The following is a 54001-nucleotide window of genomic DNA, read 5'->3' as shown; positions in this document are numbered from 1 at the left end:
CACTTCGGACATGTCATTCACGATGACCGCAACCTTGCGCCCGTCACGATTGTTCAGAACCGCATTCATCAAAGTCGTCTTTCCCGCCCCCAGAAACCCGGACAAGACAGTTACGGGAAGACGGTCATCTACGGTTCTGCGCATGGGGGGTCTCCGGTTCGGCAAGGTTATATTGTTATGTTATACCATTACAACAATCAGGCGCAAGACCTCTTCCCAACACCGCCCCCGCGCTACATCGGCACCACGCCCTCAAGCTCCTTCTCGGGCAGCGCCGCCAACATCTCGGCCACGGTTTGACCCAGCACAGGATGCCGCCACTCCGGCACCACATCGGCCAGCGGCACAAGGACAAAGCCCCGGTCCTGCACCCGCGGATGCGGCAGGATCAGACAACCGGGCGCGCGTGTGCCCTGCTCATCGGGCGCCATATCGCGCCATGCGCGGTGGGTGTCGTGGTCCGGCAGCACCGCATCGCCCATGGCGATCAGATCGATGTCCAGTGTGCGCTGCCCCCAACGCGTCAGCCTTTCGCGTCCGAACTCCGCCTCGACCTCATGCAAGAGCGCCAGCACCTCCTCGGGGCCGCCCACGCAGTCCAGCACAGCCGCCGCATTCACGAAATCCGGCCCCGCTCCGGGGGGAAAGCAAGGCGTCACATAGAACCGGCTAACCGCGCGAATCCGGCAACCGCGCGCGTCAAGCCGGTCCAGCGCGGCGCGAAGCGTCTCGGCCGGCTGGCCCTGCTCAGACGGCGCATTTCCGCCCAACGCAATCAGAGCGTTTTCACTTCCGTCCATGCCATACTATCCTTTCGCACAGCCTAAACAGTATTGCGTTTCGTGCCGTTTATCATAGTTATATGCGTCAACTTCGGTCGAGACCCACCACTCACACCACCATTTTTGTTCCTTCGACCGTGGTTTATACAATTCGGAAGGACTGTTGTATGTTTTACAAGGACGAACGGCTCGCGCTGTTCATCGATGGATCAAATCTTTATGCAGCTGCACGCGCTTTGGGTTTCGACATCGATTATAAGCTCCTGCGTGCCGAGTTCATGCGTCGTGGCAAACTGCTGCGTGCATTTTACTACACCGCCATGCTCGAGAATGATGAGTATTCTCCTATCCGACCTCTGGTTGACTGGCTGAATTACAACGGATTCTCCATGGTGACCAAGCCAGCCAAGGAATACACGGACAGTCAGGGACGCCGTAAGGTCAAGGGAAACATGGATATCGAGCTGACCGTGGACGCGATGGAACTCGCGCCGCGTGTGGATCATATCGTGCTGTTTTCCGGCGATGGCGATTTCCGGCCTCTGGTGGAAAGCCTCCAGCGTCAGGGCGTGCGCGTCTCCGTCGTGTCCACGATCCGCAGCCAGCCACCGATGATCTCTGACGAGTTGCGCCGTCAGGCGGACAACTTCATCGAACTGGATGATCTCAAGGACGTGATCGGTCGCCCACCCCGCGATCCGCATCCCAGCCGCGAAGACAGCTACCAGGAAGAGAGCTGAAGCGCCCTCGCCTTTGCTGGATCATCGCAGCTGTCCCACCCGGATCAGCGGTGTGTAACGTCAGTCAGGCGCAGCTCGTGGCTGTCTGCGCCTGACCCCGCTTGACGGGCGACAGCCCGTCCCAAATGGCATGTCCGGCGCGCATTGCCGCGCAAGCGGCACTGGACGGCGCGCGATCTTGGCCTTAGGTCTGGACCCGACAGGAGGTCCAAGATGACGAAACCCCCTCTTACGCTTTACCTTGCCGCGCCGCGCGGCTTTTGCGCCGGCGTCGACCGCGCCATCAAGATCGTGGAGCTTGCCCTGCAGAAATGGGGCGCGCCGGTCTATGTGCGGCATGAAATCGTACACAACAAATTCGTCGTCGATGACCTGCGCGCCAAGGGCGCGGTCTTCGTCGAAGAGCTCGACGACTGCCCCGATGATCGCCCAGTGATCTTTTCGGCTCATGGCGTGCCCAAGGCCGTCCCCGCCGAAGCCGCCCGCCGCGAGATGCTCTTTGTCGATGCCACCTGCCCGCTTGTCTCCAAGGTGCATATCGAGGCCGAGCGCCACCACGAAAACGGCCTGCAAATCGTCATGATCGGCCATGCAGGACACCCCGAGACGATCGGCACCATGGGTCAGTTGCCCGAAGGCGAGGTGCTGCTGGTCGAAACCGTCGCTGATGTGGCCACGCTCGACGTGCGCGACCCTGCATCCCTCGCTTTCGTCACGCAAACCACCCTGTCGGTCGATGACACCGCCGATATCGTCGCCGCCCTTCAGGCGCGCTTTCCGGCGATCAAAGGCCCGCACAAGGAAGACATCTGCTACGCCACCACCAACCGTCAGGAAGCGGTCAAGGCGATGGCGCCCCGCGCCGATGCGATGCTGGTCGTGGGCGCGCCCAACTCCTCCAACTCCAAACGGCTGGTCGAGGTCGGCGCCCGCGCCGGCTGCGCCTATTCCCAGCTTGTGCAGCGCGCCACCGATATCGACTGGCGCGCTCTCGACGGGATCCGCTCCATCGGCATCACCGCCGGAGCCTCGGCCCCCGAGATCCTCGTGGACGAGGTGATTGACGCGCTCAAGGCGCGCTACGATGTCACCATCGAAAGCATCGAGACCGCAAAGGAAAACGTCGAATTCAAGGTGCCCCGCGTGATGCGCGAACCCGCAGGCACCTGACCCTCCAGGGTCCGCGCGCCGCTCTGTATCTTTCCACCCCGCGCCATGCCATCATGCCCGCGCACCCTGTGGCGGCAAAAGGATCGGGCCAATGGATCGACGCATGGACGAGGTATTCGGCACCGAGCCACAACAAGCCCTTTTGCGCCGTGGTCGCGCCTTTCACGATCTGACACGGCACGACACCCGGTATACCTATTACGGGCGCACTGTCGGGCTGGCCTCTGCGCAGGACGGCGATCTCGACGAACTGCACGATCTCACGGTGCTGCAGGGCAACAGCCATTACGCCACAGTCAACGATGACGCCCTGCCCGCGCTGCGCGACAACGCTCTCGCCCGGGGCCTGTCGGTCGCGCAGTATGCCCGCTGGACCGGCGGCGCCGACGCACTCAATGCCGCCCGCGCCATACTGGATCGGCACCGCTTGCCCAAAGGTCTGACACCCGTCACCATCACCCCGGACAGCCCGCCCGAGACGGTGCTCAAACTGGCACAGGTGGCGCTGGCCTGCGGCGTGCTGCCCCCCTCCGGCGCGGTGCTGCGCGGGCTGATCAAACCGGCTGTGGCGATTGTCGCCCTCGATGAGCGCGGCCAGCCCGCCGCCTGCGCCGCCGCTGCGGGTTTTCTGCATCCCGATCACCCCGAAGGCGCCACCACCTGCTGGTGGGGGATGCTGGCCACCCGCCCCGAACGGCGCGGCCAGCGGCTGGCGCTCATTCTCGGGGCGATGGCCATGCTCGACATGACCGCGCGTCACGGCTTCACGCAGGTGTTCACCGGGGTCGAGCCGGGCAACACCCCCTCCGAGGCGATCTGCACCCGCATGGGCCTTGCCGGGGATGGCACCAGCGTTTTTGGCGTCGCCGACGCACGGCAACTTCCCGGCGGTCGCATGACGCGATGACCGCGCCCCGGTCGCGCGCGAAACCGGCCCGTGGCCTCTTGCCTCGGACGGGCGGTCGCGCCATGGTGCCGCCCATGATGATACCCCGTGTCCCCCTGATCCTCGGCCTTGCCGGCCTTTTGCCCTTCGTCTGGGGCGCGCTCACCGTGCTGTCGCCCGAGCTGGCGGCATGGACCGTGCGCAGCATCGGCGCGCGCTTTGCCGGGCCCTATGTCATGCTGTTCTATGGCGCGGTGATCCTCAGCTTCATGTCCGGCGTGCTCTGGGGATTTGCCACGCAACTCAAGGGCGCTCAGGCCGGCACCGGCTATGCGCTGTCGGTAATCCCGGCGCTGTGGGCGTTCTTCATGACAGGCGGCGGACCGACCGGCGCGGGCATCTCTCTGATGGTGGGGTTCATCGGCATTCTCGGGCTGGACTGGCTGTTCTGGAAACATGGCGCGGCACCCGAATGGTGGATGTCGCTGCGCCTGCTGCTTACCGCCATCGTGGTGACCTGCCTTGCCATCGGGGTCTTCGCCTGACTGACCCCGTCCCCGCCTTGACAGCCCCCTCGCACGCCGCCACAGGACCGCCATGACAGATCTCGCGCTTTATTCCATGCCCTCCTCGGGCAACAGCTACAAGGTGCGGCTTCTGCTGGGCTTGCTTGGCCGCCCCTATCGCCACATCCCCTGCGAGGCCAACGCGCCCGAACTGGCCCAAGCCAAGGCCGATGGCCACCTGCCGCTTGGCAAGCTGCCCGCTCTGCACCTGCCCGACGGCACGATCCTGTCGGAATCCGGCGCGATCCTTTGGTATCTCGGTCAGAGCACGCCCTGGGTGCCCGAGACGCCATTGGCCCAGGCGCAGATGCTCGCCTGGATGTTCTTCGAACAGAACCGCCATGAGCCGGTGATCGCCGTGCGCGCCTCGCTCAACTGCTACCCGCATCTCGCCGATCAGGCCACACCCGAGGTGATGGCCCGCCTCGCCGACGAGGGCCATGCGATCCTCTCCCTCATGGAAGAGGCGCTCGCCCACAGCCCGTGGTTCGCCGGAGATGCGCCCACGCTGGCCGATATCGCGTTTTACGGCTACACCCATACCGCAGGCTCGCGCGGCGGCTTCGACATGGCCCGCTTTCCACGCCTTGCGGCTTGGTGCGCCCGCATCGCCGCCCTGCCCGGATATCGGGGGCTGGACGCGGATGCCTGATCTTTTCGCCTATACCGATGGCGCCTGCTCGGGCAATCCCGGTCCCGGCGGCTGGGGCGTGCTGCTGCAGGCGATCGAGGGGGACACCGTCCTCAAAGAGCGTGAGCTGAGCGGCGGCGAGGCCGAGACCACCAACAACCGGATGGAACTTCTGGCCGCCATCAACGCGCTTGAAACGCTGGCCAAGCCCAGCAAGATCACCATCGTCACCGACAGCGCCTATGTGAAGAACGGCGTGACCGGCTGGATCCATGGCTGGAAGCGCAACGGCTGGAAGACCGCCGCCCGCAAACCCGTCAAGAATGTCGAGCTCTGGCAGCGGCTGGACGAGGCGCAGGCCCGCCATGACGTGACCTGGGAATGGGTCAAGGGCCATGCGGGCCACCCCGAGAACGAACGTGCCGACGCATTGGCCCGCGCCGGCATGGCGCCGTTCAAACCCTCGGCCTGATCCGCGCAGATTGCAGGGCTTTCCCGGATGCGTCGCGCGGCGGGCGGTCACGCCCGACAAGCCGCCGCTCCCCCCTCGGCGCCCCAGACCCCTCAGCGCCGCTTGCGCCAATGCGTCGGCACGATGATCAACGCCCCGATCGACGACAGGATCGCATCCACCCCCGGCGTGCCGATGCGAATCCCGAACATGATCCGCAGGAAGTAAAACAGGAACGCCCCACCCACGCAGATGATGATCGACTGCAGATAGCCGTTTTTCGTGAACCCGGACTTTTCGGACGCATATCCGACAATCCCGGCGATCACCACCGTGCCGATCAACGTGGGAAACATCGTACCTCTCCCTCTTTACAGCATGTCGCCCGGGACCAGCGGCAGCCCGCGCAGAAACGTCTCGGCATCCTGTGCGCCCCGGCCCGCCCGTTGCAAGCGCAAAAGCCGCACCGCGCCCTCGCCACAGGCCACGCGCAGCGCGCCCCCGCCTGCCGCTTCGAGCACCTCTCCGGGGCAGCCCGCCCCCTCGGCCAACTCCGAGGCCAGCAGCTTGATCCGCTCGCCCCGGTGTTCGCACCATGCGCCGGGAAAGGGCGACAGCCCCCGGATCAGCCGATCCACCTGCCTGCAGGGGCGGCTCCAATCCACACGCGCCTCGGCCTTGTCGATCTTGGCCGCATAGGTCACGCCCTCGTCGGGCTGCGGCTCGGGCGTCAGGTCATCCAGCCGCGCCAGCGCCTCGATGATCGCCTCCGCCCCCATCCGCGACAGCCGGTCATGCAAGGCGCCCGTCGTCTCGGTCTGGCCGATCTCCGTCTCGCGCCGCAGCAGCACCGGCCCGGTATCCAGCCCCGCCTCCATCTGCATGATGCACACGCCCGTGCGCGCGTCCCCCGCCATGATCGCCCGGTGAATGGGCGCGGCACCCCGCCAGCGCGGCAAAAGGCTCGCATGGATGTTCAGACAGCCCCGCTTCGGTGCATCCAGAATGGCTTGCGGCAGGATCAGCCCATAGGCCACCACCACCGCCACATCCGCCCCAAGCGCCGCGAAATCCGCCTGTTCGTCCGCGCCCTTCAAGCTGACCGGATGGCGCACCTCAAGCCCCATCTCCTCGGCGCGGGCCTGCACCGGCGTCGGCCTGTCCTTCTTGCCGCGCCCGGCGGGCCTTGGCGGCTGGCAATAGACCGCGGCCACCTCGTGGCCTGCGGCGACAAGCGCCTCCAGCACCGGCACCGAGAAATCGGGCGTTCCCATGAAAATCAGCCGCATCGCCCTAACCCGCCAGCTTTCTGGCCTTGCGCAACAGCATGTCGCGCTTCACCTTGCTCAGCCGGTCCACGAAAAGCCGCCCCTCCAATTGGTCGATCTGATGCTGCACGCTGGTGGCCCAGAGACCCACGAAATCGCGCTCCTCCATCTCGCCTTGCGTATTCAGAAAACGCACCGTCACGGCGCGCGGCCGCTTGATCGCCGCCGACACGCCGGGCAGGTTCGGGCTGGCCTCTTCATGGCTGCGCAGCTCGATGCTGGAATGCAGGATTTCGGGATTGGCCATGCGCACCGCCTGCCCGCGCGTCTCGCTGGCATCGACCACCGCCAGCCGCAGCATCACGCCGATCTGCGGCGCGGCAAGACCCACGCCCGGCATCGCTTCCATCGTGTCGATCATGTCGTCCCAGATCGCGCGGACCTCATCGGTGATCGCCTCGACCGGCGCGGCCGGGCTGCGCAACCGCTTGTCCGGCCATGGCAGGCAGCGCCGCACCGCCATGCCGTCAGGCCCTCGCCTTGGCCTGTTCGCGCTTCAGTTTCTGCATACGGCGCGTGATCATCTGGCGCTTCATCGGCCCCAGATAATCGATGAACAGCTTGCCGTTCAGATGGTCGATCTCATGCTGCACGCAGGTGGCCCAGAGCCCGTCGAATGTCTCGGTCTGCTCGTTGCCGTCCCGGTCGATCCAGCGCACATCCACCGCCTCGGGGCGCTTGACCTCGGCATATTCCTCGGGGATCGACAGACACCCTTCCTCATAGACATTCATCACGTCCGACGAGGCGACGATCTCGGGATTGAACATCACCAGAGGGCGCGGCGTCTCGTTCTCGCCCTTGACGCAATCCATCACGATCAGCCGGTCGAGCACCCCGATCTGCGGCGCCGCCAGTCCGATGCCCGGCGCGTCATACATGGTTTCCAGCATGTCGTCAGCCAGCACGCGCAAGTCGTCCGACAGATCGCCAAGGGGCGCGCAGACTTTCTTGAGACGCGGGTCAGGATGGATCAGGATAGGCCGTTTCATGCGGGAGGATTTAGGTCATGCCCGCCGAGCGCGCAATGGGCCAATGATCCGCCCCGCCATGGCACCGCCCGTTTTCAAAGAAATATATTCCATATAATTTTATCTAAATAGAATATATTTCCATATTTAATCACACTTACAGAACATACTTTCATATTAAAGTTTTATTTGGAATATTATCCGCCAGACAATCACCCCTACACCCCGTCTCCCGAACATTATAGCCTGCCCGCGTCACCAACAAGGAGCCCCCCATGGATTTCGACCGCATCATCGACCGCTTCGGCACCCATTCCCAGAAATGGGACATGATGGAAAAAACCTATGGCGTGCCGGCCAGCGATGGGCTCGCGATGTGGGTCGCCGATATGGATTTCCAGCCGCCGCGCTGCGTGTCCGACGCGCTTCAGGGCATGGTCGATCATGGCATCTACGGCTATTACGGCGATGATCGCAGCTATCTCAACGCCATCCGCTGGTGGATGCAGGAGCGCCATGGCTGGCGTGTCGAACCCGAATGGGTGTTCACCACCCACGGCCTCGTGAACGGCACCGCCATGTGCGTCGATGCCTTCACCGATCCCGGCGATGGCGTGGTGATCTTCACGCCGGTCTATCATGCCTTCGCCCGCGTCATCAAAGCCGCCGGGCGCCGGGTCGTCGAATGTCCGCTCCGCCACGAGGACGGTCTCTACCGGATGGATTTCGACGCCTATGATGCCGCGATGGACGGCTCGGAAAAGATGCTGATCCTGTGCTCGCCGCATAACCCCGGTGGCCGCGTCTGGACCCGCGAGGAATTGCAGGACGTCGCCGATTTCGCCCGCCGCCATGACCTCGTGCTGGTGTCCGACGAAATTCACCACGATCTGGTGATGCCCGGCCATACCCATATCCCGATGGCCAATATCGACGAGCGCATCGCCGACCGGCTGGTGATGATGACCGCCACCACCAAGACCTTCAACATCGCGGGCGCCCATTCCGGCAACGTGATCATCGCCGACGAAACCCTGCGCGCCCGCTTTGCCGCGCGCATGTCGGCGCTTGGTCTGTCGCCCAATTCCTTCGGGCTGGTCATGGCCGAGGCCGCCTATTCCCCCGAGGGTGCAGCCTGGGTCGATGCGCTTGTCGACTATCTCGACGGCAACCGCCGCCTGTTCGACGCGGGCGTGAACGCCATCCCGGGCCTTGCGTCCATGCCGCTCGAAGCCACCTATCTTGCTTGGGTCGATTTCTCCGGCACCGGCATGGACAAGGGCGAATTCACCGCCCGCGTCGAACGCGACGCGCGCATCGCGGTCAATCACGGCCCCAGCTTCGGCCAGGGCGGCGAGACGTTTTTGCGCTTCAACCTCGCCACGCCGCGCATCCGTGTCGAAGAGGCCGTCGCCCGCCTGCAGGACGCCTTCGCCGACCTGCAGTGATCCGCCCCGGCGCGTCGCACCACCCCCGTCACAAAGGCCAGGCGCCCCTCAAGGCGCTTGCCCCCCGCTGCGAACGGGTTAGCTTCTGACCTGCCATCAGCCCCGGAGCGCCCCGATGATCCGTCTTGCCACAGCCCTCGCCGCCCTTGCCCTTCTCACCGCCTGCTCGGGCCGGCCTTCGCTGGACGATCCCGCCCTCAGCGATGCCGATTTCGAGCTGCAGGAATTCTTCGAAGGAAAGACCGTGGCCCACGGTCAGTTTCAGGACCGTTTCGGCACCGTGCGCCGCCGCTTCGAGGTGGCCATCGACGGCACATGGGACGGCGAAACCCTCACCCTGGTCGAGGATTTCGCCTATGCCGACGGCACCACCGAGCAGCGCATCTGGACCCTTCGCCAGACCGGCCCTGAAACATGGGAAGGCACCGCCCCCGGCGTGATCGGCACCGCCACCGGCACCGAGAAAGGCGACGTGTTCAACTGGGCCTATACCATCGACCTGCCCGTGCCCGACGGCACAATGCGCGTCAGCTTCGACGACTGGATGTGGCAACTCTCCGACGACCGGGTGCTCAACATCGCCTATATGCGCAAGGCGGGCATCACCATCGGCAAGGTCATCATCACGTTCGAGAAACTCTAAACCCGACCCGGTACCGCGCCAAAGATCATCCCCGACCGTCAATCCCGCCCGATCAAAGCCACCGGCGCATCCGGGTCACGCTCGAAATCCACCGGCTGCCGGTCGCTGGCCTCGGTCATGCGCTTCAATTCGAACCGGATCTCGCCGCCCTCTTCCTCTGACGCAACGATCAGGCAGCGCGACAGGTGCTTCGGCCCGTCATAAAGATCGACCAGCCCCCGCAAATGTGGCGCCACATCCGAATCAAGCGAAAACCCGCCCTCCCACGCATTCAGCACGGGGTAGGTATCTTCACCGGCCTGCACCCGCAGCCGATGGCTTTTTTTCAAGGCTTTCTTGCGCGCGGCATCAAGACCCGCCTGCACGTCGGGGGATAAATAGGTCGTCATTGCAAATGCCTTTCATGCCTTCCACCTCCCAGACTGTGCCAGCAAATCATGACGGTCACGTTAAAATTCACCGCCCCGCGCACATCACGCGCGCAGTGTGGCCTTCGGGCGCAGCACATGCGGCTGTGCCGGATCGTAGAGCGCGCTGTCCTTGAAATCCGCGATCTCGCCCAGAACCGGCCCCACGAGGATCAGCGCGGTTCGGGTGATCTTCTCGGTCCTCACCTTCTCGCGGATATCGGCCAGCGTGCCGCGAATAAACATCTGGTCAGGCCAGCCCACGCGATACGCCACCACCACCGGACACTCGGCGCCATAATGCGGCGTCAGCACCCGTTCGATCTCGCGCAGGGCGCGCACCCCCAAATGGATCGCCAGCGTCGTGCGCGTGCGCGCGAAATTCTCCAGGGTCTCGCCATCCGGCATCGAGGTGGATTTCATCGACACCCGCGTGAGGATGATCGACTGCGCCACCTCCGGCACGGTCAACTCCTGCCCCAACGCCGCGGCAGCGGCGGCATAGGCCGGCACGCCCGGAATGATCTGGTAATCGATCCCGTCGGCGCGCAGCCGCCGGATCTGCTCGGCAATGGCGCCATAAAGCGACGGATCGCCCGAATGCACCCGCGCCACGTCCTGCCCCTTCGCGTGGGCGTCGCGGATCACCGCGTGCGTGTCATCGAGCGTCATCGGCGCGGTATCCATCACCAGCGCGTCCTTCGGCGCGCAGCCCACCACCTCGGCCGGCACCAGCGACCCGGCATAAAGGCAGACCGGGCATTCCCCGATCACCCGCTCGGCCTTTTTCGTCAGAAGTTCCGGATCGCCCGGTCCCGCCCCGATGAAATAAACGGTCATTCGCTCAATAGCCCTTTCAGCTGATCGTTCTGATAATAGCAGACACAGACCTGCCCGCCGCCGCCATGATCGCCCATGAACACGCCATCCGCATCCGAGATATAGGCGCAGATCGCCATATATTCCCGCGCGCGCTCTTCCTCCGTAGGCCCGCCGCGCGTCAACAGCTCCTCGATCTCCTGCCGTTCGCCGAATTGCTGCACCGCCCAGGCCGCCTGCTGCATCGGCTCGGGCACCTCCGGATGCCCCCAGCCCCACATCCAGCTGCCGTCATCCGACCATGTGCCGATGATCTGCGCCTCGACCGACAGATCCGGTGCATCCTCGAAACTCAGCACAAGGCGGCCCTTCTCGAGGGTCAGCCGAAAGCCCGCGACCGCGTCCAGCCGCTGCGCCAGTGCGCCCCCCGCCATCCGCGTGCCCAGGAAGAACCTGGCGTTGACCGCCATCTGCCGATAGGTCTCGGGCAGTTGGGTCGCGCCCTGATCGGCCATGCGCCCCGCGAATTCCAGAAGGATCGGGTTCATGCCGCGCCACCTGTCCTGCGCGGCTCGGCCAGATCCCCGTCGATCTTGCGCGCATAGCCGCGCGGCGTGAACATGCGCGGCCCCTCTCCCAGATGGGCCAGCCGCGAATTGCTCGACCCCACCAGAACCACCGTCAGCATATCCACCTCATCGACCTGCAGCTCGTCCAGCCGCCGGTAGCGCACATGCTCCTCGGGACGCCCCAGCGACGAGGCCAGCATCACCGGCGTCTCCGCCGGACGATGCCTCAGCAGGATATCCCGCGCCTCCGCCAGAAGGGTCCGCCGGGTCTTGGACACCGGGTTGTAGAAGGCGATCACGAAATCGCCCTCGGCGGCGGCGTGCAACCGGCGCAGGATATCCTCTCGCGGGGTCAACAGATCCGAGAGCGAAATGGTGCAGAAATCATGCCCCAAAGGCGCCCCCGCCCGCGCCGCCGCCCCCTGCAGCGCCGACACGCCCGGCGAACAGACAACCTCCACCCGATGCGCCGCATCGCTCACGCCGTGATCGTCCCTGCCCCGGTCCAGAAGTTCGAAGACCAGCGCGCCCATCGCATAGATCCCCGCATCCCCCGAACAGACCAGCGCCACATTACGGCCCTCCGCCGCGCGCTCCAGCGCGTGACGGCAGCGCGCCTCCTCTCCACCAAGCGGGAAATCATGGCGCGGCTTGCCCGCGGCAAGCGGCCCCAGCAGATCGATGTAAAGCCCGTAGCCCACCAGCTCATCGGCCTCGGCGATCAACCGGCTGACTTCGGGCGTGCGCCATGCCGCCTGCCCCGGCCCTATGCCGACGACACTCAACCGCCCCCTCGCGCGCCCCGGCAGATCGGTGACAGGCTCAGCCGTGCGTCCCACGGCGCAGGTCGCATTGGCCGTCTTGCGCTTCTCCACCGCCAGATCGGCGCCCGCGGCCAGCACCGCGCCTTCCGCCACCCCGTGACAGCCGACTTCCGCAAAGACAACCTCCGACGGATTGGCCAGCCGATCCGCCTGCGCCTCAAGCTCGACCGCGCTGAACAACCTGAGCGGCACATCAAGCCGCCGCGCCACCTCGTTCATCGCCGGCTCATCGGCCTTGAGGTCAATCGACGCGACACAGGCCACGGCCCCCGTTGCGATCCCGGCCTCCTCCAGCATGGCGCAGACCAGCGCCCACATCTCTTCCGGGTCGCAATCGCGTGCGCACCCCAGCCCCAGCACGATCCGCTGCGGATGATAGACAAGCCGCTTTTCTCCCGCCTCAGCGGGGGCCTCGCTGACGACCAGCTCCACCGCGCCGCCCGCCTCGCGCCCAAGGCCGAAAATATCCTCGCCGGTCACGCTCAGACCCTCTCCCGCCAGCATCGCCGCCATCGCCGATTTCGCATCCTGCGGATTGGCCAGCCGGTAGCCCTCGGGCGGCGCATCCAGCGCCACGCCCATCGCCACATCCCCCGCCGTGGTCACCGCCGCCACCGCATCCAGCCCCCGGGCGATCTCCGCCGCCAGCCGGTTGGCCCCGCGATGCCCCCCCAGAAGCGGCACCACCACCGCGCCGTCATCGCTCACCGACACCACCGGCGGCTCGCCGCGCTTGTCCGACAGCAAGGGCGCCACGGCCCGGATCAGGATGCCACTGGCACAGACGCCAACGACCGGCACACCGGCCGCAAAAAGATCGCGTGCATGATCGAGCGCATTGGGAAAAAACGCATCCGCCCGCGCGACGCGCCCTTCGCGCCCATGCACCTTTGCCCCGATCAGGCGGGCCACGCGATGCGCCACCTCCTCGCCCGACCGGCTCAGCGCCAGAACGACAGGTTTCACAGCCATGGATCGGCCCCCTTGGTCAGCAATATCATGGAAAAATAGGGCGCCACCTGCGGCGCTTGGGCCAGCGGGCACACCACCTCCTCGGGCAGGCTCGCGCGTTCCACATAGACCGCGCGCCCCGTCAGACCCAGCTCCTCGATCACACCCCGGATCTTGGCCAGATGCCGGCCCACCTTCATGATGACGACGCTCTCCGCCCCATCGATCCGCGCCCGCAACTCGGCCTCGGGCAAAGGCCCCGGCAACACGGTCAGCCGCTCGTTTCGCGCCGCCAGCGGCATCCCCGCCCTCGCCGCACAGGTGGTCACCGATGTCACCCCCGGCACCACCTCCACCCGGTAACGCGCCGACAGCCGGGCAAAAAGATACATGAACGAGCCATAAAAGAACGGATCCCCCTCACACAGACAAACCACATCCTGCCCCTGCTCCAGCACGGCCGCGATCTCGGCCGCCCCCTTGTCATAGGCCGCCTGCGCCGGCGCCCGCTCCGGCGTCATCGGCACATCCATCACGATTTCCCGGGCACCTTCCGGAATGATCCCGGCCGCGATCGAGCGCGCGAAACTGGCGCCCCCGGCCAGACTGGGATAGGCCAGCACCTCGGCCCCCGCGATCAGCCGATGGGCGCGCAACGTCATCAAATCCGGATCGCCCGGCCCAAGCCCCACGCCGTAAAGAACGCCGCTCATCGCCCGGACCCCGCTTTCATCGATCCCCAAATACTCCCGCCGGAGGCTCCCGTCCCCCGCCACAGACCCCAGCCCCGGCTCATCGCTTCACAAGGCTCCACTGGGTGACCGGCATCAGCGGCCGCCAGCCGGTGAGTCCCCCCACCGGTTCGGCGCGGTTGACCATCAGCTTGACCAGCTGCCCGCCATGCGCCTTGTGCAACTCGAGCAGCAAGGCCTCGCTTTCCAGTGTCACGGCATTGCAGACCAGCCGCCCCAGCGGGCGCAGCGCCTGCCATGCCGCTTCGAAGGTCTGGCGGCTCAAGCCGCCTCCGATGAAAACCGCATCCGGCGCGGGCAGACCCTCCAGCGCCTCCGGCACGCGGCCATCGATCAGCTCCAGCCTCGGCGCGCCCAGCGCCAGCGCATTGGCCGCCGCCATCTCTCGGCGGTCGGCGCGCGGCTCTATGCCGATCGCGCTTGCATAGCGCGCCGCGCGCATCCATTCCACCGCGACCGAGCCGCAGCCCGTGCCGATATCCCACAAGAGCGCGCCGCGCATCGGCATCAGCTTGGCCAGCGTGGCCGCGCGCACCTCCTGCTTGGTCATCGTGCCGTCATGCCGGAAAAGATCATCCGACAGGCCCGGAACCCGGGGCAGAAGGGCGGCATCAGGGGCCGCCACACAATGCACCGCCAGCGTGTTGAAGGCCGGCACTTGGTGGTCCCATGTCTCGGCCCGCCCGTCAAAGCGGGCCTCGTCTTTGCCCCCCATATTGGCCAGCACCGTCATCGCCGACTGGCCGAAACCGCGCTCGGTCAGAAAGGCGGCGATCTGCCCCGGCGTCTCCGCGCCGGTGGTCAGGATCAACAGCCGCGCATCGGGCTGGATGAAGGCGATCATCTGCTGCACGGGACGGCCATGCACGGTCAGCGTCTCGACATCCGCAAGGCTCCAGCCCATGCGCGCCGCCGCCAGCTGAAAGGCCGACAGTTGCGGGTGATAGGTGATCTCGCCCGGATCGATCGCGCGCCCGATCCTCGCCCCCACCGAGAACCACAGCGGATCGCCGGTGGCCAGCACCACCACGCGCCGCCCGCGCAGCGCCTCGAGCGTGTCGATCAGCGCATCGAAGGGCGAGGGCCAGGCGATGCGCTCGGCGCCCACACTGTCCGACAACTGGTGATGACGGTCTCCCCCGATGATGACCTCCGCCGCCTCGACCACGGCGCGCGTCGCAGGCAAAAGCCCCGTCATGCCATCCTCGCCGATGCCCACAATATGCAGCCAGGGATCAGCCATCAGCGCCATACCCGAAAATTCGCAGAATTTTCGCCCCATGATTTTTCTGCGAAAAATCTCATGCCGTCTCCTCCGGAAGGCCAGCCGCCAGCGCATTGACCGCAGCCGAGGCGATGGCGGATCCGCCCCGCCGTCCTCTCAGCGCCACGAACTCGCAGCCGCGCGGGCGCTCGGCCAGCTCCGCCTTGCTTTCGGCGGCGCCCACGAAGCCCACCGGAAACCCCAGGATCACCGCCGGTTTCGGCGCACCCTCATCCAGAAGCTCCATCAGGTGAAACAGCGCCGTGGGCGCATTGCCGATCGCCACCACAGCACCTTCCAGCCGGTCCGCCCACAGCTCGACAGCCGCCGCCGACCGGGTATTGCCGATGCCTGCGGCGATCCCCGGCACGCGCGGATCGTTCAGCGTGACGACCACCTCGTTATTCGCCGGCAGGGCGCGCCGGATGATGCCCGCGCCCACCATCTCGCAATCGCACAGCACCGGCGCACCCGCGCGCAGCGCGGATTGTCCGGCCTCCCAGGCGTGATCGGAAAACGCCAGCCTGTCGGCCACCTCGATCATCCCACAGGCATGGATCACGCGGATCGCCAATGCCTCGAGGCCCGGGCCGAACCGCTCGAGCCTCGCCTCTCGGCGCACTGTGGCGAAGCTTTCGGCATAGATCGCCGAGGGGTTCTTTTCATAGGGGCGCAATGGGCAACCTTCGGTCTTGGGGCAACCGCCGGATGCCTCCGGCGGGAGTATTTCAGGAACGGTGAACCCTGTCAGGCCCGGGTTTTCCGCGCGCTTTCCGGCCCCAGCGGGTGATCGGCATGGGGGTATTGCGGATGGTGATGGTGATGATCGTGGTGATGATCGTGGTGGTGGTCATGATCGTGGCCGTGATCGTGGTGCTGGTGGTGATGCCCTTGCGCCTCGAGACGGCAAAGACCGGTGCAGAACGTGTCGCACAGGGTGCAATCGGCCACGTTCGAGCCGGGGGCGCTGGCGCCCTGGCCTTCCACATGGTGATGGTGGCTTTCCTGCACGGCGCCCACCTCGGCCTCAAAGCCCAGCACGGCGGTGCGGTATTTGCACATCACGCAAGTGGGCGGCGGCACGTCGCTGAAGGCCGCATGTCCCGCACCGCGCGCCTGCGCGAAGGCGGCGCGTTGGTCCGGGGTGATCTCGCGGATCTCTTCGCCCTCGATGGCGAGGATCTGGGTGCGATACTGACAGGTGCCGCAATTGGGCGGCGGATTGGCGCCGGCCTGTTCGGTGACGCGCTCGGCGAAGGTTTCCAGCACTTTCGGGTGATCGCCGAGATAGCCCGCCTTGACGAACTGGATCTCCGGGTGTTCGGCGGCCACCCGGTCGCTGAAGCCGTAGATCCGGTCGATCAGGATGCCCGAGAAAAGGAAATAGGGAAACACGATCACCCGCTTGTAGCCAAGCCGCGTGACATGCTGCAGGCAGGGTTCCACCAGCGGGAAGGTCACGCCGGAATAGCCCACCTCGCACCAGCCGAAGCCGATGCCTTCCTGCAGCAGCCGGGCGATCTTGGCCACGTTGCTGTTGGCGTCCGGGTCCGAGGCGCCACGCCCGATCACCACAAGGCAGGTGTCGTGCAGATCGACCGGCCCCAGCTCGGCATCGGCCTGCGCCAGCGCGTCGCGAATGCGCGCACCGGCGGCGGCGACCATCTTGGGATCGATACCCAGTTCGCGCCCGTAGCGGATGTCGATGCCATGGCGCGCGGCATAGGTGTTGAGCACCGTGGGAATGTCGTTCTTGGAATGCATGGCGGCAAACAGCATCCCCGGCACCGCCAGGATCCGGTCGCAGCCTTTCTCGCGCAGCTTGTCCAGACCGTCGCGGATCACCGGGTTTGCGAATTCCAGATAGCCGTATTCCATCTCCCAGCCCTCGGGCAGATAGGCCGGCAGCTTTTCCGCCAACGTCGCGAACTCATCCACCGCCGACTGGCTGCGCGACCCATGCCCGCAGATCATCACCCCGGTCTTGTTGCCCATGCTCAAGCCTCCTGCGCGTCGTCTTCGGGGGCATCCTCGGCCGCATCCTCTTCGGCTTCGGCCTCCTTGCGGCCCTTGAGGGCGCCCCACAGGCCGATGGCGATGGCAGCGCCGATCGCCGCGGCCCCCAGCCAATGGCCATGTCCGGCCACTTCGGCCAGATGGCCGGGATGGGCCTGCGCGCCAGTGGCGGCGAGCACTGCGAAGGCAAGCGTTGCAAATCTCATGGGCGGTCCCCTTTTTTTGTCGCTGATCCGCGTCGCGCCGGGAAAGGAGTCGCGCCGCGCGGTGTCGCGCGGCAGACGATCGCAGGCTGATGGACCCCCGGTATGGGTCGGCCCCCGCTGCACATCTTTCCGGCCCGGTCACGGGCATCGTCCCGCCCTCTATAGAAGCTGCGCCCCCCTGGCGCAAACAGAGAAACGCCACAAGGCGGGCGGTGCGCGACATGTGCGGACCTGCACGGGACCTGCGCGCGGCACGGGCTACCCGGGCCGGATCCCACGGCCTAGATCGGTGTCGAGCAACAGGAGGCACACCGATGGGACAGCTGATCGACGGCCAATGGCATGACCAATGGTATGACACCACAAGGACGGGCGGCGCATTTGTCCGCGACACCGCGAAATTCCGCAACTGGATCACCCCGGATGGCCAGCCCGGCCCCTCGGGCGAGGGCGGATTTCCTGCCGAAAGCGGGCGCTATCACCTGTATGTGTCGCTGGCCTGCCCCTGGGCGCATCGCACGCTGATCTTCCGCAGTCTCAAAGGGCTGGAGGATCATGTCGGCGTCTCGGTCGTGCATCCCGACATGGGGTCCGAAGGCTGGGAATTCCGCAGCGATTACCCCGGCGCCACCGGCGACCGGCTGCATGGGCTGCGCTACGCGCGCGATCTCTACACAAGGGCCGATCCGGGCATCTCCGGCCGGGTCACGGTGCCGATCCTGTGGGACACGGCCCGCGACACGATCGTGTCCAACGAATCGGCCGAGATCATCCGCATGTTCAACGCCGCCTTCGACGGGCTGACCGGCAATACCGACGATTACTGGCCCGAGGATCTGAGCAGCGCGATCGAGCCGGTGAACGCGCGGATCTACGACACGCTCAACAATGGCGTCTACCGCGCCGGCTTCGCCACCACACAGGCAGCCCATGACGCGGCGATCGGCCCGCTTTTCGACACGCTCGACTGGCTGGAGGAGCGGCTGGCGCAAAACCGGTATTTGATGGGCGCGCGCCTGACCGAGGCGGACTGGCGGCTTTTCACCACGCTGATCCGGTTCGACAAGGTCTATCACACCCATTTCAAGTGCAACCGCGCGCGGATCGTGGATTATCCCAACATCTGGGCCTATCTGCGCGAGCTCACCCAATGGCCCGGCGTGGCCGGAACGGTGGATTTCGACCATATCACGCGGCACTATTATCACAGCCACGACATGATCAACCCGCACCGGATCATCCCGCAAGGGCCCGAGCTGGATCTGGGCGCGCCGCACGGGCGGGGGTGAACCGGCCCAGGGCTGCGCGGTGAACGCGCAGCACGGCCAAGCGTACCAAGGCTCCGCGACTTGTACCTCAGGGCGCCGGGCCGTGTAGGGCCGGGGGCGCCGGGCCGAGTCGGTTCGGCGCAAGCATCCAAGGGTGCCCATGTCTCGCCACACACCACGGGCTTCCCGGTCGCTTCGAGCCGTCTTGCGCTTTTGAAGCCTTGAGGCGCGCCCGTTGGAATCGTCAGCCGCGCCCTTGGCCGCACATTCAGGGACGTTTCCCAAAGTGTCCCGTCGCCTGCGGAAAGGTAGACGGATCAAAGTCCGTCACCGCCCGCGCCAAGCCCAGCGCCCATCGCCTCAGGGCCACCGCAGCAGACCAATCCTGGGTCACCGAAAAACCGACCAAAGGCCAGCGCGACACCGCCCAAACAGACCCGGACGCGCACCGCCAAGCCGCCGCATTCGCCACGCCCAGCGCGTTGCCTTCAGCACCGCTACCACGCCCAGCGCATTGGCCTCAGCGCCGCGCCAGCTTGCCGAACTCGCTGTCCAGCAGCGCCCGCATCTTCTTCGAGCCGCCACGCAATGCCGCCGCCACATCGGCATCGCCATGGCTCACCGTTTGGGGCTGCATCCCTTCGGGCCGCGCTTCGATGGTGCAGCGGATGTCATCCGCGCCGCCCTTGGCGCCATTGGTATCGACAAGATGCACCTCCAGCCGCGTCAACCGCCCGGTCAGATGGCCCAGCGCAGATGTCACGATTTCTTCCGCCACATCTTCAAGACGTTCGTCACCGCGAATGTTCGAATCCGTATTGAGCTGAAATTGCATCGCTCTCGTGCCTCCTGTCCGTGTGTTCAGCGGGGTCCGTATGGCCCGCCCAACCTATCTGCGTATCGCACCTCCTTTGTTCAAGCGCCCTGCGGCGCCATGGCCTTGGATCAAGCGCCCGTCGACGCCGGGGACAAGCCACCGCGACTCACCCCTTGAGATCATTTCACACGATAAGTCTTGCGATCCGGTTAATCCGGGGCGCGGCCATAATCCGCATCGCTCACATGCTCCAGCCAGTCGGCCACATGACCATCGTCATCGGCCTCCTGAATGGCCAGATGGCACATCATCGTCTCGGGCGCAGCCCCGTGCCAGTGCTCCTCTCCCGGGGGGATCCAGACCGTGTCGCCGGGCTGGATCACCTGTGGCGCGCCGTCGCGCAGCGCCACCAGCCCCACGCCCGACACCACATGCAGCGTCTGGCCCAGAGGATGCGTGTGCCATGCCGTGCGCGCGCCCGGCTCGAAGGTCACCCGCAGCGCACGCACCCGCGCAGGCTCCGGCGCCTCGACGATCAGTTCCTGCCAGACGCGCCCGGTGAAGTAATCGGGATTGGCCTGCATGTGGGGCTTGTGCCCGGCCCGTGTGATTTCCATTGTCCTCAATCCTCCCTCTGGGTCGCGGTCACCCTACGCTCCCTTCCGGGCGCGGCAACCCCCGATCACGTGGCCATCCGCAGTCTGCGCAGGGTGATTTGTGTACGGGATGGACACAAATTGCGGTGCGCCGCGTGGTTTCCGTACCAAACGCGCGTAAGATCGGTACGAACCCTACACAAGTCACCGCCTGCGAGATTACGTGCCAGCTGCATGGTTCGAATCCCTTGACGCCCCCCGCGTTTGGCCATAAAGAACCCTCGATGAATTCGGGGCGCTGCCGCTGGCGGTGCCCGTTTGTATTGAGCAGGGGCCGACCGCCCCCTTGACCCAAGACGAGGAAACACCATGTCGCGCCGCTGCGAACTGACCGGAAAAGGCCCCATGTCTGGCTTCAACTCGAGCCACGCAAACAACAAGACCAAGCGTCGCTACCTGCCGAACCTGCAGGATGTGACCCTGCAGTCGGAAATCCTGAACCGTGGCGTCAAGCTCCGGATCAGCGCCGCAGCCCTGCGCAGTGTCGATCACCGCGGTGGCCTCGATGCCTTCCTCGCCAAGGCGAAGGACGAGGAACTGTCGGCCAACGCGCTGAAACTGAAGAAAGAAATCTCCAAGGCGCAGGCTGCTGCCGCCTGAGACGGATGTCTTTTCATGACGATTTTCGCGGCCCCTCTGATACAGTGGGGCCGTTTCTTTTTGTCGCTTTCACACCGGTCCGCAGCACGGCTATAGTGCGCATCGCATGACACAGGTCCGCACATATCTCGCCATCGCCCTGGCCTTTGTTCTGACCCTAACGGCGCAGAGCACGGCCCTCGCGCGAAGCGCGCCCGACCCGGCGGGTCAAATGGTGCTGTGCACCGGCACGGGGCCTGTCACGGTTCTGGTCGATGCGCAGGGCCAGCCCACGGGTGCTGTGCATATCTGTCCCGAATGTGCGCTGTCGCTTTTTCAGGTGACCTCCAGCGACACGCCAGACCTGCTGCGCCCGACCACGTGGACCCCCGCTCAAACCATTGATTTACATTTAGAAATATTCGACCTGGCACGCCTGCCCGCGCGGGCGCGCGGACCTCCCGTGCACTCCTGATCCTGTTGTCTTTCCAAAAACCACTCAAGATCAGGAGACACTGATGTCTTTCAAATCCACCGTTCTCGCGGCCCTTGCCGCTTCCGCCTTCGCCCTGCCTGCCTTTGCGCAGGACATCATGATCAACGACGCCTATGCGCGATCCTCCGCAGCTATGGCCACCTCGGGCGCTGCCTTCATGACGATCATGAATCACGGCGGCTCCGACGACCGTCTGATCGGCGTGGCCTCGCCCGCCGCCAAACAGGTCGAGCTGCACACGCATACGCAGGATGCTCACGGCGTAATGCGGATGATCCATGTCACCGAAGGTTTTTCCGTCGCATCGGGCGAGACACTGATGCTGGAGCGTGGCGGCAACCATGTCATGTTCATGGGCCTGACCGCCCCGTTCGAGCAAGGTGACATGATCCCGCTCACCCTAACCTTCGAACAGGCCGGCGATATCGAGATCGAGGTTCCTGTCGATCTCGAGCGCAAGCCTGCACACGGGATGGGCCATCAGCACGGAAAATCCGAGTAACGTCTTGTAAACAAAGGAAAGGCGGCGCAATGCGCCCGCCTTTCCCCACCGTCAGCGATCCAGAATCCCGTCCACCCATTCCGGCACGATCACCGAGGCAATACCCTGCCTCACCTCCGTGAAATCGCGGACATTGGCCGACGCCTCGAGGTTCAGTTCTATCGTATGCGCCCCTGAGCGGCCAGCGTGCTGACCGAAGGCCGCCGCCGGATAGACCTGCCCCGACGTGCCGATCGCCGCGAAGATATCCGCCTCTTCCAGATGCGCCCAGATCTCTTCCATGTGATAGGGCATCTCGCCGAACCATACGATATCGGGCCTTGCGGCCTGCGCATGGCAGCGCGGGCAGGTGTCATGCGGCGACATCTCGAGCGGCGCAGGCCAGCGATGATCGCAAGCCGCGCACAAGGCGCCCGACAACGCGCCATGCATGTGCAGGACGTTGCGACTGCCCGCCGCCTCGTGCAGACCGTCCACGTTCTGCGTCACGACCAGCACATTGCCGCCATACTCGGCCTCGAGCCGGGCCAAGGCATGATGCGCCGCGTTCGGCGCCGCCCCCGCCGCCTGTACCCGGCGGGCGTTATAGAAGCGATGAACCAGCGCCGGATCGCGCGCGAAGCCTTCAGGCGTGGCCACATCCTCCACCCGGTGTTGTGCCCAAAGACCGCCTTCGTCCCGAAAGGTCCCAAGCCCGCTTTCGGCGGAAATACCCGCGCCGGTCAGAATAACGATCTTGTCCATGTCGCCTCCTTTTGATGTTTCTTGATGCCTCAAAATGCCTCGTTTGGCCAAGGTCATCCCGGTCATTCAGGTGGGCGAGAAGCGCTTTTTGCCCAAGGAGGCGCCGGCGGGACCGTGGCAAGGGGGCCCTGCCCCCGCCGATCAAATCCCGGGGGGATTTGATCGACTCCCCCGGGATATTTCCGGCCAGAAGAAGCCGCGCCATTTTTCGGAAATGCCGAAGCCGAGTTTCGGCCACCGGAAAAACCGGTGCGGGCCGGCAGCAAAGCGCTTGCCGCAATGTCACCTTGCGCTTCATGCAGGAGACGACAAGGAGAGTGTTCATGCCCCTCGATCATATCAAGTCAGCGCCCGGACAGCCGCCCCAGGCCGCCGCGGATATCGTGGATACCGTGCAGATCATGCTCGCGCGCCTGCGCGCAGGAGGTGCACAGGTGGCGCTGGAATATGCCCGTACCCTCGACGGCTGGGAGGGGAACATCGCTGTGTCCGGCGCAAGCATCGCCGAGGCGATAGACCGGGTGCCGCAGGATCTGAAGGATGACATCGCTTGGGCGCATGACAATATCAGCCGCTTTGCCGCAGCACAGCGCGCCACCGCCGAGGACATGGAGATCGAGCTCCGCCCCGGTCTGATCGCGGGACAGCGCCAGATCCCGCTGTCGGCGGCGGGCTGCTATGTGCCGGGCGGGCGCTATACACATATCGCCAGCGCGCTGATGTCCATCGCCACGGCACGCGAGGCCGGGGTGGCCGATATCACCGCCTGCTCGCCGCCCAATGGCGCAGAGGGCATTCCCGCCCCGATGCTCTATGCGATGCATCTGGCCGGGGCCACGCGCGTCCTGTGCATCGGCGGAGTGCAGGGGGTTGCGGCCATGGCCTTCGGGCTCTTCGGTGCGCCGCCTGTGGATATTCTGGTCGGACCGGGCAATGCCTTTGTGGCCGAAGCCAAGCGGCAATTGTTCGGCCCCATCGGGATCGACATGTTCGCCGGTCCCACCGACAGCCTTGTGTTGGCCGATGACAGTGCAGACCCCGAGACTGTCGCCGTCGATCTGATCGGACAGGCCGAACATGGCGCGACAAGCCCCGTCTGGCTGGCCACGACATCAAGAGATCTGGCCGAGAGCGTTCTTTCCCGCATCCCCCGGGTGATCGCCGCCCTTCCCGAGCCGAACCGCAGCGCCGCCGAGGCGGCATGGCGCGATCTGGGTGAGATCGTGCTGTGCAATGACCGCGAGGAGATGGCGCGTTTCGCCGATGACAAGGCACCCGAACATCTCCATGTGCAGGCGCGCGATCTTGCATGGTGGCGCGAGAGATTGCGGGCTTATGGCTCGCTCTTTCTTGGCGCGGAAACCACCGTGGCCTTCGGCGACAAGGCGGCGGGGCCGAACCATGTGCTGCCCACCTCGGGCGCGGCGCGCTATACCGGGGGGCTGAGCGTGCACAAGTTTCTCAAGACCGTCACCTGGCAACAGGTGGATGCGCGTGCCCTGCCCGATCTTGCCCGCGTCAGCGCACGGATCAGCCGCGAGGAACGGATGGAAGGCCATGCCCGGTCCGCCGACATTCGGCTGGACAAGCTCGCCGCAGACCGCAAGATACAGGTCCGCGCCGGGGGCTGAAAGCCGCCGGCAACACACGCGCCAGGAAGGATTGCCGGATCATGAAAACCGTGGGCATTTTGGGCGGCATGGGGCCAGAGGCCACCATTCTTCTCATGCAAAAGGTGCTGGATGCCGTCCCTGCAAAGGACGATGCGGATCATATTCCGCTGATCGTGCATCAGAACCCCCAGGTGCCAAGCCGCATCAAGGCGCTGATCGAGGGCACGGGCGAGGATCCCGGGCCGGTCCTGGCAAAGATGGCCCGCGATCTCGAGGCCGCAGGGGCGGCGGCTCTGGCGATGCCGTGCAACACCGCGCATCACTATGCCAAGGCGGTCGAAGAGGCCAGTGATCTGCCGTTTCTCGACATGCTGGAGCTGACGGCGGCGGAGCTGGCGCGCGCCGGTGCAAGGCGTGTGGGCCTGCTCGCATCTCCCGCGACCCGGTTGACGGGGGTGTTCGAAGCGCCCTTTGCGGCGCAAGGTCTCGAGCCGGTGACCCTGCCCGATGACAGCGGGTTGCTGGCCATCATCCGGGCCGTGAAGGCGGGAGAGGATCCCGAAGGTCTGGCGCCGCGGCTTGCAGAGCAAGCCAATGCGCTTGTCGCCGAAGGGGCAGATCATCTGCTGGTCGCCTGCACCGAGTTGTCCCTGCTGACCGATGCGCTGCCCGGTGGCACATCATGGACCGACAGTCTGGATTGCCTCGTGGGTGGTATCGTGGCCTTTGCGAAGGGCTAGGTCTGTTCCTGCAGGCCGAGCAGCAGGTCCTGTGCCGCCACGGTGGGTGTGATTGCGCCTTGGGCCACGCGGCTGGCATAGTCCTGCATCATGGCGCGCGCCTGTGGCGTGTCGAGCTGCGCCAGAAGCCCGTTGCGCACCTCCTGCTCGAACCAGTAGCGCGCCTGATCCTCGCGGCGGGCATCGAAAAATCCGTTATCTCGCCGCCAGCCGATCAATGAGGTCATCTCGGACCACGCGGTTTGTAGCCCCTCCTGCTGCATGGCCGACACCATCATCGCCTTGGGAAAGCCTTCGGGATCCTGAGGCCGCTTGCGCAGCAGACGCAATGCTCCGGCGTAATCGCTGCAGGTGCGTGTCGCCGCCGGTTTGAGATCGCCATCGGCCTTGTTCACAAGGATGATGTCAGCGATTTCCATGATGCCGCGCTTGACGCCCTGCAATTCATCCCCGCCTGCCGGGGCCAGCAGCAGAACGAACACGTCCGACATTTCCGCAACCACGGTTTCCGACTGCCCCACGCCCACGGTCTCGATCAGGACCACGTCGAAGCCTGCGGCTTCGCACAGGCTGACGGCTTCGCGCGTCCGGCGGGCCACACCGCCGAGATGCGAGCGCGATGGAGAGGGGCGGATGAACGCATTCGGATCGCGGCTGAGTTCCTCCATCCGCGTCTTGTCGCCAAGGATCGAGCCTCCAGAGCGCGCGCTGGACGGATCCACCGCAAGCACCGCCACTTTCAGTCCCTGCCCCGTCAGCATCTTGCCGAAACTTTCGATGAAAGTGGATTTACCCACGCCGGGCGTTCCTGACAGCCCGATACGGATCGCCTGACGGTTCGCGGTTTTCAAATGTTCGATCAGTTGCACAGCCTGTTCGCGATGATCGGCACGCGAGCTTTCGATCAGGGTGATGGCGCGCGACAAGGCGCGACGGTCGCCAGAGGTGATCGCCTGGCTGAAAGTTTCGATATCCATCGCGGCGGCGGGTCCGTTCTTTTGCATACTGCCTGCCTTCATGCCTTGGCGTGACCCGCATTGTCCAGAGTGGGCGACCAGAGGCGGCTATGGAAAAGTGATCGGACTTGGTCGATAAGGCGGATCATGTCGACGCAATTGCCCATCCATGACGCCATCGCCCCGCTGATCGCGGCGCTACGCGACCACGGCGGCGCGGTGCTGCAGGCTCCGCCCGGTGCCGGCAAGACCACCATTGTACCGCTCGAGATGCTGGCGGCGGGCCTGACCGAAGGGCGCATCCTGATGTTGGAGCCGCGCCGCCTTGCCGCGCGCGCCGCAGCCGAACGCATGGCACAAAGCCTTGGCGAGGCACCGGGTCAAACGGTCGGATACCGCATGCGCGGCGAAGCCAAGCTGTCAGGCGTCACGCGCATCGAAGTCGTGACCGAAGGCATCCTGACCCGTATGCTGCAAACAGACCCGGAGCTTTCCGGCGTCGGCGCCGTCATTTTCGATGAGTTTCACGAACGGTCGTTGAATGCCGATCTGGGCCTGGCCCTGTGCATCGAGATCCGCGAGGCGCTGCGCCCTGATCTGATCCTGCTGGCGATGTCCGCCACGCTGGATGCCGCCCCGGTGGCCGAGCTCATGGGCGGTGTGCCGGTGATCACCTCGGAAGGGCGCAGTTTTCCAGTCGAGATCCGCTGGCTGGATCGCCCGATACCGAAGGAGCGGCGCTTCGAGGATATAGCGGCCGAGCTGGTGCTGCGGGCCGTGGCAGAAACGCAAGGCGGCGTGCTGGTCTTTTTGCCCGGTGAAGCCGAGATCCGTCGCGTCGAGGCGTTGATCGCGGATCGTCTGCCGCCTTGCTGCCATGTGCGGCCCTTGTTCGGTGCCATGGACTTTGCCATGCAGCGCAGCGCGATTTCCCCGGTCATGGACGGGCGCAAGATCGTGCTGGCCACCGCAATCGCTGAAACGTCGTTGACCATCGAAGATATCCGTGTGGTGATCGATTGCGGGCGGGCGCGGCGCGCGCGGTTCGATCCCGCCAGCGGCATGTCCCGGCTGGTGACGGACCCGGTGACGCGCGCCGAGGCGACACAGCGTGCGGGGCGCGCTGGACGGGTGAGCGAAGGGCTGTGCTACCGGATGTGGACCAAGGGCGAGGAAGGCGCGCTGCCCGCCTATCCCCCGGCCGAGATCGAAGAGGCGGATCTCTCGGCACTTGCGCTGGAGCTGGCGGTCTGGGGCGCCGCGCCGGGGGATCTGGCCTTTCTGACACCGCCCAATCCGGGCGCCTATGCCGAGGCGCAGGCGCTTTTGCGGATGCTGGGCGCACTGGATGACGACAACCGGATCACACCGCATGGCAAGGTGATTGCCGCACTTCCACTGCATCCGAGGCTGGCCCATGTGATGGCCCTGGCAGGCGCGCAAGGCGCAACGCTTGCGGCGCTTTTGTCGGACCGTGACCCCCTGCCACGCAAGGCGCCGGTCGACCTGCATTTGCGGCTGATGGCGGCGCGCGATCCGCGCGACTATGCGCAGCGGCACCCCCATATTGCCAATCGCGGCGTGTTGGAACGGATACGAACCGAAGCCAAGCGCCTTACCCGGCAGGTCGGCAAGACTGCCGAAACCCCTTTCAGCGATGCCGAAATGGCCGCGCTGGCCTATCCGGACCGGGTGGGGATGCGGCGTAAGGGGAATGCACCACGCTATATACTGTCAGGTGGCAAGGGCGCGGTTCTTCCAGAAGGCGATGATCTGTCAGCCGCCCGATTGATCGTGGCGACAGATCTGGACGGCAACCCCCGAGAGGCCCGCATCCGGCAGGCGATCCAGATAACCGAGGCCGAAATCCGTGGGGTTTTCGCGGATCAGATCGACTGGCACGACCTGTGCGTGTGGGATCGACGCGAGCGCCGGGTGATCGCGCGCCAGCAGGAACGCTTCGGCGCGCTGGTTCTGGATGACCGTGTCTGGAAAGCCGCCCCTGCCGAAGTCATGGCGCGTGCCATGCTGGACGGGGTGCGCGATCTTGGGCTGATCTGGAGCGATGCCGCAAGACGCTTTGCCGCGCGGGTCGAATTGCTGCGACGCGCAGGCGAGGATTTGCCTGCCATGACCGAAACCGCGCTGCTGGAGCAATTGGAGGACTGGTTGCTGCCCTATCTGGCAGAGGTCAGGACTGCACAGGACTGGAAACGCTTCGACATGCTGGATGCGCTGCGCGCGCGGCTGGATTTCGAGCAGATGCAGCGTCTCGACCAAGGCGCGCCAGCGCATTTTACAACGCCACTGGGTCGGAAGATACCGATCGATTATTCCGGCGATGCCCCTGAGATCCAGTTGCGCCTGCAAGAGATGTTCGGCCAAACGACCCATCCCCGTGTCGGCAGCACACCGTTGCGGGTCACCCTTCTGTCGCCGGCGGGCAGGCCCGTGCAGACCACGACGGATATTCCGGGATTCTGGGCAAACAGTTATGCCGATGTGCGCAAGGATATGCGCGGGCGGTACCCCAAACATCCATGGCCCGAAGACCCCACCAAGGCAGACCCCACGTTGCGCGCCAATCGCCGAAATCCAACGTGAATTGTAATTTCGCGTTTAACGCGTATATTGAAGTCATAAAAACAATGAAAATCGAGCAGGTACGGTACTCTCATGATTGAAGGTCTGAAAAAAGCGTGGTCTGGCGCCCTCCAGCCGTTTTTCCGTCTGCCGGAAGAAGAACAATCCGCGGCGCTATGCTGCCGGACCGGCGCGGATGGAACTGAGGTTTTGTTGATCACCAGCCGCGATACCGGTCGCTGGATCCTGCCCAAGGGCTGGCTGGAGAAAGACATGTCGCCCGCACAGTCCGCGCAGAAGGAAGCGTGGGAGGAGGCCGGGGTAAAATCCGGCGTCCTTCATGAGACCGGTCTGGGCAAGTTCTGCTATGAGAAATCTGCCGAGGACGGGTGCGATCTTCTGGTCGAGGTAGAAGTGTTTCGCCTTGATGTCACGGAACTGGCCGATGACTTTCCCGAGGCGCAGGAACGCGAGCGGGCATGGTTCCGGCCCTCGGACGCAGCCGAGGCCGTGCAAGAGCCGGAGTTGAAGAAAATCCTGCTACGGCTGTAACCGCAGGACAGCATCCGGTCCGTGTGCATTGCCCGGGGAAAACGCGCAGAACGCAACGATCACCGGTCGAGACACCATCGCATGATGGCTTTCTGGGCATGAAGGCGGTTCTCGGCCTCATCCCAGATTACCGAATGCGGTCCATCCATGACCTGACTGGTGACCTCTTCCTCGCGATGGGCCGGCAGGCAATGCATGAACAAGGCATCCGGCTTGGCATGGGCCATAAGCTCTTCGTTCACCTGATAGGGCCGCAGCATGTTGTGACGCCGCTCCTTGGTGGATTGGCTGTCATGCATACTGACCCATGTATCCGTGACCACCAGATCGGCACCGCTGACCGCCTTGACCGGATCACGCTCGATCTGAATGGTGCTGCCTTTCTGACGGGCGAAGCCGACGAACGCGTCTTCGGGATCGAGTTGCGCGGGGCCGGTGAAGGTGACGTCGAAGCCGAACTGGCCCGCCGCATGCAGAAGCGAAGCACAGACATTGTTGCCATCCCCGGACCAGACCACCTTGCGACCTGCAATTGGCCCGCGATGCTCTTCGTACGTCATGATATCGGCCATGATCTGGCAGGGATGCGTCCGGTTGGTCAGGCCGTTGATGACCGGCACATCCGCATAGTCCGCCATCTCCAGCAGGACGGATTCATCGAATGTACGGATCATGATGAGATCGACATAGCGGCTCAGCACACGGGCTGTATCGGCGATGGTTTCACCATGGCCAAGCTGCATGTCCGTGCCTGAAAGAACCATGGTCTGACCGCCCATCTGGCGCACACCGACATCAAAGCTGGTCCGCGTCCGGGTTGACGGCTTTTCGAAGATCAGCGCCACCATATGCCCGGCCAGAGGCAATTCATCATCAGTCGCACCGCGCGGACGGTCCTTGCGGGCATCCTTCATCGCTTTCGCACTGTCGATGATGTGCCGCAGCGCCTCAGGATCGGTTTTGTGAATATCGAGAAAATTTTCCATTTTGAGCCCTTGGCTGAGGGGAAGGCTGCGCGAGTGTCGACGTGGACTGCAGTCGGAGTGGAACCCTGATCCCCGGAATGATGAAAAACGTCCGGTGGTCAGGACGCGATTGCGGTTTCGATCGCCACGGCGCTCGCCTGCAAGCGGGACAGCGCTTCGGCAATCTCCTCATCGCTCAGATTGAGGGGTGGCAAAAGCCGGACGACATTATCGGCGGCCGGTACGGTGATGACCCCGGCGTCATAGCCTGCCGTGACCACATCCATATTGGCGACCTTGCATTTCAGCCCGATCATGAGACCCAAACCGCGCACGCCTTCGAAGACGTCCGGGTGACTGGCCACCAGCCCGTCGAGACCATGGCGCAATTTTCCGGCCTTGGCGTTGACCGCGCTCAGGAAGTCGGGCTCTGCCACGATATCCATGACCTTGGCCCCCACTGCACAAGCCAGCGGATTGCCGCCATAGGTGGATCCATGCGTGCCCGCCGTCATGCCGCTGGCGGCGTCTTGGGTGGCGAGCACCGCACCAAGCGGGAACCCCCCGCCGATCCCCTTGGCGACCATCATGATGTCAGGCTCGACACCCGCCCATTCATGCGCAAAGAGCTTGCCGGTACGGCCCATGCCGCACTGAACCTCGTCGAAAATCAGCAGTATGCCCTTTTCGTCGCACAGATCGCGCAACCCCTTGAGGCACTGATCCGGCACCGGGCGGATCCCGCCCTCGCCCTGAACCGGCTCGATCAGGATGGCGGCGGTGGTGTCGGTGATTGCGGCATGAAGCCCGCCGTGATCGCCCCAAGCAACCTGAGTGAACCCGGGCAGAAGAGGCCCGAACCCCTTGACCATCTTCTCGGATCCCGCCGCGGCAATCGCGGCATGAGACCGGCCATGGAACGCGCCTTCGAAGGCGACGATACCGATCCGGTCGGGCTGACCCTTCTCATAGAAATACTTGCGGGCCATTTTCACGGCCAATTCGCAGGACTCGGTGCCAGAGTTGGTGAAAAACACAGTATCCGCAAAAGTCGCATCCACCAGCTTGTCCGCCAGAGCCTGCTGCTGCGGGATGTTATACAGGTTCGAGGTATGCCACAATTTGCCAGCCTGCTCGGTCAGCGCTGCAATCAGCGCCGGATGCGCATGGCCAAGGGCGTTCACCGCGATACCGGCTCCCATATCCAGAAATCGGCGCCCATCCGCCTCGACCAGCCAGCTGCCTTCGCCCTTGACGAAAGTCAGCGGTGCCCGGTTGTATGTCGGCAGAACGGACGGAAACATGTGCGTATCCTTTATTAAGAAGCCCTTTGAGTGCCTTAGAGGCGCGGGCGAGTCAATGTTTCAGGAAGGGGAACGGCACCGAGCGCCAGAGATCGCAAACGGGAACGTCAGACGCGTCAGCGTCCTCGTCGGGTCGTGCGATATGTGAAGCATGCGGTCATGCAGCGCGTGTAGCGCGTTCTTTCCCCGACGTGAAGCAAAAATGCGCAAGGGCGCCCCGGCCCGCATAGCGATCGGCGGCGGTGGTCCAGATGTCAGCCCGAGGTCACGCGTTCAAGATGCGTGCGTAATTGTTCGGCCTCGTAGCGGGCTTCTCGCAGACCATCCATCGTCGCGGCCAGTTCGGCCTCGGATTGAGCAAGTTGATTGGTCAACTCGGCCTCACGCTGCTGCAGGTAGGTGATCGCCTGATCGCGGGTTTCCTCGGCCTCGTGCAACTCCTGCGCAAGGCGCTCCAGCTCACCGACATCGGACTGATTCACACGAATGAAACGATGCACCAGCCAATTGGCGAACCATCCCATACAGAAAGCCACGAACAGGATGATCGCGGTGGCAATGATAAACTCAGTTCTGTTCATCCGCTGGTTCTTCCTGCTCTGCGCTTGTCGCTCCGCTTTCTTCTTCGCCCGGTTCTTCAAGGCTTTCAAGCGTCGTCGCAACTTCTTCGACAGGTTGCGGGCGCAAAAGCCGGAATTCGATCCTGCGATTGGCTTCCCGGCCCTCTTCGGTATCGTTGTCGGCGATGGGCTGGCTTTCGCCATATCCCTTGGCCGTGAAAGACGATGTCAGCACCCGGCGCGCACGCAATTCGTTCAGGACTGCCTGCGCCCGCTCCTGGCTCAACCGCTCGTTCATCTCTTCGCGGCCCTGACTGTCGGTGTGACCGCCAATCTCGATGCGGATATCACCGCATTCGCGCAAGATCTCGGCGATGTCGTCCATGATCGCGGCGCCATTGCCGTCGATTGTCGAAGAGCCCGGCTCGAAGTTGATCTTGCGCCCAGACTGCACCGAGGCGATTTTCGCTTCGCACTTTTCGGGCGTCGGGATGCTGGCGATCGGGTCCAGCTCTTCTCTGTAGGTGACGTTGATCGAAAACTGCGAACCCTCGCCCAGCTTGTCGGCCAGGAACCCTGAAATCGCCGCAGATGCGTCCGCCTGGCCTGTATCGCCAGTGACGGTCAACTCGTCCGGGGTCACGGTGACCGCCCCGTTCGAAAGATGGGTCAGCGCCTCGAGCCCCGTCAGCGTGCGCAGGGACCAGTCACGAGGCAAGCCTTCGGCCACGCGCGCAGTCATATGGACGGACCGGGACGAAAACCGGGCCTTGGCGAAACTGTCGAGGGTCTGGCGCGCCAATTCGCTGCCCACGCGCCCACGCAACTGCACCAGACCTTCTGGCGACAAGGTCGCCACGAATTCGGGTTGTGCCGCGTCGGATTTATCCTCGGGTTCCAGAAGGACCGCGTGCAGTGCGAAAACATCTGGCAAAGAGCTTTCAAGCTTACCCACCACATCGTCAAAGACGTTTTGCGGCGTGCCCTGCTGCACCAGAAGTGAAATATCCGCATCCGAAAAGGTCAGGCTACCGCCCCCCAGTTCGGCAAGTGCCGCGATCGACTGCTCGACGGCCTCACCCCATTTCGGCGAGGGCACGCCCAATCCGATGGTGCAATCCGCTTTGGTTTCGAGCCCTGCCCGTCCAGCCGCCCTGAGAATGCGGGCCCGCGTCTCTTCGGTATCGGCGGAACAGGCGTCGAATTTCGCGACCCCGTTCTCAATCAAAAACCGCAGGTTGAAGGGGGTTATGACCGGACGCGGCGCAGAGATGTCCAGCGACAGCCTCACATCGTCAGGTGCCGCTCGGGCAAGTTCGGTTTCCAGTCTGCGCTTGTCGGCAGGACTGTCGACCATGGCTTTCACGACCACACGCGTTGAATCGACCGAAATCTTCGTGCGCGGCAACAGACTGAGCGAGTCGACGGCGAAATCCAGCGCATCCTCCCATGTCTCGGGCTCAGGATAATCGGCGGATTCAAGAAGATCCTTGGCCGGCGCACCGTCCGTGGCCTTGGCGATTGCCGCCATCAGCGCTTCGCGATCCGTCGAGGCGGGCAAAAGGCCGATCAGGGAAAGACCGCTGTCATTTCGCAGAATTTCGATCGAAAAGCGCGGCGGCGTCATGATCTTTGCGTCCTCGACCAACATCTGATCTATGACGCGTGCCGCATCCACGACCGTGCCCGCGACCGAAAGCGCCTTGAACCGAGAGGCTTCGGACGGGGCGGTTCCAGCCAGAAAGACCTGCAGCCCGTCCGCGTCCACCTCGGCCCAGGACAAGCCGTTTTGCTCCAGCGTGTTCCTGACGGACAAACTTGAATTGTCCTCAATGATGCGCACGGCAAAACTGGCCATCAGCACGCAAAATACGGCTGCTGCCAGAAACGTGCCGACTATGGTGAAGATCGAAGACAGGCGCATGGCGTTCAGGCCCGCAGGTTATTGCTCTCGCCGTGTTTAGGCCGTGCAGGCGGGATGTTCAATCACAGCAGCAGCGCAAATGCGAAAAACGGCAAAGGCAGCAGCCCCGCATCCCGGTTCGACCGGAACAGCCCGAGCAGTCTCTCGTTGTCGTTCAAGTCCAGTTTTCGCAGCTGCCATTGCATATGCCAGCCCATCGCCCACGGACCCAGAAGCGCCACCAGCAGGGCCGGCGAACTCCCGCCGATGGCCGCGATAATCACCGCCAGAGACTGCAGCGCAACCGTCAGGACAAGAAAAATGGCCAGCCATCTGGGTGTCCGGTCTCCGAACAGGCGCGCGGTCGATTTGACACCGATCAGGGCATCATCTTCCTTGTCCTGATGCGCATAGATCGTATCGTAGAACAGCGTCCAGGAAATACCCGCCAGATACAGAAGGACTGCCGGCCATTCGAGCTGTCCGGCATGCGCGGTCCAGGCCAGCAAAGCCCCCCAGTTGAACGCCAGCCCAAGAAACACCTGAGGCCACCAAGTGAACCGCTTGGCAAAAGGGTAGATGGCCACCGGCAATAGAGCCAGAACACCAAGCGCGATTGCAGCCGCGTTGAACGTCAGCAAGATGCAGAACGCCACGAGCGCCTGTGCAACCAGCCAGACAAGCGCACCCGTCACGCTCACCTGACCCGAGGGGATGGGGCGCGATGCGGTGCGGGCCACGCTGCCATCAATATCGCGATCGGTGATGTCGTTCCATGTGCAGCCCGCCCCTCGCATCAACCACGCCCCGATGCCGCAGCCCGCAAAGATCCACAGATCATGCCAATGGGCGCGCCCGTCATGGAGCATCGCCAGCAACAACCCCCACCAACAAGGGAGCAACAGCAGCCATGTGCCGATAGGCCTATCCGCGCGCGCCAGTCGCAGATAAGGCCGCGTGGCCGCTGGCGCGAACCGGTCCACCCAGTTGCCCTTGACCGCATCGGCCACCATGCCTGCGGCCTCTGGCGTCTGGTTCTTGCCGGTCATATGGTGCCCCCATGGCAGATGCGAAGATCAGGCTTTATGTAGAGCACCCCTTGGGGGAAGGGCAAACGGTTCCTCTGAACCGCGATCAGGCACATTACCTGTTCGCGGTGATGCGTCGCGGCGCGGGCGATGCGCTTCTGGCGTTCAACGGGCGTGATGGCGAATGGCTTGTCACCGTGCAGGAGGCCTCGAAAAAGGGTGGGGTTCTGCGGGTCGAAAAGCAGACGGCCCCGCAGCGAAATCCGCCCGATCTGTGGGTGCTATTCGCTCCGATCAAGAAGGCGCGCACCGATTTCATCGTCGAGAAAGCCGCCGAGATGGGGGCCGCGCGCATCCTGCCTGTGCAGACGGATTTCACCAATTCCGAGCGTATCCGGCAGGACCGTCTGCAGGCCCATGCCATCGAGGCCGCCGAGCAATGCGGCGGCACTTACGTGCCTGAGGTCGCCGATCTGCAAAAGCTCGACCAGTTGCTGCAGGACTGGCCCGAGGGGCGGCAATTGATGTTCTGTGACGAGGCATTGGCCGGAGCGGCACAGAATCTCGGGGCCGTGGGTGGCCCGGCATGGGCGATCCTGATCGGCCCGGAGGGCGGATTTTCCGAGGCCGAGCGCGCCCGCCTGCACGCTCTGCCCTTCGCGCATCCGGTCAGTCTTGGCCCACGCATCCTGCGGGCGGATACCGCCGCGGTGGCGGCGATGACGGTCTGGCAGATGGCCTTGGGGGATTGGACATGAGTTTTGTGCGCCCTGAGGCCACGGCGGCGCTGTGGCGGTGGCGCGAGGTGCTGGCCGGGGGCGCAGTTCTGGCTGTCGGCCTCTGGTGGGCCTTTGGGACGGTCGGATTGTTGCACTGGCTGGGCTATGTGATCGCCGCAGCAGGGGCGGTTCTGGTTGCCGCAGGGGTCCAGCGCGGACGCTTTCGCTCTGGTCAGGATGGTCCGGGCGTCGTCAATGTGGTCGAGGGTCAAATCGCCTATTTTGGCCCATTGACCGGCGGCATGGTGGCTTTGGGCGAGCTGTCGCAAGTGTCGCTTGACCCCACTGGAAGACCGCCGCACTGGATCTTGAGCCAGCCCGGACAACCCGATCTTGCGATTCCCCTGACGGCCAGCGGCGCGGATGCGCTGTTCGATGCATTTGCAACTTTGCCGGGCATCCGGACCGAGCATATGCTGGCTCAGATGAAACGGCATGGAAATACCCCCGTGATCATCTGGCAAAAATCATACCCCCGGCTACATTGACACCCCGTGCGAATGCCGCCACTTGTGGCAGCCAGCAAGACGCGACAAGGCAGGAGAAACGGTCATGTCCATACCCCAGTCCGGTGGCGGGCCGATCGAGCGGCATGAACAACTGGCCGAATATCTGGCAAGCGGCTGCAAACCGCGCGATGAATGGCGCATCGGCACCGAGCACGAGAAGTTCGGGTATTGCAAGGACACGCTCAAGCCGATCCCCTACGAAGGGGAACGCAGCGTTTTGGCCGTGCTTGAAGGATTGCGCGACCTGCACGGCTGGGCCCCGCTTGAAGAAGGTGGAAAGCTGATCGGTCTTGCCAAGGATGGCGCGAATGTCAGCCTTGAACCCGGCGGGCAGCTGGAACTTTCGGGCGCGCCGCTGGAAACGATCCACGAAACATGCGACGAGGTGAACGCCCATCTGAGGGACGTCAAGGACATCGCAGACAAGGTGGGCGTGGGCTTTATCGGATTGGGCGCCGCGCCGATCTGGAGCCACGAGGACATGCCGCGCATGCCCAAGGGCCGCTACAAGCTGATGACGGACTACATGGACCGTGTCGGCACCATGGGCAAATCCATGATGTACCGGACCTGCACCGTGCAGGTGAACCTTGATTTCGGATCTGAGGCGGACATGGTGCGCAAGCTGCGCGTGGCGCTGGCGTTGCAGCCGGTGGCGACGGCCCTTTTCGCCAATTCACCGTTTTTCGATGGCAAGCCGACGGGTCTGAAATCATGGCGCGCGCGGGTCTGGCGGGATCTGGATAACGCCCGGACCGGGATGCTGCCCTTCGTCTTCGACGAGGGATTCGGCTTTGAGGCATGGGCCGACTATGCCCTTGATGTACCTATGTATTTTGTCTATCGCGACGGGAAATACATTGACGCTTTGGGGCAGTCTTTCCGGGACTTCCTGAAGGGGGAGCTGCCGGCGTTGCCGGGGGAAAAGCCGACGCTGTCGGACTGGGCGGATCATTTGACGACCATCTTCCCCGAGGCGCGTATCAAGAAATACCTTGAAATGCGCGGAGCCGATGGCGGGCCATGGCGCAGGCTTTGCGCGCTACCGGCGTTCTGGGTGGGGCTGATGTATGACCAGTCGTCGCTGGATGCGGCATGGGATATCGTCAAGGACTGGGACGCGGAAACCCGCGAGGCACTGAGGATCGAGGCGAGCGAAAAAGCGTTGCAGGCCAATGTGATGGGCATTTCCATGCATGATCTGGCGCGCGAGGTTCTGGACCTTTCGGAAGCGGGACTGAAGGCGCGGGCGCGGGCCGGGGCCAACGGGATGATCCCGGACGAGACCCATTTCCTGAACGCGCTGAAGGAAAGCGTGGAGAGCGGAAAAGTTCCCGCCGACGAGCTTCTGGAGCATTACGAAGGCGACTGGAGCGGCGATCTGAGCCGGATTTACGCGCAGTATTCCTACTGATCCCAGACACCCGAAAAACAGCGAAAAACGGCATCGGTATCACGTCGGTATCACGTCGGTATAACGTCGGTATTGCGTCGGTGCAGGATCGGAGTAACCGGAAGGCCGGAAGAGCGCGGTCAGACAGGGGTCACCCAAACCAACCCCAGGATCACTTCTGCCCGATCCGAGGCTCGGTTCCGGCTTTTATGCGGGCGATATTGTCTCGGTGGCGCCAATAGATCACAAGGGTCAGGATCACGCAGAGCAGGAACGCATCGGGCCGTCCCAGCACGAAGGCCCAGATCGACGACAGCGCCGCAGCCGTGATCGCGGCAAAGGACGACATCCGCTTGAGCGCGGCAGCGACCAGCCATGTCAGGCAGCAGGCCGCACCGACCGGCCAAGCCAGCGCCAGCAGAAGGCCAAGGAACGTCGCCACCCCCTTGCCGCCCTTGAACTTGAGCCAGACCGGATAGCAATGGCCGAGAAATGCCATCAGCCCGGCCAATTGCGCGGCATCCTCGCCGGTCAGGTAGCGCGCCAGCAGGGCCGCCAAGGCCCCCTTGCCGCCATCCAGCAGCAGCGTCGCCGCCGCCGCCCCCTTGGAGCCGGTGCGAAGGACATTCGTGGCGCCGATATTGCCCGATCCGATCTCGCGCAGATTGCCGAGATTCATCGCGCGCGTCAGCAGAAGCCCGAAGGGGATCGACCCCAGAAGATAGCCGATGACGGCCCAGACGATCAGCAGGGTGGATCCGGTTTCGATCATTGGCATCAGGCGGCCTCGTAGACGCAGGTTCCGGCGACATAGGTCAAGCGCACCTTACCCTGAAGGCGCTGACCGTCAAACGGCGTGTTCTTGGACTTGGAGTGGAGCGTGGTGCGATCCATGACGAAAGGCTTGTCGGGATCGAAGACCAGCAGATCGGCAGGCGCCCCCGACGCAAGCCGCCCCGAGGCCAGCCCCAGCCGTTGCGCGGGATTGAACACCATCGCCCGGAACAGCGTGGGCAGGTCCAGATCGCCGGAATGATAAAGCCGGAGCGCCGCGGGCAGCAGGGTTTCCAGAGCGACGGCGCCGGACGCGGCCTCTTCAAACGGCAGGCGTTTGGATTCCACATCCTGCGGCGTGTGCATCGAGCAGATCACATCGATCAGACCAGAGCGCACGGCTTCGATCACCGCTTGCCTGTCATCCTCGGAGCGCAGCGGCGGCTTGACCTTGAAGAAGGTGCGATAATCAGCCACGTCCAACTCGTTCAAGGTCAGATGGTGGATCGAGGTGCCTGCGGTGATGTCCAGCCCGTTGCGCTTGGCACGCTCCAGCGCGGGCAGCGCGCGGGCGGTGGTGATCTGATCGGCGTGATAGCGCGCGCCGGTCATTTCCAGCAGAGCGATATCGCGATCCAGCCCCATGCGTTCGGCCATGGGCGAGACCGATGGCAGCCCGCGCAGCGAGGCGAATTTGCCCGAGGTGGCCGAGGCCCCGGCGCTGAGGCCCGGTTCCTGAGGATGGGCGATGATCAGCGCGCCAAGGCCACGGGCATAGGTCAGCGCGCGCTGGAACACCTTTGTGTTGGTGATGACATGGTCGCAATCGGTGAAGGCCACGGCGCCAGCATCCAGCAGGAACCCGATCTCGGTCATCTCGCGGCCTTCGCGGCCCTTGGTCAACGCCGCCATGGGGCGGACATTCACGGGGCCGGCGGCATTGGCGCGGCGGGCGACGAATTCCAGCGCCTCGGGGGTGTCGATGGCGGGCAAGGTGTCGGGACGGGTGATCATGGTGGTGACCCCGCCCGCCGCCGCCGCAAGCCCGGCAGAGCGATAGGATTCCTTGTGCCGTTCGCCCGGCTCGCAGACCTTGACGCCGATATCCACGATGCCCGGCGCAAGACAATGGCCGCCGCAATCGATCACCGCGTCGGCGGCGGGTGCCGCATCTTCGGTGCCGAGCGCCTTGATCGTGGTCCCCTCGATCAGCAGCCAGCCGGGCGCGTCGGTGCCCTGTTCAGGGTCGATCAGGCGGGCATTGGTGAAAAGCGTGGTGCGGCTCATGGGCGGGCTCCGGTCATGGCGGTCTGGATACGCTGACGGGTGGCGTCGCGGTCGGGCTGATATTTTAGAAGGTGCTTGTCGCCGGACCGGGTGACGATCTGGACCGCCGACCCGAGGGTGCGGACGCGGGCGATATCGGTCAGGAGAACGGCGCGGGTTTGCGGCCCCAGAAGGCGCCTGTCGGTCAGATCCCATCGGGCCTGCATCTCGTCGGAGGCGACGTAGAAGGCGCGCACGGCAACGGCGGCCAGCCCGCCCACGGCCCCGGTCCAGACATGCGGATTGCCCATGACCCAGAGGATCGCCATGCCGATCGCCATCGCCGCGGCGGCAAGCCAAGCGTGATCGCGCCAATAGGTCGCCCGGTCAGGATGGAAGCTGTGCAGCACCACTTCGCCCTCGGCCAAGGGTGTGGTCGGGGTCATGGAGTGCATCAGGCCATCCATCAGGACGCCACCCAGACGACCAGCGCCACCAAGAGGAACAGGACCAGCAGCGCGATCGAGGCCACGCGCCCGGACATCGCCGCGTCACTGGGAGGGGGCTTGCCGCCCGTGACGCCACGCGCCGCCTGCGAGGGCAGCGGATCGAAAGAGACCGGGGGGCGGTCTTCGGTGAAGGTGGCGACAAGGTGCAGCGGCGCACGGGGCGAGAGCGTCTGTTCCTCACCGCCGAAGGCGCGGGAGGTGACGATCAGCACATGGCCGGACAGGGCCGCGAGCCGCCCGCGCATGTCGCGCAGATCGTCCGGGGAAATCCCATGTCCCTCGGCCAGATAGCCCGCGAGGCCCAGCTCACCCAGATCCTCGACCGCGATGAGATCGACATGGGCGGGATCGAGCCTGCCTGCGCCAAGTGCATCCTGCAGCGGCCATGTGCCGTTGCGACGGTTGAAGGCCTTGATCTGCTCGGCGGGCAGATCGACATCGAAGACACGCACGACGCCATGTTCGGTGGGTTTGATGTGGATGCTGTCGGTCATGCCATCACCGCCTTGGGGCGCGCGCGCAGGTTGCGGGCCAGAAGGTCCATCGCGGCCATGCGCACCGCGACGCCCATTTCCACCTGTTCCTGAATGACGCTGCGGTTGATGTCGTCGGCGATCTCGCCGTCGATCTCGACGCCGCGATTCATCGGTCCGGGATGCATGACGATGGCATCGGGTTTGGCATAGGCCAGCTTTTCGGCATCCAGACCGTAGCGGAAATAGTATTCACGCTCGGAGGGGATGAAGCCGCCGTCCATGCGTTCGCGTTGCAGGCGCAGCATCATGACGACATCCACATCTTGCAGGCCCTCTTTCATGTCGTCGAACACCTCGACCCCGAAATCGCGGATGCCCGAGGGCATGAGTGTGGGCGGGCCGATCAGGCGGATGCGGTTCTCCATCTTGCCCAGAAGCATTATGTTCGAGCGCGCCACCCGGCTATGGGCGATGTCGCCGCAGATCGCGATGTTGAGACGGTGAAGCCGGCCCTTGGCGCGGCGGATGGTGAGCGCATCGAGCAGGGCCTGGGTGGGGTGTTCGTGGCGGCCGTCGCCTGCGTTGAGCACGGCGCAGTTCACCTTCTGCGACAAGAGATCCACGGCGCCCGATTGGGGATGGCGCACGACCAGCAGATCGGGGTGCATGGCGTTGAGCGTCATCGCCGTGTCGATCAGCGTTTCGCCTTTCTTGATCGAGCTGGCCTGCATCGCCATGTTCATCACGTCCGCGCCAAGCCGCTTGCCCGCGAGTTCGAAACTCGCCTGCGTACGGGTGGAGTTTTCGAAGAACATGTTGATCTGGGTGAGCCCGGCCAAGGCATCGGCATGTTTCACGTCCCGCCGGTTGAGATCCACGTATTGATCGGCGAGGTCCAGAATCGTGGTGATCTCGGGCGGGGCAAGGGGCTCGATCCCCAGAAGGTGGGAGTGTGAAAAGGTCATCCGCCGCTCCGTTCCGTGATCCTGCCCGCTTATAGAAAGCGGCGCGCGGAGGGGCAAGGGATCGCTTTGTCGCCTTTCCACCGGCGCGACGGGGAGGTAGCTTGGCGGAGCAATGGAATCGACATTTGATCCTCATGCCGCGAAGGCGCTTCTGGACTGGCAGATCGAGCTTGGGGCGACCGAGGCGATCGGAGATCTGCCGGTCAATCGCTATGAGCTGCCCGACACGCCACCTGCCGCCGCGGCGGCGACCAAGCCGCGTGCGGCACAGGCCGTTGCAGCATCGGTGGCGCCCGCCCCAGCCGCCGATCCGCTGGCCGAGGCGCGCGCTGCCGCCGGGGCGGCGGGGACGCTTGATGCGCTGCGAGAGGCTCTGGCAGGCTACGAGCATTGCGATCTCAAGCGCGGCGCGCGCAACCTGGTGTTCGCGGATGGCCAGCCATCGGCGCGGGTGATGATCATCGGCGAAGCGCCGGGCCGCGACGAGGACCTGCAGGGCCGGCCTTTCGTGGGGCGCGCGGGACAATTGCTGGACCGGATGCTGGAGGCGATCGACATGAGCCGCACCGCGCCCGAGGCCGGACAGGCCGTCTATATCACCAACGTGATGCCGTGGCGCCCTCCGCAGAATCGCGATCCCAAGCCCGAAGAGATCGCCATGATGCTGCCTTTCGTGCAGCGCCATGTCGATCTGGTCGATCCCGAGATCGTCGTTCTGATGGGCAATATCAGCTGTCAGGCAGGTCTGGGCCGTCAGGGCATCACGCGGCTGCGCGGGCAATGGACCGAAAGCTATGGCAGGCCGACCCTGCCGATGGTCCATCCCGCCTATCTGCTGCGCAACCCGAATGCCAAGCGCGAGGCCTGGGCCGATCTGCTGGAATTGCAGGCGCGGCTGCGGGGCGGGGCATGAAGATCCTTGCCTTTTCCGATCTGCACCAGTCGGCCCGCCATGCCGAGGCGCTGACCCAAGCGGCGCGGCAGGCCAATCTGGTGATCGGGGCGGGCGATTTCTGCAACGGGCGGCGCGGGCTGGATCAGGCCATGGCGCTGCTGGATGGGATCACAGCGCCAATGGTGGTGGTGCCGGGCAATGCGGAAAGCGCCGAAGAGCTGCGGGCTGCCGCGGGCGACGGGATCACCGTTCTGCATGGGCAGGGTCACGAGGTCGAAGGGCTGCGCCTGTTCGGTCTGGGATATGGCGTGCCGGTCACGCCGTTCGGCGCATGGTCCTGCGATCTGACCGAAGAGGATGCCGACAGAATGCTGGGGACCTGCACCGGCGCGGATATCCTTGTCACCCATTCCCCGCCCAAGGGGCTTGCCGATGTCACCTCGCAGGGGGTTTCCGTCGGCTCCACCGCGATCCGCGACGCGATAGAGCGCCTGCAGCCGACACTGGCGGTTTGCGGGCATATTCACGACAGCTGGGGCCAGAGCGGCATGATCGGGAAGACCCGCGTGGTCAATCTGGGCCCCACGGTCAACTGGTTCGAGGTCGGGGCATGATGGACCCGCTTGTGCTGCTGGCGTTCATCCCTGCGGCTCTGGCGCTGAACCTGACGCCGGGGGCGGACATGATGTTCTGTCTGGGGCTTGGCCTGCGGTCGGGGGGCAAGGCCGCGCTGGCGGCCGCTGCGGGTATTTCGGCGGGTGGTCTTGTGCATGTCACGCTGGCGGGTCTGGGCCTTGGGGCGGCGGTGGCGGCGCTACCATGGCTTTTCGACGCGATCCGATGGGTCGGCGTGGCCTATCTTCTGTGGCTGGCGGCGGGCGCGCTGCGGCGCGGGCCGGCGCGGGATGTCACGCCGTTGGCGATGCCTGCGGCGCGGGCCTTTCGGGAGGGGCTGATCGTCAACCTGCTCAATCCCAAGGTGATCCTGTTCGTGCTGGCCTTCGTGCCGCAATTCGTCAATCCGGCGCAAGGATCGGTTCTAGGGCAGTTTCTGATCTGCGGGCTGGTTCTGGCGGTGGGGGGCTTTGTCATCAACGGCGCTGTCGGCCTGTGTGCCGGGGGCGTCGGGCAGCGGCTGGCCACCTCGGCCCGGTTTACACGCGGGCTTGGCTATGCGAGTGCGCTGATATTCGCGGGGTTAGCCGTGCGGCTTGCCCTTCTTCAGAGGAGTTGACCCGAATGGGCCGTATCGACGAAACAAAGGACTTCATCCCGGTTCGGATCGCGGTGCTGACCGTGAGCGACAGCCGCGACATCTCGGAGGATCGTTCAGGCGAGGTGCTGGTGAACCGGATCGAGGCGGCGGGCCATGTGCTTGCCGACCGGATGATCGTGCGCGACGAGCGCGACCAGATCGCCGATCAGCTGCGCGAATGGATCGCGTCGGATCAGGTGGATGTGGTGATTTCGACGGGCGGCACCGGATTGACCGGCCGGGATGTCACCGTCGAGGCGCATCGCGATGTCTATGAAAAGGAGATCGACGCCTTCGGGACGGTGTTTACCATGATCTCGTTCCAGAAGATCGGCACGAGTGCCGTGCAGTCGCGCGCCACGGGCGGTGTTGCGAACGGCACCTATCTTTTCGCCCTGCCCGGCAGTCCCGGCGCCTGCAAGGATGCCTGGGACGAGATCCTTAGCCTGCAGCTGGATTATCGGCACCGGCCCTGCAATTTCGTGGAGATCCTGCCCCGGCTCGATGAGCACAAGCGGCGCAAGTGACCGCCGTTACTTCGACGGGCAGCCTTGGATATCGACGGCCTGGTTGTCGCCGATCACCGTGATCCGGAGGCCCGAGCGATCCAGCGCGAAGGCCCCGCCTTCGACGTGATACATCTCGGTTTCGGCGGTGAGGGTTCCGTTTTGGCGCGTGGTGGCGGCTTGCGCCACCCAGATCGCGGGGTTCGATGTCTCGATCACGGCGATTTCCTCGCCGCCGGTATGGGGCAGTTTCACATCCGCACGCAGGCGAAGCCCGCCTTCGACGGGGCTGACGCTGCAGCGGACCGATGTCACCCCGGCCTCCTGCGCGGAATAGGGGCGCGCGGCCAGCGCCGAGACGATCCGGGGATCGCGCTGTGTCGCCTTGGGCAAATCCTGCGACAGGATGAGCGTGACCGGCACGCAGATATCCTTGCAGACGCCGAGTTCGATCTTGCCGGCGAGCGTGATCGGCTGACCGGCGCGGGCCGGTGTCAGGGTCAGCGGCCAGATGACGGTGTCGGAATACCCGATGGTGCGCAGCCCGCCTTGATCGATCGATCGAGGGGTGGGCCAGGTGATCTGCACGGCAGCGAGGTTGTCGGAGCCTGCCCAGTCGAAGCGCGGAGGAATGCCCGCATCACCCGGCGCACGCCAGTAGGTTTTCCAACCATCCAGCATCGACAATTGCAATGCGGCGACATGGCTGCCATCGTCCTGACGCCAGCCGGTCAGGATACGGGCTTCGATCATGGAGCTGTCAGCACGGGCCATGGGAGCCAGCGAGACAGGGCCGCAAAGCAGGGCGAAAAGGACAAGGATGCGCGTTATCATGATCTTTCAAATGGGGTATCAGGCGGGAAATGCCAACTCACTTTCCAGCGAGAATTGTCACAATCAAGGCACTGGACTGCTTGAACTGAGTGGCTGAGCGCCCCATTCTTGAAACATGGCCAATGGAGAACGGGATTGACCTCGGATATCGATCTGACCGGAAAACTGCTGATCGCCATGCCCGGCATGGGAGATCCCCGCTTCGAACATTCGGTGATCTTCATGTGCGCGCATTCCGGAGAGGGCGCGATGGGGATCATCATAAACAAGCCGACCGTGGATCTGAAGCTGCGGGATCTTCTGGAGCAGCTGTCGATCACGCCGGGACAGGACATGCGGAATGTGGCGGTGCATTTCGGCGGCCCGGTGGAGCATGGGCGGGGGTTCGTTCTGCATGATTACGGGTATCATTCGTCGATTTCCACGCTGGATGTGAACGAGGATTTCGCGATGACCGCGACGCTGGATATCCTTGAGGATCTGGCGGATGGGCGCGGGCCGCGGCATGTGGTGATGGCGCTTGGCTATGCCGGATGGGGGCCGGGACAGCTTGAGTCCGAGATCGCCCAGAATGGCTGGCTGACCTGCGAGGCCGGCAAGCAGATCGTGTTCGAAACGCCCGATGCCGAAAAGTGGGAAGCCGCGCTGAAATCGCTTGGCGTGGACGCGCTGGCGCTGTCGGCCAGTGCGGGACGGGCGTGACGTCCGATCAGCCCAAGGTGTGACGGCGGCGCACGGTGTCGGGACGGCCCGGCAGGGACAGGCCCGCATCCTCGCGCGGCATCCGCGACACCACCTTGCCCTTGGAGACCACCGCCAGACGCGCGGGGCGCAGGCGCAGAGCCTCGATCGGATTGCCGGCATCGAGCACCACCAGTGACGCGGTCTTGCCCGGCGCGATGCCATAGCCATCAAGGCCCATGATGCGGGCGTTCTGGGTGGTGACCATGTCGAAACTGCGCGCCATCTCTTCGGGGCTGGTCATCTGCGCCACATGCATCCCCATGAAGGCCACATCGAGCATGTCGGCGGTGCCGAGCGAATACCACGGGTCGAGCACGCAATCCTGCCCCCAGCCAACGGTGATGCCATGGGCCTGCATTTCCCTCACGCGGGTCAGACCACGACGCTTGGGATAGGTATCGTGGCGTCCCTGCAGGACGATATTGATCAGCGGGTTTGAGATCGCGGCGACCTGCGCCTCGGCCATCAGGGGCAGAAGTTTCGAGACGTAGTAATTGTCCATCGAATGCATCGAGGTCAGGTGAGAGCCTGCGACCCGGCCCTGAAGGCCAAGGCGCTGCGTCTCGAAGACCAGTGTTTCGATATGCCGACTGAGTGGGTCGTCGGATTCGTCGCAATGGATGTCGACCATCAGCCCGCGCGCGGCGGCGATTTCGCAGAGCTCGCGCAGCGAGGCGGCGCCATCGGCCATCGTCCGTTCGAAATGCGGGATGCCACCGACCACATCGAGACCCATGTCGAGCGCGCGGATCGTATTGTCGCGCGCGGTGGGGTCGCGGTAGAGGCCATCCTGCGGGAAGGCCACCAGTTGCAAATCCAGATAGGGGCGGACACGTTCGCGCACTTCGAGCATCGCCTCGACCCCGAGAAGGCGGTCATCGCAGGTATCGACATGGCTGCGGATCGCCAGAAGCCCCTGGCTGACGGCCCAATCGCAATAGGCCAGAGCACGCTCGATCATCTCGTCCTGGGTGACGATCTGCTTGAGTTCACCCCAGAGCCCGATGCCTTCGAGCAAGGTGCCCGAGGCGTTGATGCGCGGCAGGCCATAGGACAGGGTCGCATCAAGGTGAAAATGGGGATCGACGAAAGGCGGTGCGACCAGATCGCCCGCAGCGTCGATCACCAAGCCCGCTTCGGCGCCGGAAAGATCCTCGACCGCGGCGATGGTGTCGCCGGTGATACCGATATCGGCGATGCGGCCATCGGCCAGCGTGCCGCCTCGGACGATCAGATCGAACATCAGCGTTCTCCCTTGTTGAACGGCACCATCAGAGCGGCGGGCACCTCGGCCCGGCGCGACATGACGATGAGCGCCAGTATGGACAGGAAATAGGGCATCATCAGGAACACCTGATAGGGAATGTCGGCCCCAAGCGGCGTCTGCTGGATGCGGATTTGCAGCGCGTCGAAGGCCGCGAACAGGATCGCGCCCAGAAGCGCCTTGCCCGGCCGCCATGCCCCGAACACCACCAGCGCAATGCAGATCCAGCCGCGCCCGTTGACCATCTCGAAGAAGAAGCTGTCAAAGGCGGACATGGTCAGGAAGGCCCCCCCCACCGCCATGAAGCCGCTGCCGACGATCACCGCACCCATGCGGATGCCGGTGACCGAAAGCCCCTGAGCGGCCACGGCCGAGGGGTTTTCGCCCGCGGCACGCAAGGCAAGGCCAAGCGGCGTGCGGTAGAGCACGAAGGCCACCACACCGACGAGGATGAACGCGAGATAGGTCAGCGGCGTCTGGGAAAACAGCGCCGGGCCGATCAGCGGCAGATCAGACAGCAGCGGGATTTCATAGGGCTGGAACGCGTCGATCTTGGGCGGGCTGGTCACTTCGGGCAGCGCAAGGCGATAGGCGTAATAGGTCAGCGACGTAGCCAACAGCGTGACGCCAAGCCCGACCACATGCTGCGACAGTCCGAACGGGACGGTCAGCAGGCTGTGCACCAGCCCAAAGAGCATGCCCACAGCCATGGCCACAGCAACACCCATCCATAGCCCGGTGCCGGAATAGACCGCCATCCAGCCCGCGAAGGCGCCGGCGACCATGATCCCCTCGATCCCGAGATTGAGCACGCCCGCGCGTTCGCAGATCAGCTCGCCCAGAGTGGCGAAGATCAGCGGGCTGGCGATGCGGATGGCCGCTGTCCAGAAACTGGCGGAGAGGAGGATTTCGAGGATGTCCATGGCCTATTCCCTCACCACGCGGAACCGGGTCAGCAGGATCGCCAGCACCATCAGCAAAAGTGCCGTGGCCAGCATGATGTCGGCCAGATAGCTGGGAACGCCCACGGCGCGGCTCATGCTGTCGGCACCGACGAAGATGCCCGCCACGAACAGGGCCGCCGCGATCACGCCAAGCGGATTGAGCAACGCCAGCATCGCAACGATGATCCCGGTGTAGCCAAAGCCAGGGCTGAGATCGAGGGTAAGGTTGCCCTTGAGGCCCGCCACCTCGGAGAAGCCTGCAAGCGCCGCCAGACCGCCTGCCAGAAGCGCCGTCTTGACGAGCACGAGGTTGACCGGGATGCCCGCAAACGCCGCCGCCTCGCGGTTGAGACCGACCGCGCGCATCTCGTAGCCGAGCGTGGTGCGGCGCTGGATCACCCAGACCACCACCGCCGCGATCAGCGCCAATGCGAAGCCCCAATGCAGGCGCAACCCTTCGACGATGCGCGGCAGGCGCGCCTCGGCGATCAGGCGTTCGGATTTCGGCCAGCCCATGCCCATCGGATCCTTGAGCGGCCCTTCCAGAAGCATCGATACGAACAGGAGGAAAATGAAGTTGAAGAGAAGCGTCGTGACGACCTCATCGACACCGAAGCGCACCTTGAGCAGTGCCGGGACCAAGAGCACCAGTGCCCCCGCCAGCATCGACGCAATGGCCAGCGTTGGAATGAGAGCAAAAGCCCCCCATTGCAGCATCCCCGTACCAAGGATCACGGTCATGAGCGCGCCTGCGTAAAGCTGCGCCTCGGCGCCGATGTTCCAAAGACGGGCGCGGAAGGCGACAGCGACCGACAGGCCGGTGAAGATGAGCGGCGTCGCCCGGTTGAGCGTTTCCAGAAGCGCGAATTTCGAGCCGAATGCCCCCTTGATGATAAGCCCCAGCACGGAAAACGGGTTGGCCCCTGCGGCCATGGCCAGAAGCGAGGCGATCACCACGGTCGAGCCGATGGCGATGGCGGGCGGCACCGTGGTGCGCAGAAACGAAGGGTTGGCGACAGGTTCAAGACGCATGGGCCGTCTCCGCTTCGTCGAAGCCCTGCCCCGCCATCCAGACGCCCAGTTCGGCGGGTGTCATGCTGCCGCGCGCGAAACCGGGCGACAGCCGACCTTCGGACATGACGTGGATCACATCCGACAGGGCCATGATCTCGTCGAGATCCTCGGAGATCAGGAGCACCGCGGCCCCACGGTCGCGCGCGGCCAGAAGTTGCGAATGCACGTAGTTCACAGCACCGATATCCAGACCGCGAACCGGCTGATTGGCGAGAATGATCGAGGGCGCCTTTTCCAGCACTCGGCCAAGGATCAGTTTTTGCATGTTGCCGCCCGACAGCAGGCGGATACGCGTGCCGGGACCGGGGCAGCGCACGTCGTAGGTGTCGATGATCTGGCGGGTGAACGCCTCGGCCACGCCCCAGCTCATCCAGCCCGCACGGCTATAGGGCGGATCGGCATAGGATTCGAGAATGGCGTTTTCGGTCAGGTCGAACTCGGCGATGGTGCCGGTCTTGTGACGGTCTTCGGGGATGCGGGCGATGCCCGACTGCACCGCCTTGCGCGGGGACCAGTCCTGCATTTCGGCGTCGTTCAGGTCGAGCCGGCCCGTGGCGGGGCGGATCAGCCCGCCGATCAGATCGGCCAGCGCCGCCTGTCCGTTGCCAGACACGCCCGCAAGCCCCACGATCTGACCGGAATGGAGTGCGAGCGACACGCGGTTCAGACCCGGCGCGCTGCCCCGGTCCGGCGTGGTGACATCCTGCAGGCGCATGAGCACGGCGCCGGGCCGGCCCTGTTCAACCTTGGGCGCGGCCACTTCGGAGCCGACCATGAGGGCGGCGAGTTTCGCCTTGTCGACCTCGGCGATGGGGCGTTCGGCGACAAGCCGACCATGGCGCAGGATCAGCACGCGGTCGGAAATAGCCATGACCTCATGCAGCTTGTGCGAGATGAAGACGACCGACAGGCCCAGTTTCACGGCCTTGCGCAAGGTCGCGAACAGATCGTCGGTTTCCTGCGGGGTGAGAACGGCGGTGGGCTCGTCGAGGATCAGGATACGGGCATCGCGGTAAAGCGCCTTGAGGATTTCGACCCGCTGGCGTTCGCCGACCGTGAGGCTGCCGACCCGGGCATCGGGATGCACCAGAAGCCCGAAATCCGCCGCCAGTCGGGCCAGCTTGTCTCGGGCGGCGCCACGATCCAGCCGGGGGGCGAAAAGCGGTTGTGTGCCGAGGGTCACGTTTTCCAGAACGGTCATGTTGTCGGCGAGGGTGAAATGCTGGTGCACCATGCCCACGCCCGCATCGAGCGCCGCGCGGGGGTTGCCCGGCGGAAGGGTGTGGCCGAACACCTCGACCGTGCCTTCATCGGCCGTGTACTGGCCGAAGAGGATGTTCATCAGCGTGGTCTTACCGGCGCCGTTTTCGCCCAGAAGGGCGATCACCTCGCCTTCATGCAGCGACAAGCTGATCGCGTCGTTCGCGACCAGCTTGCCAAAACGCTTTGTTATGCCGTCAAGGCGCAGGACAACCCGCGCCGTCTCTGGGCGCAGCATTCAGGAAGACTTGGGTTCTTCGTCGTTGATCTCGACCACATAGGCGCCCGACATGATCTCATCGGTGCGCTGCTTGACCAGATCCATCGCCGCCTGTGGCATCTTGCCTTCGAACGTGCCGAGCGGCGCGATCGAGCAGCCGCCTTCCTGCATGAAGGAATAAACGCCATAGTCCGCGGCCTTGAAGGTGCCCGCCTGCACTTCGGCGATGGCCTTGTCGAGCGTCGGCTCGAAATGCCAGATCGCCGAGGCGACGACCGTATCGGGATAGTCGGCCTGTGTGTCGATCACGTTGCCGATGGCCAGAATGCCCTTTTCCTGCGCGGCATCCGACACACCGAAGCGTTCGGCATAAAGCATGTCCGCGCCGTTTTCGATCATGGCGAAGGCGGTTTCCTTGGCCTTGGGCGGGTCAAACCAGCTGCCGATGAAGCTGACCTGGAAGGAGATGTCGGGGTTCATCTCGCGGGCGCCGGCCATGAAGGCATGCATCAGGCGGTTGACCTCGGGGATGGGGAAGCCGCCGACCATGCCGATATTCGCGGTCTCGGTCATGGAGCCTGCAATGATGCCGGTCAGATAGGACGCGTCCTGAATGTAGTTGTCGAACACGGCGAAGTTGGGCAGCGCATCATCCTGCTTGAAGCTGGAGCCCATGAGGAAGGCGATGTCGGGATATTCGGCTGCGACCTCGCGCGCCTCCTGTTCGACGGCGAACACTTCACCGATGATGAGCTGGTACCCCTGCTCTGCATATTCGCGCATCACGCGGGCATAGTCGGTATTCGAGGCATTCTCGGAGAAGACATAGGCGATATCGCCACGGTCCTGTGCGATCCCGGCGGCCTTGTGGATCCGGCTGACCCATTGCTGCTCGACCGGGACGGTGTAGATGCCCGCCACCTTCAGCGGTTCAGCAGCGCGCAGACTGCCCGGAGCACCCGCCGCCACGACAAGCGCCGTGCCCGCGGTGGTGCCGAGAAAGCGCCGGCGCGTGATGCCGGATGCTGCGTTGGTGAGTGATGTCTTCATGACCTATTTCCCCTGTTGGACGAGGCGCGCCTCGATGTTTGACCAAATGGTAAAGACAATTTGCGCATCTGCCAATAAAAGGTTTCATGCGGGCGAGTGTCCAGCGCAAATAGACTGTTTTTCCGGCAGACTTGCCCGACATGCGCATAAATTGTGCACAGTGCGACAAGGCAGGTTGCGCAAGATCGATGCTGCGCGGTCCGGCGCCTGCCAGGTGTCGAAGGCGTGATTGCAGTCTATACATCCACGGTCTGAAAGGATAACGCGGGGGTTTAGCTGTCCGGGGCCATCCTTCGGGCGCCTGTGGCCCTCCTCGCATCCGAAAAGTGAACCGCCTTTGAAACAAGCTCTTGCAAACGCCCTGAAAGCTCAGGGATATACCTCGCTCACCGCCGTGCAGGAGGCCGTAAGCGCCCCGGAACTGGCGGGCAAGGATCTTCTGGTCTCGGCGCAGACCGGATCGGGCAAGACGCTTGGATTCGGGCTTGCCATCGCGCCGGGTCTGTTCGGAGAGGCCGAGAGTTTCGGGCCAGCCGCGGCGCCCCTGGCCCTGGTGATTGCGCCGACGCGCGAACTGGCCCTGCAGGTCAAGCGCGAGCTGGCGTGGCTCTTCGGGCAGGCCAACGCCGTTCTGGCCTCGACTGTTGGGGGCATGGACATGCGCGACGAGCGTCGGGCGCTGGAGCGCGGTGCGCATATCGTTGTCGCCACGCCGGGCCGTCTGCGCGATCACATCATGCGGGGCAGCATTGATCTGAGCGCCTTGAAGGCGGTGGTTCTGGATGAGGCCGACGAGATGCTGGATCTCGGATTTCGCGAAGATCTTGAATTCATTCTCGAGCAGGCGCCAATCGAGCGTCAGACATTGCTGTTCTCGGCCACGGTGCCCGCGGCGATCGCGAAGCTCGCCAGCAATTACCAGAAGGACGCGATCCGGATTTCCACCGCCTCGGGCACCACGCAGCATGCCGATATTGAATATCGCGCGCTGAATGTGTCGGCGCGGGATGCCGAAAATGCGATCATCAACGTTCTGCGCTATTACGAAGCGCCCAATGCCATCGTGTTTTGCAACACCCGCGCGATGGTCAATCGTCTGACCACCCGGCTGTCGAACCGCAGCTTTTCGGTCGTGGCCCTGTCGGGCGAGCTGTCACAGAGCGAACGAACCCATGCGCTGCAAGCGATGCGCGACGGGCGGGCCCGCGTCTGCGTGGCCACGGATGTCGCCGCACGCGGGATCGATCTGCCGAATCTCGAACTGGTGATCCATGCCGAATTGCCCACCAATCAGGACACGCTGCTGCACCGCTCGGGCCGGACGGGTCGCGCCGGGCGCAAGGGGGTCAGCGCGCTGATCGTGCCGCCCGCCGCGCGCAAAAAGGCGCAGCGGCTTCTGGGCTGGGCCAAGGTGAAAGCGGAATGGGCCGATGCGCCCTCGGCCGATGAAGTCACCGCGAGGGATGACGAGCGTATGTTGGCCGGCACCGAATGGGATGCGGAGATCGAGGATTCGAACCGCGCGACGGTCGCCAAGCTGACCGAAAGATTTTCGGCCGAACAACTGGCGGCGGCATTCGTGCGGCTGTTCCGCGAAAGGCATTCGGCGCCCGAAGAGCTATCGGATGTTTCGGCCCCGCCCGAGCCGCGCGCGGCCTTCGGGCCAAGCGTCTGGTTCTCGGTCGAGGGGGGGCGTGCCGCCGGGGCCGAGCCGCGCAGGCTCTTGCCGATGCTGTGCAAGATCGGGGCCCTGTCGCGTGAAGATATCGGCGCCATCCGCATTCAGAACGATGTGTCGCTGGTCGAAATCCGGCAAAGTGCGGTGCAGGGGTTCCTGGCAAATGTCGGGTCCGCGATGACGCTGGAGGGCGGCGCGAAGCTGACCCGGCTGGACAGCGCGCCCGCATCCGACCGCGCACCGCGCGCCGAGAAACCTGTCAGCCCCAAGGGCAAGCCTGCCACACGGCCCACGCCGCCGGCGGATATGCGGCAGGACAAGCCCGCCGCGCCCGGTACGACGACGCCTGTGGATTGGAACGACGATCCCAAGCCGCGCGCCAAGAAGCCCAAGCCGGGGACAAAGCCCAAGCCCAAGCGCGATGACACACGCAAGACCGAAGACCGCCCGGCCCGGCTTGGGGTAGCGGGCCTGACCAAGCGCAAACCCAGAACCAGCGCCGGGGCTCCAAGTGGCGATGCACCAGCGCGCGGACCGAAACCGCCTGCCGGGAAACCAAGCAGCAAGAAAAACCGCGCGAGGCAAGCGGCCAAGGCCGCTGCCAGTGCCGCCACGGCCAAGCCGCGCAAGCCACGCACCAAATCCTGACCGCTTTGCGCAGATGCATTGGTGGCCGTTAGGCCAAGGCCCTGAAATGGCCTGACCCAAAACGGAAAAAGCGCCCCTGACGGGGCGCTTTGACTGTCTGCAAGAGGACTGTTCACATGGTCATGCCCATACGGTCCAGTTCTTCTTCCTCTTCGCGGAGATCTTCGCGCATGCGCATTTCCTCGAAGGCTCGTTCCTCGGTCTCACGGTCACTCGCCATTTCAACGCCGAAGAAAATCTGTTCGAAGTTTTCGAAGGAAATCTCTCC

General features: G+C 64.5%; 61 protein-coding genes (2 of these 61 cut by a window edge). 25 read left to right on the top strand and 36 right to left on the bottom strand.

The window, feature by feature from the left end; translation table 11 throughout:
* Both RAZWK3B_RS05025 and folK read right to left on the bottom strand, forming a co-directional pair.
* Positions 1-144: the beginning of a GTP-binding protein gene (locus RAZWK3B_RS05025; protein WP_037295080.1), read on the bottom strand. 1077 nt of this gene lie to the left of the window's left edge; only the first 144 of its 1221 coding nucleotides appear in the window; it begins with the start codon at positions 142-144; its stop codon lies beyond the left edge, outside the window.
* An 89-nt stretch (positions 145-233) separates the two neighbouring features.
* Complete coding sequence (folK, locus tag RAZWK3B_RS05020) at positions 234-800, bottom strand: 2-amino-4-hydroxy-6-hydroxymethyldihydropteridine diphosphokinase (protein ID WP_007812839.1); 567 nt, start codon at positions 798-800, stop codon at positions 234-236.
* Positions 801-949: 149 nt separating this feature from the next.
* On the opposite strand from folK, the gene RAZWK3B_RS05015 reads away from it, so the two are divergent.
* From RAZWK3B_RS05015 to rnhA, 6 genes are all read left to right on the top strand, one after another.
* The gene (locus RAZWK3B_RS05015; RefSeq protein ID WP_007812838.1) at positions 950-1522 is read left to right on the top strand and encodes a LabA-like NYN domain-containing protein; all 573 of its coding nucleotides are present in this window, start codon (positions 950-952) and stop codon (positions 1520-1522) included.
* Positions 1523-1735: 213 nt separating this feature from the next.
* The gene (gene ispH, locus RAZWK3B_RS05010) at positions 1736-2692 is read left to right on the top strand and encodes a 4-hydroxy-3-methylbut-2-enyl diphosphate reductase (protein ID WP_007812837.1); all 957 of its coding nucleotides are present in this window, start codon (positions 1736-1738) and stop codon (positions 2690-2692) included.
* A 91-nt stretch (positions 2693-2783) separates the two neighbouring features.
* Positions 2784-3599 (top strand): N-acetyltransferase, encoded by an 816-nt coding sequence (locus tag RAZWK3B_RS05005; protein WP_007812836.1) that lies wholly within the window; start codon positions 2784-2786, stop codon positions 3597-3599.
* A gap of 77 nt (positions 3600-3676) precedes the next feature.
* Positions 3677-4123: a DUF3429 domain-containing protein gene (locus RAZWK3B_RS05000; RefSeq protein WP_157132174.1), complete on the top strand. Its 447-nt coding sequence runs from the start codon at positions 3677-3679 to the stop codon at positions 4121-4123.
* A gap of 52 nt (positions 4124-4175) precedes the next feature.
* Complete coding sequence (locus RAZWK3B_RS04995) at positions 4176-4796, top strand: glutathione S-transferase family protein (RefSeq protein ID WP_007812833.1); 621 nt, start codon at positions 4176-4178, stop codon at positions 4794-4796.
* On the top strand, positions 4789-5247 hold the full coding sequence (gene rnhA, locus RAZWK3B_RS04990; protein WP_007812831.1) for a ribonuclease HI: 459 nt from the start codon (positions 4789-4791) through the stop codon (positions 5245-5247). The genes RAZWK3B_RS04995 and rnhA overlap by 8 nt, the downstream gene beginning before the upstream one ends.
* Positions 5248-5339: 92 nt before the next feature.
* Here the strand turns inward: rnhA and RAZWK3B_RS04985 are convergent, their stop codons facing one another.
* Genes RAZWK3B_RS04985 through def (RAZWK3B_RS04970) form a run of 4 tightly spaced genes read right to left on the bottom strand, consistent with a single transcriptional unit; the run spans position 5340 to position 7546 of the window.
* Positions 5340-5582, bottom strand: coding sequence for a hypothetical protein (locus RAZWK3B_RS04985; protein ID WP_007812829.1), 243 nt, complete (start codon positions 5580-5582; stop codon positions 5340-5342).
* Positions 5583-5597: 15 nt separating this feature from the next.
* Entirely contained in the window at positions 5598-6515 is a 918-nt protein-coding gene (gene fmt, locus RAZWK3B_RS04980; RefSeq protein ID WP_007812827.1) for a methionyl-tRNA formyltransferase, read from the bottom strand.
* 4 nt (positions 6516-6519) lie between these two features.
* Positions 6520-7017 carry a peptide deformylase gene (gene def, locus RAZWK3B_RS04975; protein WP_007812825.1) on the bottom strand — a complete coding sequence of 166 codons (498 nt, stop codon included), beginning with the start codon at positions 7015-7017 and terminating at the stop codon, positions 6520-6522.
* Between the two features lie 4 nt (positions 7018-7021).
* The gene (def, locus tag RAZWK3B_RS04970) at positions 7022-7546 is read right to left on the bottom strand and encodes a peptide deformylase (RefSeq protein ID WP_007812823.1); all 525 of its coding nucleotides are present in this window, start codon (positions 7544-7546) and stop codon (positions 7022-7024) included.
* Positions 7547-7800: 254 nt separating this feature from the next.
* Here def (RAZWK3B_RS04970) and RAZWK3B_RS04965 point away from each other — a divergent pair, with 254 nt between their 5' ends.
* Entirely contained in the window at positions 7801-8973 is a 1173-nt protein-coding gene (locus RAZWK3B_RS04965) for a MalY/PatB family protein (RefSeq protein WP_007812821.1), read from the top strand.
* Between the two features lie 115 nt (positions 8974-9088).
* Positions 9089-9616, top strand: a complete 528-nt coding sequence (locus RAZWK3B_RS04960; RefSeq protein ID WP_007812820.1) for a DUF3833 domain-containing protein — start codon at positions 9089-9091, stop codon at positions 9614-9616.
* Between the two features lie 38 nt (positions 9617-9654).
* On the opposite strand, the gene RAZWK3B_RS04955 is transcribed toward RAZWK3B_RS04960, so the two are convergent.
* The 9 genes from RAZWK3B_RS04955 to RAZWK3B_RS04915 all read right to left on the bottom strand — a co-directional run bounded on the left by RAZWK3B_RS04955 (position 9655) and on the right by RAZWK3B_RS04915 (position 17424).
* Entirely contained in the window at positions 9655-10005 is a 351-nt protein-coding gene (locus RAZWK3B_RS04955; RefSeq protein WP_007812818.1) for a hypothetical protein, read from the bottom strand.
* Between the two features lie 84 nt (positions 10006-10089).
* A complete protein-coding gene (cobM, locus tag RAZWK3B_RS04950) occupies positions 10090-10863 on the bottom strand; it encodes a precorrin-4 C(11)-methyltransferase (RefSeq protein ID WP_007812817.1) in 774 nt (257 codons plus the stop codon).
* Positions 10860-11390 carry a DUF6882 domain-containing protein gene (locus RAZWK3B_RS04945; RefSeq protein ID WP_007812814.1) on the bottom strand — a complete coding sequence of 177 codons (531 nt, stop codon included), beginning with the start codon at positions 11388-11390 and terminating at the stop codon, positions 10860-10862. Before RAZWK3B_RS04945 ends, cobM begins: the two co-directional genes overlap by 4 nt.
* Positions 11387-13207: a precorrin-3B C(17)-methyltransferase gene (gene cobJ / locus RAZWK3B_RS04940; protein ID WP_007812812.1), complete on the bottom strand. Its 1821-nt coding sequence runs from the start codon at positions 13205-13207 to the stop codon at positions 11387-11389. The genes RAZWK3B_RS04945 and cobJ overlap by 4 nt, the downstream gene beginning before the upstream one ends.
* Positions 13198-13899, bottom strand: a complete 702-nt coding sequence (gene cobI / locus RAZWK3B_RS04935) for a precorrin-2 C(20)-methyltransferase (RefSeq protein ID WP_007812810.1) — start codon at positions 13897-13899, stop codon at positions 13198-13200. The genes cobJ and cobI overlap by 10 nt, the downstream gene beginning before the upstream one ends.
* A 79-nt stretch (positions 13900-13978) precedes the next feature.
* Complete coding sequence (locus RAZWK3B_RS04930) at positions 13979-15181, bottom strand: bifunctional cobalt-precorrin-7 (C(5))-methyltransferase/cobalt-precorrin-6B (C(15))-methyltransferase (RefSeq protein ID WP_037295158.1); 1203 nt, start codon at positions 15179-15181, stop codon at positions 13979-13981.
* A 58-nt stretch (positions 15182-15239) separates the two neighbouring features.
* On the bottom strand, positions 15240-15878 hold the full coding sequence (locus tag RAZWK3B_RS04925) for a precorrin-8X methylmutase (RefSeq protein ID WP_007812806.1): 639 nt from the start codon (positions 15876-15878) through the stop codon (positions 15240-15242).
* Positions 15879-15949: 71 nt separating this feature from the next.
* Entirely contained in the window at positions 15950-17197 is a 1248-nt protein-coding gene (locus RAZWK3B_RS04920) for a sirohydrochlorin chelatase (protein WP_007812804.1), read from the bottom strand.
* A gap of 2 nt (positions 17198-17199) precedes the next feature.
* A complete protein-coding gene (locus RAZWK3B_RS04915) occupies positions 17200-17424 on the bottom strand; it encodes a DUF6732 family protein (RefSeq protein WP_007812801.1) in 225 nt (74 codons plus the stop codon).
* Positions 17425-17738: 314 nt separating this feature from the next.
* Between RAZWK3B_RS04915 and RAZWK3B_RS04910 the strand changes: the two genes are divergently transcribed.
* A complete protein-coding gene (locus RAZWK3B_RS04910; RefSeq protein WP_007812800.1) occupies positions 17739-18713 on the top strand; it encodes a glutathione S-transferase family protein in 975 nt (324 codons plus the stop codon).
* A 499-nt stretch (positions 18714-19212) separates the two neighbouring features.
* On the opposite strand, the gene RAZWK3B_RS04905 is transcribed toward RAZWK3B_RS04910, so the two are convergent.
* Together RAZWK3B_RS04905 and RAZWK3B_RS04900 are read right to left on the bottom strand one after the other, a co-directional pair.
* Positions 19213-19527, bottom strand: a complete 315-nt coding sequence (locus tag RAZWK3B_RS04905) for a hypothetical protein (RefSeq protein ID WP_007812797.1) — start codon at positions 19525-19527, stop codon at positions 19213-19215.
* Positions 19528-19718: 191 nt separating this feature from the next.
* Positions 19719-20126, bottom strand: coding sequence for a (R)-mandelonitrile lyase (locus tag RAZWK3B_RS04900; protein ID WP_007812796.1), 408 nt, complete (start codon positions 20124-20126; stop codon positions 19719-19721).
* Between the two features lie 348 nt (positions 20127-20474).
* On the opposite strand from RAZWK3B_RS04900, the gene rpmB reads away from it, so the two are divergent.
* The 3 genes from rpmB (at position 20475) to RAZWK3B_RS04885 (ending at position 21742) form a co-directional block, all read left to right on the top strand.
* Positions 20475-20765 (top strand): 50S ribosomal protein L28, encoded by a 291-nt coding sequence (rpmB, locus tag RAZWK3B_RS04895; protein ID WP_007812794.1) that lies wholly within the window; start codon positions 20475-20477, stop codon positions 20763-20765.
* A gap of 106 nt (positions 20766-20871) precedes the next feature.
* Complete coding sequence (locus RAZWK3B_RS04890; RefSeq protein ID WP_007812792.1) at positions 20872-21219, top strand: hypothetical protein; 348 nt, start codon at positions 20872-20874, stop codon at positions 21217-21219.
* A 43-nt stretch (positions 21220-21262) separates the two neighbouring features.
* Positions 21263-21742 carry a copper chaperone PCu(A)C gene (locus RAZWK3B_RS04885; protein ID WP_007812790.1) on the top strand — a complete coding sequence of 160 codons (480 nt, stop codon included), beginning with the start codon at positions 21263-21265 and terminating at the stop codon, positions 21740-21742.
* A gap of 51 nt (positions 21743-21793) precedes the next feature.
* On the opposite strand, the gene RAZWK3B_RS04880 is transcribed toward RAZWK3B_RS04885, so the two are convergent.
* The gene (locus tag RAZWK3B_RS04880; RefSeq protein WP_007812788.1) at positions 21794-22486 is read right to left on the bottom strand and encodes an NAD-dependent deacylase; all 693 of its coding nucleotides are present in this window, start codon (positions 22484-22486) and stop codon (positions 21794-21796) included.
* A gap of 323 nt (positions 22487-22809) precedes the next feature.
* Between RAZWK3B_RS04880 and hisD the strand changes: the two genes are divergently transcribed.
* Positions 22810-24117: a histidinol dehydrogenase gene (gene hisD, locus RAZWK3B_RS04875; protein ID WP_007812786.1), complete on the top strand. Its 1308-nt coding sequence runs from the start codon at positions 22810-22812 to the stop codon at positions 24115-24117.
* Positions 24118-24158: 41 nt separating this feature from the next.
* A complete protein-coding gene (cuyB, locus tag RAZWK3B_RS04870) occupies positions 24159-24839 on the top strand; it encodes a cysteate racemase (protein ID WP_007812784.1) in 681 nt (226 codons plus the stop codon).
* Here the strand turns inward: cuyB and meaB are convergent.
* Entirely contained in the window at positions 24836-25816 is a 981-nt protein-coding gene (gene meaB / locus RAZWK3B_RS04865; RefSeq protein ID WP_037295154.1) for a methylmalonyl Co-A mutase-associated GTPase MeaB, read from the bottom strand. The two genes, cuyB and meaB, sit on opposite strands and share 4 nt — an antisense overlap.
* Positions 25817-25942: 126 nt before the next feature.
* Between meaB and hrpB the strand changes: the two genes are divergently transcribed.
* The gene (gene hrpB / locus RAZWK3B_RS04860; protein WP_007812781.1) at positions 25943-28399 is read left to right on the top strand and encodes an ATP-dependent helicase HrpB; all 2457 of its coding nucleotides are present in this window, start codon (positions 25943-25945) and stop codon (positions 28397-28399) included.
* A 72-nt stretch (positions 28400-28471) separates the two neighbouring features.
* Positions 28472-28930 carry an NUDIX hydrolase gene (locus RAZWK3B_RS04855; protein WP_007812780.1) on the top strand — a complete coding sequence of 153 codons (459 nt, stop codon included), beginning with the start codon at positions 28472-28474 and terminating at the stop codon, positions 28928-28930.
* Between the two features lie 59 nt (positions 28931-28989).
* Here RAZWK3B_RS04855 and argF read toward each other — a convergent pair whose 3' ends face one another.
* The 5 genes from argF to ubiA form a co-directional block, all read right to left on the bottom strand.
* Entirely contained in the window at positions 28990-29916 is a 927-nt protein-coding gene (gene argF, locus RAZWK3B_RS04850) for an ornithine carbamoyltransferase (RefSeq protein WP_007812777.1), read from the bottom strand.
* Positions 29917-30014: 98 nt separating this feature from the next.
* The gene (locus RAZWK3B_RS04845; protein WP_007812775.1) at positions 30015-31199 is read right to left on the bottom strand and encodes an aspartate aminotransferase family protein; all 1185 of its coding nucleotides are present in this window, start codon (positions 31197-31199) and stop codon (positions 30015-30017) included.
* A 254-nt stretch (positions 31200-31453) separates the two neighbouring features.
* Entirely contained in the window at positions 31454-31780 is a 327-nt protein-coding gene (locus tag RAZWK3B_RS04840; protein ID WP_007812773.1) for a hypothetical protein, read from the bottom strand.
* Complete coding sequence (locus RAZWK3B_RS04835; protein WP_007812772.1) at positions 31767-33683, bottom strand: OmpA family protein; 1917 nt, start codon at positions 33681-33683, stop codon at positions 31767-31769. Before RAZWK3B_RS04835 ends, RAZWK3B_RS04840 begins: the two co-directional genes overlap by 14 nt.
* Before the next feature lie 62 nt (positions 33684-33745).
* On the bottom strand, positions 33746-34711 hold the full coding sequence (gene ubiA / locus RAZWK3B_RS04830; protein ID WP_007812769.1) for a 4-hydroxybenzoate octaprenyltransferase: 966 nt from the start codon (positions 34709-34711) through the stop codon (positions 33746-33748).
* Positions 34712-34722: 11 nt separating this feature from the next.
* Between ubiA and RAZWK3B_RS04825 the strand changes: the two genes are divergently transcribed.
* The 3 genes from RAZWK3B_RS04825 to RAZWK3B_RS04815 all read left to right on the top strand — a co-directional run bounded on the left by RAZWK3B_RS04825 (position 34723) and on the right by RAZWK3B_RS04815 (position 37392).
* Entirely contained in the window at positions 34723-35448 is a 726-nt protein-coding gene (locus tag RAZWK3B_RS04825) for a 16S rRNA (uracil(1498)-N(3))-methyltransferase (RefSeq protein ID WP_007812767.1), read from the top strand.
* Complete coding sequence (locus RAZWK3B_RS04820; RefSeq protein WP_007812765.1) at positions 35445-35957, top strand: hypothetical protein; 513 nt, start codon at positions 35445-35447, stop codon at positions 35955-35957. The genes RAZWK3B_RS04825 and RAZWK3B_RS04820 overlap by 4 nt, the downstream gene beginning before the upstream one ends.
* Positions 35958-36021: 64 nt before the next feature.
* Positions 36022-37392: a glutamate--cysteine ligase gene (locus tag RAZWK3B_RS04815; RefSeq protein WP_007812764.1), complete on the top strand. Its 1371-nt coding sequence runs from the start codon at positions 36022-36024 to the stop codon at positions 37390-37392.
* Between the two features lie 151 nt (positions 37393-37543).
* Here the strand turns inward: RAZWK3B_RS04815 and plsY are convergent, their stop codons facing one another.
* The 5 genes from plsY to RAZWK3B_RS04790 are packed head-to-tail and all read right to left on the bottom strand — an operon-like array spanning position 37544 to position 41361.
* Entirely contained in the window at positions 37544-38149 is a 606-nt protein-coding gene (gene plsY / locus RAZWK3B_RS04810; RefSeq protein WP_007812762.1) for a glycerol-3-phosphate 1-O-acyltransferase PlsY, read from the bottom strand.
* Positions 38149-39432 (bottom strand): dihydroorotase, encoded by a 1284-nt coding sequence (gene pyrC, locus RAZWK3B_RS04805; RefSeq protein ID WP_007812759.1) that lies wholly within the window; start codon positions 39430-39432, stop codon positions 38149-38151. The genes plsY and pyrC overlap by 1 nt, the downstream gene beginning before the upstream one ends.
* Complete coding sequence (locus RAZWK3B_RS04800) at positions 39429-39857, bottom strand: hypothetical protein (protein ID WP_050774185.1); 429 nt, start codon at positions 39855-39857, stop codon at positions 39429-39431. The genes pyrC and RAZWK3B_RS04800 overlap by 4 nt, the downstream gene beginning before the upstream one ends.
* Positions 39858-39877: 20 nt before the next feature.
* The gene (locus RAZWK3B_RS04795; protein WP_007812756.1) at positions 39878-40414 is read right to left on the bottom strand and encodes a hypothetical protein; all 537 of its coding nucleotides are present in this window, start codon (positions 40412-40414) and stop codon (positions 39878-39880) included.
* Positions 40411-41361, bottom strand: coding sequence for an aspartate carbamoyltransferase catalytic subunit (locus tag RAZWK3B_RS04790; protein WP_007812755.1), 951 nt, complete (start codon positions 41359-41361; stop codon positions 40411-40413). Before RAZWK3B_RS04790 ends, RAZWK3B_RS04795 begins: the two co-directional genes overlap by 4 nt.
* Before the next feature lie 112 nt (positions 41362-41473).
* Between RAZWK3B_RS04790 and RAZWK3B_RS04785 the strand changes: the two genes are divergently transcribed.
* Genes RAZWK3B_RS04785 through moaB form a run of 4 tightly spaced genes read left to right on the top strand, consistent with a single transcriptional unit; the run spans position 41474 to position 44038 of the window.
* Positions 41474-42274, top strand: coding sequence for a uracil-DNA glycosylase (locus RAZWK3B_RS04785; protein WP_007812753.1), 801 nt, complete (start codon positions 41474-41476; stop codon positions 42272-42274).
* On the top strand, positions 42271-42870 hold the full coding sequence (locus tag RAZWK3B_RS04780) for a metallophosphoesterase family protein (RefSeq protein WP_007812752.1): 600 nt from the start codon (positions 42271-42273) through the stop codon (positions 42868-42870). Before RAZWK3B_RS04785 ends, RAZWK3B_RS04780 begins: the two co-directional genes overlap by 4 nt.
* Positions 42867-43490, top strand: coding sequence for a LysE family translocator (locus RAZWK3B_RS04775; protein WP_007812750.1), 624 nt, complete (start codon positions 42867-42869; stop codon positions 43488-43490). The genes RAZWK3B_RS04780 and RAZWK3B_RS04775 overlap by 4 nt, the downstream gene beginning before the upstream one ends.
* A gap of 5 nt (positions 43491-43495) precedes the next feature.
* A complete protein-coding gene (gene moaB, locus RAZWK3B_RS04770) occupies positions 43496-44038 on the top strand; it encodes a molybdenum cofactor biosynthesis protein B (RefSeq protein WP_007812749.1) in 543 nt (180 codons plus the stop codon).
* A 6-nt stretch (positions 44039-44044) separates the two neighbouring features.
* Here the strand turns inward: moaB and RAZWK3B_RS04765 are convergent, their stop codons facing one another.
* Positions 44045-44770, bottom strand: coding sequence for a protein-disulfide reductase DsbD domain-containing protein (locus RAZWK3B_RS04765; protein WP_232279479.1), 726 nt, complete (start codon positions 44768-44770; stop codon positions 44045-44047).
* 216 nt (positions 44771-44986) lie between these two features.
* Here RAZWK3B_RS04765 and RAZWK3B_RS04760 point away from each other — a divergent pair, with 216 nt between their 5' ends.
* Positions 44987-45553: a YqgE/AlgH family protein gene (locus RAZWK3B_RS04760; protein ID WP_007812744.1), complete on the top strand. Its 567-nt coding sequence runs from the start codon at positions 44987-44989 to the stop codon at positions 45551-45553.
* Positions 45554-45560: 7 nt separating this feature from the next.
* Here the strand turns inward: RAZWK3B_RS04760 and RAZWK3B_RS04755 are convergent, their stop codons facing one another.
* From RAZWK3B_RS04755 to RAZWK3B_RS04735, 5 genes are read right to left on the bottom strand one after another with little or no spacing between them, the layout of a single operon-like run.
* Entirely contained in the window at positions 45561-46838 is a 1278-nt protein-coding gene (locus RAZWK3B_RS04755; RefSeq protein WP_007812742.1) for an amidohydrolase family protein, read from the bottom strand.
* On the bottom strand, positions 46838-47782 hold the full coding sequence (locus RAZWK3B_RS04750; RefSeq protein ID WP_007812740.1) for an ABC transporter permease: 945 nt from the start codon (positions 47780-47782) through the stop codon (positions 46838-46840). Before RAZWK3B_RS04750 ends, RAZWK3B_RS04755 begins: the two co-directional genes overlap by 1 nt.
* Before the next feature lie 3 nt (positions 47783-47785).
* A complete protein-coding gene (locus tag RAZWK3B_RS04745) occupies positions 47786-48835 on the bottom strand; it encodes an ABC transporter permease (RefSeq protein ID WP_007812738.1) in 1050 nt (349 codons plus the stop codon).
* Entirely contained in the window at positions 48825-50375 is a 1551-nt protein-coding gene (locus tag RAZWK3B_RS04740; RefSeq protein WP_007812736.1) for an ABC transporter ATP-binding protein, read from the bottom strand. The genes RAZWK3B_RS04745 and RAZWK3B_RS04740 overlap by 11 nt, the downstream gene beginning before the upstream one ends.
* Positions 50376-51407 carry a BMP family protein gene (locus RAZWK3B_RS04735; RefSeq protein ID WP_007812735.1) on the bottom strand — a complete coding sequence of 344 codons (1032 nt, stop codon included), beginning with the start codon at positions 51405-51407 and terminating at the stop codon, positions 50376-50378.
* A 337-nt stretch (positions 51408-51744) separates the two neighbouring features.
* Between RAZWK3B_RS04735 and RAZWK3B_RS04730 the strand changes: the two genes are divergently transcribed.
* On the top strand, positions 51745-53733 hold the full coding sequence (locus RAZWK3B_RS04730; protein WP_007812733.1) for a DEAD/DEAH box helicase: 1989 nt from the start codon (positions 51745-51747) through the stop codon (positions 53731-53733).
* Positions 53734-53845: 112 nt separating this feature from the next.
* Here RAZWK3B_RS04730 and RAZWK3B_RS04725 read toward each other — a convergent pair whose 3' ends face one another.
* On the bottom strand, positions 53846-54001 hold the 3' end of the coding sequence (locus RAZWK3B_RS04725) for an Ig-like domain-containing protein (RefSeq protein ID WP_007812732.1). 2931 nt of this gene lie beyond the right edge of the window; the window shows 156 of its 3087 coding nt (coding positions 2932-3087); its start codon lies off the right edge, out of view; the stop codon is at positions 53846-53848.

This window comes from Roseobacter sp. AzwK-3b (assembly GCF_000170875.1).
In the GTDB taxonomy this organism is placed as follows: domain Bacteria; phylum Pseudomonadota; class Alphaproteobacteria; order Rhodobacterales; family Rhodobacteraceae; genus Roseovarius; species Roseovarius litoreus.
This window is presented reverse-complemented; position numbering and strand designations above follow the sequence as displayed.

Coding starts and splice junctions, on each gene's coding strand:
- folK (WP_007812839.1), bottom strand. CDS start 800: ATGGACGGAAGTGAAAACGCTCTGATTGCGTTGGGCGGAAATGCGCCG.
- RAZWK3B_RS05015 (WP_007812838.1), top strand. CDS start 950: ATGTTTTACAAGGACGAACGGCTCGCGCTGTTCATCGATGGATCAAAT.
- ispH (WP_007812837.1), top strand. CDS start 1,736: ATGACGAAACCCCCTCTTACGCTTTACCTTGCCGCGCCGCGCGGCTTT.
- RAZWK3B_RS05005 (WP_007812836.1), top strand. CDS start 2,784: ATGGATCGACGCATGGACGAGGTATTCGGCACCGAGCCACAACAAGCC.
- RAZWK3B_RS05000 (WP_157132174.1), top strand. CDS start 3,677: ATGATACCCCGTGTCCCCCTGATCCTCGGCCTTGCCGGCCTTTTGCCC.
- RAZWK3B_RS04995 (WP_007812833.1), top strand. CDS start 4,176: ATGACAGATCTCGCGCTTTATTCCATGCCCTCCTCGGGCAACAGCTAC.
- rnhA (WP_007812831.1), top strand. CDS start 4,789: ATGCCTGATCTTTTCGCCTATACCGATGGCGCCTGCTCGGGCAATCCC.
- RAZWK3B_RS04985 (WP_007812829.1), bottom strand. CDS start 5,582: ATGTTTCCCACGTTGATCGGCACGGTGGTGATCGCCGGGATTGTCGGA.
- fmt (WP_007812827.1), bottom strand. CDS start 6,515: ATGCGGCTGATTTTCATGGGAACGCCCGATTTCTCGGTGCCGGTGCTG.
- def (WP_007812825.1), bottom strand. CDS start 7,017: ATGGCGGTGCGGCGCTGCCTGCCATGGCCGGACAAGCGGTTGCGCAGC.
- def (WP_007812823.1), bottom strand. CDS start 7,546: ATGAAACGGCCTATCCTGATCCATCCTGACCCGCGTCTCAAGAAAGTC.
- RAZWK3B_RS04965 (WP_007812821.1), top strand. CDS start 7,801: ATGGATTTCGACCGCATCATCGACCGCTTCGGCACCCATTCCCAGAAA.
- RAZWK3B_RS04960 (WP_007812820.1), top strand. CDS start 9,089: ATGATCCGTCTTGCCACAGCCCTCGCCGCCCTTGCCCTTCTCACCGCC.
- RAZWK3B_RS04955 (WP_007812818.1), bottom strand. CDS start 10,005: ATGACGACCTATTTATCCCCCGACGTGCAGGCGGGTCTTGATGCCGCG.
- cobM (WP_007812817.1), bottom strand. CDS start 10,863: ATGACCGTTTATTTCATCGGGGCGGGACCGGGCGATCCGGAACTTCTG.
- RAZWK3B_RS04945 (WP_007812814.1), bottom strand. CDS start 11,390: ATGAACCCGATCCTTCTGGAATTCGCGGGGCGCATGGCCGATCAGGGC.
- cobJ (WP_007812812.1), bottom strand. CDS start 13,207: ATGGCTGTGAAACCTGTCGTTCTGGCGCTGAGCCGGTCGGGCGAGGAG.
- cobI (WP_007812810.1), bottom strand. CDS start 13,899: ATGAGCGGCGTTCTTTACGGCGTGGGGCTTGGGCCGGGCGATCCGGAT.
- RAZWK3B_RS04930 (WP_037295158.1), bottom strand. CDS start 15,181: ATGGCTGATCCCTGGCTGCATATTGTGGGCATCGGCGAGGATGGCATG.
- RAZWK3B_RS04920 (WP_007812804.1), bottom strand. CDS start 17,197: ATGGGCAACAAGACCGGGGTGATGATCTGCGGGCATGGGTCGCGCAGC.
- RAZWK3B_RS04915 (WP_007812801.1), bottom strand. CDS start 17,424: ATGAGATTTGCAACGCTTGCCTTCGCAGTGCTCGCCGCCACTGGCGCG.
- RAZWK3B_RS04910 (WP_007812800.1), top strand. CDS start 17,739: ATGGGACAGCTGATCGACGGCCAATGGCATGACCAATGGTATGACACC.
- RAZWK3B_RS04905 (WP_007812797.1), bottom strand. CDS start 19,527: ATGCAATTTCAGCTCAATACGGATTCGAACATTCGCGGTGACGAACGT.
- RAZWK3B_RS04900 (WP_007812796.1), bottom strand. CDS start 20,126: ATGGAAATCACACGGGCCGGGCACAAGCCCCACATGCAGGCCAATCCC.
- rpmB (WP_007812794.1), top strand. CDS start 20,475: ATGTCGCGCCGCTGCGAACTGACCGGAAAAGGCCCCATGTCTGGCTTC.
- RAZWK3B_RS04890 (WP_007812792.1), top strand. CDS start 20,872: ATGACACAGGTCCGCACATATCTCGCCATCGCCCTGGCCTTTGTTCTG.
- RAZWK3B_RS04885 (WP_007812790.1), top strand. CDS start 21,263: ATGTCTTTCAAATCCACCGTTCTCGCGGCCCTTGCCGCTTCCGCCTTC.
- RAZWK3B_RS04880 (WP_007812788.1), bottom strand. CDS start 22,486: ATGGACAAGATCGTTATTCTGACCGGCGCGGGTATTTCCGCCGAAAGC.
- hisD (WP_007812786.1), top strand. CDS start 22,810: ATGCCCCTCGATCATATCAAGTCAGCGCCCGGACAGCCGCCCCAGGCC.
- cuyB (WP_007812784.1), top strand. CDS start 24,159: ATGAAAACCGTGGGCATTTTGGGCGGCATGGGGCCAGAGGCCACCATT.
- meaB (WP_037295154.1), bottom strand. CDS start 25,816: ATGGATATCGAAACTTTCAGCCAGGCGATCACCTCTGGCGACCGTCGC.
- hrpB (WP_007812781.1), top strand. CDS start 25,943: ATGTCGACGCAATTGCCCATCCATGACGCCATCGCCCCGCTGATCGCG.
- RAZWK3B_RS04855 (WP_007812780.1), top strand. CDS start 28,472: ATGATTGAAGGTCTGAAAAAAGCGTGGTCTGGCGCCCTCCAGCCGTTT.
- argF (WP_007812777.1), bottom strand. CDS start 29,916: ATGGAAAATTTTCTCGATATTCACAAAACCGATCCTGAGGCGCTGCGG.
- RAZWK3B_RS04845 (WP_007812775.1), bottom strand. CDS start 31,199: ATGTTTCCGTCCGTTCTGCCGACATACAACCGGGCACCGCTGACTTTC.
- RAZWK3B_RS04840 (WP_007812773.1), bottom strand. CDS start 31,780: ATGAACAGAACTGAGTTTATCATTGCCACCGCGATCATCCTGTTCGTG.
- RAZWK3B_RS04835 (WP_007812772.1), bottom strand. CDS start 33,683: ATGCGCCTGTCTTCGATCTTCACCATAGTCGGCACGTTTCTGGCAGCA.
- ubiA (WP_007812769.1), bottom strand. CDS start 34,711: ATGACCGGCAAGAACCAGACGCCAGAGGCCGCAGGCATGGTGGCCGAT.
- RAZWK3B_RS04825 (WP_007812767.1), top strand. CDS start 34,723: ATGGCAGATGCGAAGATCAGGCTTTATGTAGAGCACCCCTTGGGGGAA.
- RAZWK3B_RS04820 (WP_007812765.1), top strand. CDS start 35,445: ATGAGTTTTGTGCGCCCTGAGGCCACGGCGGCGCTGTGGCGGTGGCGC.
- RAZWK3B_RS04815 (WP_007812764.1), top strand. CDS start 36,022: ATGTCCATACCCCAGTCCGGTGGCGGGCCGATCGAGCGGCATGAACAA.
- plsY (WP_007812762.1), bottom strand. CDS start 38,149: ATGCCAATGATCGAAACCGGATCCACCCTGCTGATCGTCTGGGCCGTC.
- pyrC (WP_007812759.1), bottom strand. CDS start 39,432: ATGAGCCGCACCACGCTTTTCACCAATGCCCGCCTGATCGACCCTGAA.
- RAZWK3B_RS04800 (WP_050774185.1), bottom strand. CDS start 39,857: ATGACCCCGACCACACCCTTGGCCGAGGGCGAAGTGGTGCTGCACAGC.
- RAZWK3B_RS04795 (WP_007812756.1), bottom strand. CDS start 40,414: ATGACCGACAGCATCCACATCAAACCCACCGAACATGGCGTCGTGCGT.
- RAZWK3B_RS04790 (WP_007812755.1), bottom strand. CDS start 41,361: ATGACCTTTTCACACTCCCACCTTCTGGGGATCGAGCCCCTTGCCCCG.
- RAZWK3B_RS04785 (WP_007812753.1), top strand. CDS start 41,474: ATGGAATCGACATTTGATCCTCATGCCGCGAAGGCGCTTCTGGACTGG.
- RAZWK3B_RS04780 (WP_007812752.1), top strand. CDS start 42,271: ATGAAGATCCTTGCCTTTTCCGATCTGCACCAGTCGGCCCGCCATGCC.
- RAZWK3B_RS04775 (WP_007812750.1), top strand. CDS start 42,867: ATGATGGACCCGCTTGTGCTGCTGGCGTTCATCCCTGCGGCTCTGGCG.
- moaB (WP_007812749.1), top strand. CDS start 43,496: ATGGGCCGTATCGACGAAACAAAGGACTTCATCCCGGTTCGGATCGCG.
- RAZWK3B_RS04765 (WP_232279479.1), bottom strand. CDS start 44,770: ATGATCGAAGCCCGTATCCTGACCGGCTGGCGTCAGGACGATGGCAGC.
- RAZWK3B_RS04755 (WP_007812742.1), bottom strand. CDS start 46,838: ATGTTCGATCTGATCGTCCGAGGCGGCACGCTGGCCGATGGCCGCATC.
- RAZWK3B_RS04750 (WP_007812740.1), bottom strand. CDS start 47,782: ATGGACATCCTCGAAATCCTCCTCTCCGCCAGTTTCTGGACAGCGGCC.
- RAZWK3B_RS04745 (WP_007812738.1), bottom strand. CDS start 48,835: ATGCGTCTTGAACCTGTCGCCAACCCTTCGTTTCTGCGCACCACGGTG.
- RAZWK3B_RS04740 (WP_007812736.1), bottom strand. CDS start 50,375: ATGCTGCGCCCAGAGACGGCGCGGGTTGTCCTGCGCCTTGACGGCATA.
- RAZWK3B_RS04735 (WP_007812735.1), bottom strand. CDS start 51,407: ATGAAGACATCACTCACCAACGCAGCATCCGGCATCACGCGCCGGCGC.